Source organism: Gottfriedia acidiceleris (assembly GCF_036421055.1).
Taxonomy (GTDB): domain Bacteria; phylum Bacillota; class Bacilli; order Bacillales; family Bacillaceae_G; genus Gottfriedia; species Gottfriedia acidiceleris_C.
In genome coordinates, this window is record NZ_JAZGQS010000020.1 from 1 (window position 1) to 44247 (window position 44247).

The window sequence follows — 44247 nt, forward strand, 5'->3', positions numbered from 1 at the left end:
ATGGAGAGTCTTAACGCTGATCAAATGGTGAGGGAAGAGGATTACCTTGCAGGAAAAGTGTGCTTACCGGATAAGGCCCGGGAGTGGAAAACCACGTACTCTAAGCAATGTAAGTGTGTGAAACGGAAAAAGATCGCCCGGCTTATGGAAGCCAGCGGTATTACCGAGGAATTTGAAATGCTCTTATTCGGTAATTTCATTACAGATGGCAAGCCTGACATGATTAAAGACGCATATGAGTGCGCTATGGAATACTTTAAGGATTTTCAAAAAGTTAAAGGAGAACGTTCGAACAGCATCGCCCTCCTTGGGCAGCCTGGCAGCGGAAAAACGCACCTATTAACGGCAATCATGAACAACCTTATTAAGAAAAAATCTGTTTACTGCATGTATTTCCCTTACGTCGAAGGGATGGGGAATTTAAGAGACAACTTTGATCAACTAGAGTCCAAGCTTGATGCAATGAGAAAAGCGGACGTTCTATTCATCGACGATTTATTTAAACCAGTAAAGGGAGAACCGCGGGCCACAGATTGGCAGGTTGAGCAGATCCAATCGGTCGTTAATTATCGCTACCTGAACCACAAACCCCTGCTGATTTCATCAGAATTAGATACAGCAGCATTATTAGATATAGACGAAGCGCTCGGATCTCGGATACATCAGATGTGCCGTAATTATACGGTAACCATCAAGGGAGACCGAATGCAATTAAATCATAGGTTAGGAGAATGGGAATGAGCTTAAAAACGAACGTTCAAGGATCCGGAGGGATTTATATGTTCGGCCCCGCTGAACAGACAGGCGGACAGGATCTCACACCGGCGATTAGGGTCCTGGAGGAGAAAATAAGGCAAATGGAGCTGGGGAGAAGTGCTTAAAGCAGTTGCTGCGCTGCCAGTCATATTACTGACTGCACCTTACAAGGAAAAGCAGATCGAGCATTGGGAACAGATTGACGGGAGGTAAAAGGCTGTTGAGTTCTATTCAGTTTATTGTTTACGGAGAGCCGATCGCACAAGGACGGCCGCGAGGATCCATTCAAAACGGAAAGGTTAGAATGTACGATCCTGTAAAGTCAAAAAATTTTAAGCAGTATGTGGCACTGGTTGCATATCAGCATCGGCCGAAGCAGGTTATTACTGGTCCTGTCGCAATGGAAGTCAGAGTATTCAGACCAATGCCGAAAGCTGTATCCGGATCCAAGAGAAAAAAGGAGAACGCTGAAAAAGGACTTTTACGCCCTGTAACAAAGCCGGACGTCGATAACTATGTAAAAGGTGTCAAAGACGCTTTGAATCATCTGATATACAAGGATGATAGTCAGGTAGTCGATTTGAAGGTCAGTAAGTTTTACAGTGAAGCGCCGCGGGTGGAAGTCATTATAACTGAGATTGTGTCATGACAGGTAGCTTTTCTATGGATCCTAAAGCAAATAATCAGGAGGTTAACAACATGCAAGAAAACAACAACAATCCTTACGTACCAGGACCGGTAAAGGAATGGAAGATGACGCCGGAAGAACTGGCAGCATATGTCGAAAAACATCCGATCATTTACCGAGAGGAACTAAAGCCGTCTCCAGCGTTCACAATGAGCGGCTGGGAGAATCCGTACTAAGGACTAAGGACATAAAAAAACACCGAAGCTTATGCCTCAGTGCTTATGAATCGAATTGGTACTTCTATCATAGCACAGGAGGAGTCTAGGTGTACAACCCCAAAGAAATTAAAAATCATGAAGGAAGTATTCAGCAAAGTATGGAGCCTGGGAAAATCCGTATCATCGTTTTAGATGGTACTGAAGGAACAGCGCATGTATTGGATGTCCCAGAGCACGGAAAGACCATCATCCAAACCTCAAAAGGCAGCTTTGCGCGAGTCGATCACGAAATAGGGTTCAAGGTGAAATAAAACGAATGTAATTATTCAGAAAAGGGGTTTTTGAATTGATGCCATTACAAGTCAAATTACAACGTGTCGTCAAAGCAACGAAAGATGAAGCGATGACCGTCGAACAGGCAGCAGATTATTTGAAAGTTCCCAAACAATATATACCGGTCCTTGTAGCGCGTTCAGATGATTTAAAGATGATTGGTGATGAAACAATCATCGCAAAACGGGATAAAATGAATAGTTGGTTGATATGCACGGTAGTTGTGGTTGTGTTCTTTATAATCTCTGTCCTGCCTGGGATAGAGGGATGAAAGGATGAAAAGCAAAATATATCAGTGATTTGTAAAAATAACATCCGTCAAAGTGACCCAAAAGTAAAGGGGATGGATGGTTTCTTTTCTGAATGAACAAACGAAAATATTATGAAATTTTTTCATAATATAGTATGATTTATTTTAAAAAGGTTGTTGAAAATGGATTGGATAACGAATCCCTGGATTGTTAGTTTAATAACTGCAATAGTAAGTACTTTTATTGTAAATTCCCTAACAAAGTTTTTTGGAAGAAAAGATTATATTAAAAGAGTTAACAGAGCTAATAATCAAATAATTAATACTTTGAAAGATTTTATATCAGAGGGAGAAAATCCTTCTTTACCTCTTTTGGAGTCACTATCCGCTGCCAATGCTAAATCAAATAAAGTTAAACAACATAGTTTGTATAGCATTGATGATATTTTAGATCTTCTTATTAAAGATATTTCCGAAACTAATTTTCTTTCTATAGATCAGAAAATCGAAATATCTAACAACTTATTAGATCTTAAGAGGGATATTAAAACAAAACAAGATGAAGAATTGGAGTTTAAGCCAATTATAACTGACAAAGGCATAATTACATTTGATAAAGGAATAAAGCAAATTAAAGAAATGGATAAAATAAAAAGAAACATGACTACTACTTCATTGATTTATATAGCTTGTCTAATTAGTTATATGACAATAATGAAATATCCAAAGTTATCTGGTTTTTTTCAGAATAACCTGTCAATGATTAAAGATATTTCGATTGCCATAGTAGTTATAGTCCTAATAAGCTTTATGATTAAATTTGGTTATAGTAAGACTTTAAAAAAGTAAAAAAAAAATTTATAGTCCAAGACGGAAAGCCTGCGGACACTGATCATTGCACAAATTACTGTGCTCTGATTGGTGTCCGTTTTTTATTTGAACAAAGGACGGCATGAAATAGTAATGAAAAAGCCTAATAAAAACGCTTAGGAGTGTTCTGTAAGGTTTTTAGCGAAGATGAAGGCCTAAACAAGCAAATACTCAGACGAGGCAAGAGCGGACCATTTAAACACAGAAAGAAGAAGGGGAGTTTAGGATGAAATACGGATTCGCTTATAAACACGGAAAGCTTGTAAATATCTTTTGCGGCAGAGAAGAACTCTATAATGAGTTGAAATCCTTCTTGGTCAAAACTTTCAACTTAAAAGTTTCAGAGGTATCTAGACGCCAATATATTGCTGAACAAAAAAGTAATAATTGGAACGATACATATTCATTTTGACTTAAAGGAATGATGAAAAGTGCAAGATTTAATCATTGAATATAAAAGAGCGTTAAAAGAAGCAAGAAAGATGTACCGGTCATTCTCGGAAACACCGGGAGTTGAAATGACAGCTGCACAAAAGAACGATAAGAAGATAATTGGCAGTATGATCAGTGATATTGAATTCACTCTTGAATGGCTTCAGAACGGAAGACAGCCCGGCGCCCGCCGAGGTGCTGACAGAAGAGACGCATATCAAAGGACGATTCTTGCTGATCCGCGCTTAATTGATGCGCTATCGGAAGAATACGCAATCGTTCAAGAAGCTGAGGGAGAGGTAAGTGATTGGGATAAGGAAAGAATCGCTGACGCCCTTTCCGTTCTCACAGAAAGAGAAAAAGACATATTCATGATGCATGCTGTTCAACACATGTCATTCGAAGAGATCGCACAGTTATTGGGGATCAAAAAAGGAACTGTGCAGAAAAACATTGAGCGATCTCGTTTAAAAATGAAAAATAGAGCAGATCACAGCCTATTCTGTTTAGCTTTGTAAGATGGCGTATGTTATATAAGTTGAAAGGTAATGCTAATTTATGACAAAAAAAGTTATTGATATTCGAGTAAGGGGCGTTTAAAATGAACAAGAGCACTTTTGAGGTATTTACAAAAGGAGGAAATGTTATGGCGGTTAATGATACTGTTGAGATTCTTTCATCTAGTAGTGAACACTTGAACGGACAAACTGGAGTAATAACGGGGATTCTTGCAGGGGATTATGGTACTGAAGTTAAAGTATTATTAAGTAGCGGAATCGAGACATGGATTGATGCAGAAGAAGTTTTGTCATTTTAAATAAAATTTGCAGAATTTCCTAAAAATATATTATAATGGACTCATCTTAAGAGAGGTGGGTCTTTTTTCATGAAGATGGAGTTTAGAGTTTATCAACTTACATATGCAAATGATTTAACAGAGAATGGGGGGGCTTTACATGAGTATTTAGCTAGTATGGCCAAGCTGCCAGGCGAACACGGATTTGAATATTGCATTACAAGTGAAATTGACTACGATGATCATGTTATAACATTTTGTTTTAGTGAAGAATTTGCATCGGATGTAAGTTCTGTCGATGATGAGAAAAACATATACACACCTGATGTGGCTCCGTATATAAATACAATAATGGCACTTGATTTACGAGAGAAAAGATTTTTAGTCCAAAACAGAGATTATCCTGCAAATAACCTAAAAAAAGATCTCACTATGACCAGGATTAGATTGATGTTAAATGAGGCTTTTGAAAATACTTATAATTCAGTCTTCAATACTTTAGATACAGATAGAGAAGTGAATGAAAATGAGTTTATTCATTTGTTCGAGAATAATAGAGTAAGTGCTTTGTGGGTTACTATACCCAATAACTATAGAGTCTTACCTGAGCACGAACAAATTTTTGAAGATGAAGCAATCAATAGGAATTGGATTGAGGGATGGAATAATGATCATAGTAAAATGCATGAAATCCTATTAAAGGCACCAGGGAGAGGAGGAGAAGGAGATTTAAGACACTCGCCTATAGCTAAAAGTTTACTGAATATGGTTGGTGCTTACGTCAAACAGATAAACTATTGGGATGAAAATGATAAATCACATGAAGTGTCACGCAACTCTTTAATGAGGTTTGTTGTTAACGGAATAAACATTAGAAGCTTACCGGTTACATCAATAGATAGACTCTCACTTGAAATTCGCAATAGGAGGGAAGAACTTAGAGAATTTAGAGCTTCAGATGAAATTTAATGACCAAATATAAAGCATCCAAATGGGTGCTCTTTTTTGATTAAGAAAAAAATTCAATCTTTTATATTGACGATCGTAAATATAGATGCTATAATTAAAGTATCGAAAGGAGGTGTTAACGAGCATGGAAATCGTTGAATTCATCCTTAGGGATACAGCTTGGTTAGTCGGAATTCTCGTTGGGATTACGACACTGATCAAGAACATCAAAGACCTAAAGGGTGATAAAAACAAAAAACGACGTTCTCCCGCCAAGAAGAAACGTCGCAAATAACCCATGAGGGGAATTACTTCCCCTCCTTGTATTATAACATTTTAATGGGTCTTAAACAAAACCATTAAAATTCCATGCTCGGAGATAATGAAAAAAATATTAGACTCAACAACACTGTTATTTTTCGTCTTGTTCTGCTTACAATTCGCTCGTATGGACTATAACAACCTGACTGTACTGGACATAATATCAATAGTGCTGGCAGTTATCTGGCTCACGCTGACGATTATAAACGTAATTATGAAATGGAGGAATTCAAAGGATGGATAAGTTTGTATTTAGTGATGTCGAAGAATTGAGAGAGTTCTTTGATAAAGAAGTCATAACCACCTCCGATGCGATTGAAATCATCGGATGCAGTCGTCAAAATCTTAAACAGCTAGTTGATCATGGAACGCTGAAGCCAATCAAAACAACGAATAGGGATCGTCTTTTCTTAAGAAAAGATATAGCGGCTTATAAAAGAAAACGTTAATTACATCAAAAATAAAATGGTGTTTTTCGTCTTACGGTAGCCACCTATTAATAAAGGACTTTCATTCGACAAATTCTGCGAATAGTTCCTTTCATGTGCTCTTTACCTGATAATAAGGTGGGAGGTGATGAGATGGGAAACGAAAATGGACGAGTTAACAATCCATTAGGGAATATAAAGTTGCCGAAATTAAATGTTAGTTTACCGAATTACCCTACGCCTGATTTGAGTCATATTCATAAGTATAGTGAACTAATCAGTGAGGAAAAGAAAAGGGAAGTTGAAGAAAAGATCCATAAGGAAGAAGCGGAGAAGCAATATAGAGATCAAACTCTTCAATTGCTCTCGGGGATTGAAAGAAATACTGCTGTCTTGCAAGAGATTTCAACCTTAATGAGAAAAAGTAGTGACAAACAAGAAGAAATCTTCGCACTTATTGTGGAAATGTTAGAGATAACAAAAAGTAGTAATCAAGAAGAGGCAGTAAGTAAGTATAGAAGTATCATGGATAAAATCAATCAATTTACAAGTGACAGTGCAACTTTACAATCACTTTATACACTAAGTGGAACAATTTTTAATGTGGTATCTAATATGAATTTCTAGAGCATCCTTCGGGGTGCTTTTTATATTCCCTGTAAACTGATTCCGGTAAATCTCAAGGAGACAATTGGCGGCTAACGGCTTGAGTACGGTGTCGGTTTAGAGGGAATGTAAGGAGGTTGCATGATGGGATTCATAGCACAGTATGGAGAGAGCATAGAAAAAGAGATACAGACATGTAAGGCCATAGATATGGCGGGACAGAATGAAGGGGTATTGAGGGAATCAATGTATATGAACTTCAATTCTTTTTGTCATTCACACCGAAACAAAGGAATAAGGATATAAGTTCATGCCGCCCAAGCCCCTAAAGGAATGTGCCGCCCGTGGTTGCCGTGCCCTTACTCGGGATAGGTACTGTGATGCACACAAGACACAACAACAAGAAGAAACAAAACATTACAACAAACATTCAAGAAACAAAACAATAACAAATTTTTATAAATCAACTGAATGGAAACGAACAAGACAACTTGCTTTGATACGAGACAATTATCTCTGTCAGCATTGTTTGAAAGCACACTGCTTCACTCCGGCTGACATGGTGCATCATATAGTGGAAGTAAAGCAAGATTGGTCGAAACGATTGGATATAATGAACCTTGAAAGCTTGTGTAATGCCTGTCATAACAAGGCTCATGGCAGTAAAGGCAAGTGACCACCCCCCCCTAACAAATCTCTGGAAGGGAAACGAACGGAGAACGGCGATCCCCCTTCTGCAAACAAACACCGCTTTTCAAAGTTCCGAAAACAGCAGAAAGCCCCCTCGGCGAATTTGCCGAGAGGGCTTGATACGACTGGTTTTATGATTGATTCCATCGTATCACGATTGATGAAAAAAACAAGCAAAAAAACGTACTTTTTTAAAAGAAATGAGGTGAAAACATGCCGAGACCTGCTAAATCTGCAACACTTCAACTAATTCAAGGTAATCCCAACAAAAAGAATACGGAGGAGCTGGCTGCGCGTGCTGAGCATGAAAAAAAGATAAAAATGCGCTCTGACAATATTAAAGCGCCACCTTGGTTAAATAAAATTGCGAAAAAAGAATTTAAAAGGGTTGCTGCTTTGTTATCTGAGGTGGAGATTATCACTGAAGCAGATATCAGCATGTTGGCCGCCTATTGTAATGCATACTCTCAGTATATTTCGATTTCAGAAATCATTGAAAAAGATGGGATCATGGTTCATACCGAGGGACAGGATGAGGATGGAAATCCTATTCAGTTGATTGGTGAAGAGCATCCGTTATTGAAGCGGCAAAAGAATTACTATGATCAAATGAAATCAGCTGCGAACGATTTCGGCCTTACGCCATCTGCACGAGCAAAACTTGCGATTACCCGCACACAGGAGGAACGAGAAAAGACGGCTGCAGAAAAGGAGTTTGGTAATGTATGAAGACAATAAAACAATTTCTTATTGATTACTCACGCGACGTTATATCGGGTGAGATTGTAGCATGTGAAAAACACGTATGGGCTTGTCAGCGCTTTTTAAATGATATCAGCCGGGAAGGTACCAGAGAGTTTCCGTACGTCTTTGATGATGAGAGAGCGCGTCGATTTCTTTACTGGATGACACAATTCAAGCATACGAAAGGGCCGTTGCAAGGTGAAAATATTGTGCCGGAGCCTATTCAAATATTTATTTTCGGCAATGTGTACGGGTGGGTGCATAAGGATAACGGTTATCGACGATTTAAAAAAGTGTATTGGCAGGTTGGCCGTAAAAACACAAAAACACAAAGCCTGGCATGTGTTGGATCCTATGAGGCAATGGCTAACGACGAATACATGTCCGAGGTTTACATAGGTGCAACAAAAACGGAACAGGCGAAAATCTGTTGGAACGAAATTAAAGCACAGATTATGCAAAGTGACCTTTTGAATAAGCCGGAGAAGAAATACCGAATTGCTTACGGTAAGATTGAACATCCCAAAACACAGTCAAAAATAGAGGCGCTTTCGAAAGATGCAGGTAAAACGGGGGACGGGTTCAACCCGCAATGCGGCATCATCGACGAATATCACGCCCATAAAACTTCAGAGATTTACGATGTACTCGCTTCTGGTATGGCTGCTCGTGCTCAACCGTTAATGATGATTATTACGACAGCAGGGTTTGAGCTAAATAATCCCGCCTATCGTGTGGAATACGATTACGTTTCACGTATACTGGATCCCAATAAAGTTGAGCAAAATGAAAAGTATTTTGTGATGATTAATGAATTAGATAAAGACGATGACATTAAAGATGAGCGCAATTGGATAAAAGCAAACCCTATTGTGGCAGCTAACGAACATGGGCTGAATTATTTACGTGGAGAATTGGAAGTAGCGCTTGCTGTGCCGGAGAAAATGAGAAATTTCATGACAAAGAATATGAACATTTGGGTTAATATGCGCGAGAATGGTTATATGGATATGCAAGCTTGGGCTGATTGCGGTTCGGATGAATTTCCTGAGCTTAAGAACCGAGAATGTTATGTCGGCATTGACTTGTCAAAAACGATTGATTTAACCGCCGCATCTTTCATCTTCCCGTTAGATGACGGCAGCTTTGCTGTCGATAGTCATGGATTTATGCCGGAGGATACATTCCATGAGCGGATGAACACGGATAAGGTCCCTTATGATGTATGGGAGAAAAAGAACTGGTTAACAACAACAGATGGTGCTGTCGTCGATTACGATTATATCAGAGCGTATATTAAGAAAATGGAGAAGGAACATGGCTGGCGCATCAAGGAAATTGGATACGATCCATATAACGCTACTCAGTTCGCTCAGCAAATGGAGGCAGACGGATATGTAATGGTTGAAATCCGCCAAGGGGTGGCAACTCTCTCAGAGCCGACCAAAGACTTCAGAGCAAAGGTCAAGTCCAAAAAAATCATACACCCGAAAAATGATCTTCTAACTTGGGCAATGGGGAACGCTGTAACAAAAGTGGATGCTCAAGAGAACATCATGCTGGATAAATCAAAATCAACCCAACGGATTGACCCAGCCGCCGCGCTTGTGAATGCGTATGTACGGGCTTCTCAAATCAATAATGAGGTTGATTTAAACGCATATATCAAGTCAGCTTCATTTTCTTTCTAAAGGTGGTGTAGAAGTGAAGAAAATACTGACAGCCATGATGCTTTTTTTAAATGATTTTCTTTTTATCATAGGTGCTGCTTTTATATTGGCAGCTGCATATCGTTTGCACACAGACATCGGTCTTGTTTTGACAGGTGTCTTTTTTATATTTTATGCACTGCTGCTCAGTAAGAAAAGGAGGTGATTAATTGTTTTTGGAAGGGCTGTTTTCTAAGAGATCAAATGATGAAGAGCCTTGGGGCCTCGCAAATCCTCCTGATTGGATTATAGATATGTTCGGCGGCTCAAAAACAGCTAGCGGTGAACGTGTCAGTGAATCAACGGCACTCATCCATCCGGATGTTTTTTCGTGTATAAATGTTTTGTCTGATGACATTGCGAAGCTTGCCGTCCATACATTCAAAAAAAAGCAAGGAAATATTATAAGCAGTATGGATCATCCTGTTGCCCAATTGCTTTATCTAAAGCCGAATCAATACATGACGGCTTTTACTTGGAAAAAGCTCATGATGACTCATGCCTGTACGTGGGGGAATGCCTATTCTTATATAAAAACAGATCGGAATGGCTTTATAACAGCTCTATTGCCATTAAACCCCGCCAATACGCAAGCCTATGTAAACCCAAAGACAGGTATGCTGTGGTATGAAACGGTCATTAATTCAAAAAGTGTTGAATTGTATGCAGATGAGATCCTGCATTTCAAGGGTATGACAGAAGACGGGATCAACGGTAAGAGTCCTATCGGAGTTATAAGGGAGCATATTGGCGCGCAATCGGCTGCCACAAAATTTAATGCGAAATTATATAAAAATGATGCGACACCACGGGGAATCTTAAAAGTTCCGACTTTAATAGACGAAGATGCAAAACAGCGGGCGAGAGATGAATGGGAAAAGGTAAATGCGGGGCGGAACATTGCGATTATAGATGCCGGTCTTTCTTATGAATCAATATCTATGCCGTTGCAAGAAGCTCAGTTTGTGGAGTCTATGAAATTTAATAAGGCACAAATCGCATCTATTTTTAAAGTTCCATTGCATAAAATCAATGAGCTGGACCGGGCAACATTCAATAATATTGAACACCAATCGATTGAATACGTAAAAAATACGCTGCAGCCGTGGCTGGTTTCTTTTGAACAGGAAATTATAACGAAACTCTTTACTGATGAAGAGATTAAAGACGGATTCTATATCAAATTCAATGTAAACAGCGAGCTGCGCGGTGATGCGAAATCTAGGGCGGAGTATTATGAAATTATGGAACGGATCAGTGCATTAAATATAAATGAAATTCGTGCTTTTGAAGAGAAAAATGCAATTGAACACGGTGATAGGCACCTTGTATCGCTTAACTATACATTCCTTGATTCATTGGAGGAGTATCAAATGAACAAATCAGGTTCCGTTAAGGGAGGTGAGGACATACATGAGCAAGGAAGTTCGCCACCTAACAACGAAGATTGAGTTGCGTTCTGCTGGTGAAGGAGAAGAGAAAAGAGATTTTATTGAGGGTTACGCCTTAAAATTTGAAAAATGGTCTGAGCGTTTAGGTGGATGGTTTAAAGAAATCATCAGCCGGGATGCATTAGCTTCCACGGACCTTTCAAACGTAGTAGCGCTTTTTAATCACCGCCAGGATTATCCGTTAGCGAGAAACACCGTTTCTGGCGATGCTGGGCGGCTTGAATTAGAGACAGATGCTATTGGTCTAAAATTCCGTTTTACCCCCACAGATACGACGTATGCTAAAGATTTAATGGAGAATATTAGAAGCGGAGTCATTAATCAGTGTTCCTTCGCCTTTTCACTGAATTATAACAAGAATGAGCCGGATGAATGGCGTCATAATGATGAAGAAGATGTATATGAACGTCGAATCAATAACATCGAGCGTATTTTTGACATATCACTTGTAACAACACCTGCTTATAACGATACGGAGGCTGTGATCGGTGAACGCAGTTTAGAAAAAGTCGAACAGATTAAAGAAATGCGCGATGCGCCAATAGAAAAACTAAAAATCGAATTGGAACTTTTAGACCTAACGTTATAGGTCTATTTTTTATGTTCAAATCTAAGGAGGATACCCGAATGCCAGTAGCAATGACAAAAAAGGAACGTGAATTAAGACAAAAATTCACACAAAAGAAACAAGAGGCTTCAAATCTTTTGGAGGATGGAAAGCCTGAAGAAGCTCGCAGCATGCTGGAAGAAGCAAAAGAGCTGCAGAGTCAAATTGAATTAATGACAGAGGGCCGCAGTTTAGAACTTCCGGAGATTGGCGAGGAACGAAACTTTTCTGCAGAAATCAAAAGTGAACCGAAGAAAGAGACGGAAGATCGTAATATCTTAACAGCGACGAAAGAATACCGGGAAGCGTGGTTGAAGGTGCTAACCGGCCGCAGCCATGATCTTGAAACAGAAGAACGAAACATGATGGAACGCGTTTTGAAAGAAAACCGTTCATTATCTGCAGGCAGCGATAAAGACGGCGGCTATACAGTGCCGGATGATATTTCAAAAGAAATTTTGAAATCTATCCAGGAACTAAACTCTGTTCGTAATCTGATCCGTGTTGTTCCGAAAACTGCGCCATCCGGAAATTATACGGTTCGGAAAGGCGTTGCCGGAAAACTTTATAACACAGCGGAGAAAGAACAGATTAAAGAACTAAAGAATATGGAATTTGATCAAATTTGGTATAACGTCAAGAAATTCGCCGGAATCATGCCTGTTTCCAGTGAGTTGTTAAATGATTCATTTGTAAATTTTGTTCAAGAGATCGTGGACTGGCTGTCTGAATCAGCCGTTGTAACAGAGAATGATGAAATCTTTTATGGAGACGGCGGAGAGAAAAACGTTGAAGGTATCATTAGCAGCGGCAAATTCAAGTCTATTAAAGCACCGTCACTCATTACGATTAAGTTTTTAAGAAAAGTGAAAAACCAAATTAAGCGCGGTTATCGACGTAACGCTGTTTGGGTGATGAATACTGAAGCGTTTGAAACCCTAGCAAATATCGAAGACAAAAACGGCCGCGGCATTTTAGCGGAGGATCCAAGAAATGAGGATAATTTCTTGCTATTTGGGCGTCCGGTTGAAATCTATGATGAAGTCCTGACGGATGATAAAACACAGAAAACACACATTCTTTTCGGCGACTTTAAACGCGGCTATTTCATGTTTGATCGTCAAAAATTTGAAATCAAATCTACAGATGTTGGCGGAGATGCCTTTCTTACAGATCAGACATATTTCCGCGGTATTGAGCGGTTCGACGGAAAAGTAGTGGATCCAGAAGCTGCAATCATTGTAACTGATCTTGTTGTTGGTGAGGATGCAAAAGTGGAAACACCTGAACAATCTGCTGATCTTGGAAACTAATACTGAAAGGATTGATTAAAAGATGGCAAAACTAAACAACATTCTAAACGAAAGTAACGGTGTGCTAACGTCAGCAAGAGACAACGGGGAAGGAGCGCCTATTACGGATATTTCTGTTGCTGACAATAGCGAAGAAAACCCACTCTTTGTAAAGGGGCTTAAAGGGGATCCGGGTGAACAAGGACCGCAGGGGGAACCTGGTCCTGCTGGTCCGAAAGGTGAAACAGGCGAGCAAGGTCCTAAAGGCGAAAAAGGTGATCCAGCAGTTATTGATGAGGGCAGCATTGTACATGAAATGCTTGCTGACAAATCAGTTCGCAGCAATAACATTGGAACAGGCAGCGTCATGATGGATCATTTGAACAGTGAAGTGAAGGCTGCACTTGATGGTATGCAAAAACAAATTGATGAACTGAAATCCGCCACTCCTGCAGAATGAAAGGCAGATGATGCCAGATGACAGAAGCTGAAAAAATAGAATTAGAAAAAGCGAAAAAATTCCTCCGGATTGATGGTGACCTGGAGGACGATTTAATTCTCACGTTCATTGCCTCCGCAAAAGAATACATCACTTCGGCAACGGGCCTTGCTTTTCCCAATCAATCAGCCCGGGCCGCTATGTGCGTAAATGCTTTTGTGGCACATTGGTATGAGAACAGGGAAATAGCTGGTACAACATCTAATTTAGACGGTGTGCTGACCTCGTTAATCAATCAGCTGAAATATACATTGCCGGGGAGGGCGTCAGATGCTGAATGATATGCGTTACCGCATTCAATTTCAAAAAAAGAAGCCCGGCGGCCGTCTGCCTGTGGAGGGAAATGATAGCTGGGAAACAGTTATTGAATGCTGGGCAAAGGCGGAGGGCTTAAAGGGCCGGGAATATTATGCTGCAGCGGCCATACAAAAAGAAAAAACAGTTCAATTTACAATCCGGCACCGGGAAGATATCAATGAACATATGCGAATCGTCTTTCAGGGCGATTCATATGAAATTGAGGCTATCTTGCCGAATTATTCGCGGCGGCATTTCATTACGATTAAAGCGAATGTGGTGAGCCGATGAATTTTGAATTGGAATTGAAAGGGTTTAGAGAGCTTGAATCTACTTTCGCTGATCTGGCCCGTAAGGATGAAAAGATTCATAAAGCAGCAGTAAAAGCCGGAGGGGCTGTTTTGGCAGCGGAAATTAATGAGGAAGCTCCGCGCTCTTCCATTGGCGGAAGTCATCCGCACATTGACGATGATATTATAGTCGGCAGCCGTATCAGGCGGGACGAAGACGGAGAGATATACGCAGTTGTAGGCCCTACAAAAGATACAAAATTCCGTGTTCACTTGCCGGAATTCGGCACGCTCCATCAGGCTGCCAATCCATTTATACACCGGAGTATGGTAAAGGCGAATGGCAAGATGCTTGATGCAATGGAAAAAGTCATAAAGGCAGGCTTTAAACTGTGAATCTAGTAGAGAGATCATCACAACTAAAAAATAAAGTATTTGAAGCGCTGGAAAAAGATCCAGCGCTTTTAATGCTGACTGGCCCTGAAAACATCTATGAACTGGCTGTGCCAGAAGGTTTGGAAAGCCAACCACCTTACATTGTGGTTCAAGAATTAGAGTACAGAACGACTGAATGGGCAGACGGGCATCCAATTAAAGATAGCACTTTGTATCAAATTGATGTGTATCACAACCAGTCGTGTGATCCAATTATGGCAGCTATCTTGGATGTTATGGGGAAACTGGATTTTCAAACGACAGTTCTTATCAATGAATTTTTACAATCAGAGCGCCTCATTCGAAAAGGTTATCGGTTTGAGGCAAACATTTTATTATAATCGGAGGTTTTATGATGCCTGAATACAGCTCAATGGTGGGATTAGAAGGCGTTCAATACGCACCATTAAAAAAAGAAAACGGCTTGTGGGTTGCCAGCAAGATTGTCGACTATCCACATGCAATAAATGCAAAGATGGCAACTGATTCATCTACAGAAAAGCAATATGCTGATAACAAGGTAGTTGACCTTGCTGTTTCAACTGGTTCAACGAAATTAGACTTAGAGATGAGAGATGTTCCGCCAGAACACCTTGTCAATTTGTTTGGGATAGAGGAAACCACAGACGGACTGTATTTATTTAAGAAGAATGTTACTCCGCCTTGGATTGCTATGACTTTCTTTGGTGTGAAAGCTAATGGAAAAAGACGATATGTCGGCTTAGTCCAAGGTCGGTTTACGCTGCCTGATGACGACTGGAATACAAAAAAAGAAAAAGTGGACTTTCAAACTTCTAAGTTGTCAGCTGAATTTCTTGAAAGAGACCAGGATGATGTATATAAAGTAATCGCGGATGAAGATGCTCCTAATTTCGATTTAGATAAGTTTTATGAAAAAGTGTATGGCAGTGCCTATACATCATCCACTGCCGATCAAAAAACAAGTACAGATCTAGGTGCTTAACTTAGGGATTAGGGAAGCTTAAGAGCTTCCCTTTGTATTCGTATGAAAAGGAGGAGTCAACATGGCTCAAAAACATATTTCTATTAAACTATGGTTCGAAGATGAAAAGAAATTCAAAACTTTTATTGCACCCCGGACCAATACAAAAACACTTCTTGAAGCATTACGATTAAATGCAGAAGCGGAAAAAACAGCGGATAATTTGGAGAAAAGCATCAAAATCCTCGAAAAACAGCTGCAATTTATTGTTGGGATATTCCGCAATCAATTTACTTATGATCAATTATTTGAGGGGCTGGAATCTTTTGAAGTTGCGAAAGAAGTGAGCCGCATTCTCTCGGAAGTTGCCGGCTATAAAGAAATTGAGGCTGCTGATCAGGATTTTTTGCCGGAACAGACGGAGAAGAATACACCTACGAGCGCGGAATCGAGCAAATAAATGAAATTTACGCTACTCTCCTGCAACAAGGGTGGAGTATGAACGCAATTGACGAGATGGACATATATCACTATTTAGAGATATTGACCGAAACCAATAAACCAGAAGAAGTGAAATTTGAAGATGTCTTCTTTTAGACGGGCTTATAGCCTGTCTTTTTTGTTGAATCTTTGCCAGGAAAGCGGGGTGGATACATATGGCTCAACCAATAGGAAATATGGTCGTTAAGGTCGGTCTTGATGATACAGGATTTAACCGGGGTATTGAAGGCTTAAAAAGGCAGATGCGCCTGGCAAATTCAGAAATGAAGGCAGCCGGGAGCATTTATAAAAATGTCGGCAACCAATCAAAGCTCTTGCAGTCACAGATGGAGGGCTTAAGCAATAAGTATAAGATCCAAGGCAGATTAGTTCAGGAACACCGTCAACGGTATGAAGAACTGGTCAGACAGAAAGGAAAAGACAACCGGGAGACACAGATTCAGGCGCGGCGTTTGAATGATGCTATTGCGGTTCATGAGAATCTCGGCAAAGAGCTGAATAAAGTCGGCAAAGAGTTTCAGACCATGTCAGACAGCAGCAGTCGAGCCGCAGGCGTTTTTTCTGTTTTTAAAAAGGATTCAAAGGATGTATCAGAAGAACTGAATGCTGTTTATAAATCCGCAACAGCCACGGGAAAGGCGTTAGCGGGAATTGGTGCCGCCGGAGCGCTTGGGATCGGTGCAACCGTTAAGGCCGCAGCAAGCTTCGAGAAAGATATGAGCCGTGTCGCCGCATTGGCGAATGCAACGGACGATCAATTGGCATCATTAACAGAAACAGCTAGACATCTCGGCGCTGTTACGCAATATACGGATGGGCAAGTAGCCGAAGGCATGCAGTATTTAGCGATGGCCGGCTATAAGACGAACCAAATTATCGGTGCTATGCCCGGCTTGCTTGCGACGGCTGCCGCCGGCCAAACCGACCTCGGCGTTACGGCTGATATCGTTTCTGACATCTTAACTGAATTTCATATTAAGGCAGAGGACACAAACCGTGTTGCTGATGCAATGACGTATACGTTCACGAACTCTAATGCCACTTTGCAAGAGATTGGCCAAACGATGAAATACGCGGCTCCGGCTGCTAAAACAGCAGGTGTCAGCATGGAAGAGTTGGCTGCAGCAACCGGTATTATGGCAAACAGCGGAATTAAAGCAGACATGGCCGGAACAGCCCTTCGAGCAACGCTGACACGTTTGGCGGCTCCGCCTAAGCCGGCGGCTTCCGCAATTGAGGAATTAGGTCTGAAAGTGACGGACTCTACTGGCAAGATGCGCCCGCTGGCCGACATCATGGGACAGATCACAGAAAAGACAAAAAATTATACTGAAACAGAACAAATCCGAATCGCCAAGCAGCTTGCCGGACAGAATGCTCTATCAGGTTTTATCACACTCATGCATGCAGGGAAAGATAAACTGCAAGAATTTACAGCGGAAATAGAAAACAGCGGCGGCATTGCTGAAAAAGTGGCTGACACGCAGATGGACAACCTAGCCGGATCTGTAGAATATCTGAAATCTGCAGCAAATAACGCGGTCATCACCATAGGAAATCAGTTTATACCAATTATCAGGGCTACTACTGACGGACTGACATCATTAGTGACATGGTTTGATTCTTTACCACACTCTGTGGCGAGCACCATCGCTATTACAGGTGGAGCAGTTACGGTATTTTCTCTTTTGGGCGGGGCTTTTCTGTTGGTACTTGGAGCTTTACCGAGGATCGCCGCAGGCTGGAATATGCTCCGCACGGCTGGAGGATATTTAACCGGTAACGTCAATCGGGCATCTGCAAGTCTCGGCGTTTATACGACTGAAGCTGTTGCGGCAGGTGCTGCATCCCGAACAGCGGCAGCTGGTATTGCGACAACCTCCACTGCGGCAACGGTAGCAGCCACCCGAATGGAAAGGCTCAACCAAACAAACGCCGTGGCAGCGACGCGAGTGGGCCGGCTGGAGCAATCGACAAATAGAAGCTCGAAAGCGATGCGCGGACTTGGCGGCGCTTCCCGTGTGGCCGGTACTGGTCTAACTCTTTTCGGCGGTCCAATCGGAACAATTGCCGGACTCGTTCTTACTTTTGCTCCTGAGCTGTTAAAGTTCGGCGCCGGAATTATCAAAACCGGATTAAATGCCGTAAAAGGGGCCGGCGGATTTATGAAGCTTGCAAAAAGCGGTTTCGGCCTGTTTAACATACTTAAAAAAGGCACTGCTGTTGTCGGTCTTTTACGTGGCGGACTTGGATTGTTAGGCGGACCAGTCGGCGCGTTAATTACGGGTGTGACTCTTTTAGCTGATGCCGGATTTAAGTATTACGACAATTTAAAGAAACGAGTGCTCCCGGCAACAATTGATTTTGGAGACGGTGTATCAAAATCCACAGCAAAAGCCGTCAACGCCTATGAAGACATGAACATTGAGGTTACAGCCAAGCTGAACACCCTGAAAGCGACCAATGCTACCATCACGACTGATATTGCAGATGACATGTCAAAGCGCTTTAAAGACATGGGAGATTCTTTGAAAAACGGATACAAAACCAGCGCGACCAATGCAACTAAAGTGCTGAAAGAATTTTATGCTTCTAATAACGGAATGTCTGATAAAGAAGAAAATAAAATCATTGGCAAAATTGATGCTTATAACGAGAAAAAACAAAAGAAGATCCAAAAGTATGTTGATCGAGTAGATGAAATTTATAAGACTGCCGCCCGCGAAAATCGAAAAACCACGGAAAAAGAGAATAAAGAAATAGCAAAAATCCAAATTGCAATGCTCTCTGAAATGGAGACTGCGCTCTCACGAAGCAAGGCTGAGCAGATAAAGATATCTAAAAAGTTAAAAGAAGAGACGTCTAATCTTTCTGCTAAACAAGCGGCTGCTGTTATAAAAGACAGTAACAAGGCAAAAGAGAAAACAATTAAAGCAGCTAAGAAACAACGTGATGCCGTTATTGATGCCGCGGATGAGCAACGTTATGTAAAAGGGTCAATTTCTCAAGAAGAACACGATAAAACCGTTGAAAACGCAAGGAGTCAGGCTAAAAAGACAATTAAAGAAGCAAAAGAAACTCATAAAGGTGTCGTAGAAGAGGCAAAAAAACAAGCTGCTGGGCATATTAGCGAAGTTAATACAGAAACTGGAGAGGTACTCGGTGTATGGGACCTATTTAAAGTAGACTTGGCTGAGAGAGTTAATGCTGTTACTGGCTGGATCAATAATATTTTAGAATTTATGCACATGGATACTATCCCAGAGTGGAAGCCTGCTGGATACGATAACCGTCAGCCTTCCTCTATGCAAATCGCACCGGGGGTAGCCTATGCCAAGGGAACAGACTTCCACCCAGGCGGCCGGGCATTAGTCGGCGAAGAAGGATGGGAGCTTGCTCACACGCCCGGCATCGGCACTTACATTGTCGGAATGGGCGGCCCGCAAGTGTGGGATCTTCCGCGCGGCACGTCTGTTCTTCCGCACGCTCAGTCGAAAGAAGCAGCTGCCACAGGACTTCCCGGTTATGCAAATGGGGTCGGAAACTTCTTCAAGAATGCGTTTGAGGGGTCGAAAAAGCTGGTGAAAGGCGCTGTCTCTGTCGGCAAGAATGTCATTGGCAAAACGAAGGACGTCGCTTCTGACGTTATGGATATGATTATCAAAGGGCCGCAAAAGATAATCAGCAGCATTTTCAAAGGAATGATCCCGTTTAAAACAGGAACCGGAATAGACGGGTTAGGGACTGGTATTCTCAAAACGCTAAAAAGCGGTGCCCTTCAATTCTTAAAAGGGGTCTTGCCGGATGTGGGATTTTTTACGGCAGATGCCTATAAAGGAACAACTGGATCTGCCCAGCTCCAAAAATGGGTATCGGAAGCGGTCGGCATTGCTGGTGTCCCGTTTTCATGGGTTCCCGGCTTAATCACGATTGCCATGAAAGAGTCAGGAGGAAATCCGAATGCCATTAACCTTACAGATTCCAATGCAAGAGCAGGAAACCCGTCAAGGGGGTTAATGCAGACCATTCCGAGTACGTTTTCCTCTAACGCATTTCCGGGTCATAACAACATACTTAATCCGGTGGACAACATTCTGGCGGCCATTAATTACATCAAAGGGCGATATGGAGATATATCAAATCATCCCGGCTTGAAATCAATGGCGCGCGGCGGCCCGTATGTGGGATATGCAAAGGGCGGTACTTCTCCGGGGCGCGGCGGCTCCAAGCTCGCCGTCCTCAACGAACGAGGGTACGATGAAACTACCATTACGAAAGATCCAGCATACCGCGAAAGGAATATCGGATTGTGGGCGCGGGTTGGGCGTGAGCTTGGCGTACTGCCTTCACTGCAAGAAGGGATGATCTCAAAGGCTTTGCTATTACTCCAAAAAGCATCCGCAGCACAGCCTGAAAATGATAGAAGCGTCAATATCGATATGACTCGGGTCGTGGAGAATCAAGAAAGGCAAATCAGCATGATGGGGCAGCAGATTGACGCTCTCCAGCAGAACATTCAACTACTGCAACAGCTGGTCTTAAAAGATAACAACACTTATATTGACGGGGCCCGAGTAGACCAAACGAGCGCTGACCGATATAGAAGAAAACAATATAGAAATGGGGGTAAGCCTGCTTGGTAAAACTATTTTTGGATTTTGATAACGGATTGGGGGAGCAGAGCCTTGACAGCTTGCTCCCTCAATTTGAAGTATTGAGTTTTTTGGCGGAAGCTCCGGCTATCAATCGGGAAACAATTACGATCCCGCGGCGTCATGGTGTTATCTCAGCACAGCATCCACGTGATGTGACCTACTCATCAAGAAAAGTCACTGTAGAAGTATATTTGAATTCAAAAATTCACAACAATTTCTATATACTTAGACATCAGCTCTATGCTTTACTGGTGAAGCCATTTGCCTATTATATTTCTACTGACTTATGGCCGAATCGCCGTTTCCTCGTTATGTGTGATGGGAATTTCAGCATTTCCAAAGAAAAGGAGAAAACACATGCTGTTTTTTCTGTCGAGTTTACCAATATTACCGGAATGGCAGAGTCTAAGCATTCAACCAAAACAGCGCAGAATCAGTCAGGAGAGAACTGGAACATTGGTATGAACCTGCAATCAGATGACAACCTGGTCTATTATTTTAAGAATCAGAAATGTTTCTCTGTCTTTAATTCCGGAGATGTCCAAATCAATCCACTAGATCACGCGTATAACGTCCTGTTGAACGCCAAGGGGAAGAATGTAACGCTAATCAATCATACTAATGGCGAGAAATTAACGATTGAAAAAGAGTTGAAGAAGTCACAGCAGGTATCATTTTTAAAGCAATACGCGCTGCTCAATAATAAACCAATAAAAACATCTGGACGTCTGCCGAATCTCGAAATTGGATGGAATGAGTTTGAAGTTCAGAATGCCGATGATTTTGTCATAGAATTTGACACACGGTTCTACTACTTGTAAGGCAGGCGGTTTATATGGCGAATACAGATTTTATTAAAGAGATTGCCGGCGACGCCCAGCAAATATATAAAAAGCACCGTATTCTCGCATCACTGATCATTGCTCAAGGATGCTTAGAAAGCGCGTGGGGCACAAGTGAATTGGCGACAAAAGGGCATAATCTTTTCGGTATGAAGGGCGAATACAACGGCCAATATGTCATTATGCAGACATGGGAAGTTATCAACGGAGAAAATGTACAAGTTCCGGCTAAATTCAGGAAGTACCCTTCATGGAAAGAATCTATACAAGACCTGGCGAACCTGTACTTGAATGGCCTTAGCTGGGACAAAAACCATTATAAAGCTGTCGTCGGGGAAACAGATTATCAGAAAGCAACTGCGGCTCTCGTCAAAGCCGGGTATGCTACCGACCCAAATTACGCAACAAAATTGAACAGCCTCATTTTCACCTATAAATTAACGAAATATGATACATCAGAAGGAGTACCAGACGAACCGAGTAATCCAGGCACACCAGATCCTGAGCCGGATATACCAAGTAAAGAATATGATGGTAAAGACATTACGCTGAATCAAAACTTGCCAAAAGACGTTTACTTCCCTCAGTTGCATGTTTCCAGCCAAGACGGAAATCAAGTGGTCGAAGTCATTGGAGCCGATCCGGATCTATTAGATGACACCACCGGAAAAAAAGATATTGAGTTTACGATCACTCGGACTGCTGATAATGGCATTGAATATGATTTGCTCATAAATGACAATATCCTTTATTTGGACGAAAAAAAATTCAACCATCAAAAATACTTTATTACGATGGTTGAGGTTGATCAGGAAAAAACACTCAGCAAGAAAGTTTCTGCAAGCCATGTTTTCGTTGCCGTTTTGAACAATCATTATGTAGAAGAGACGATCAGCGGCACACTGACTGTACGAAAAATGCTTGATTTCACATTGAAGGGGACGAAATTCTCTTACATTTTCAAAGACAAGGAAAGTGAATTTAAAAGTGTGGAGCAGGAGAATTTTGGTGATAAGTTCGCGAATGAGCTGATAAGCGAAATTGTGGAAGACTACAGCTTAGAGCTTGATGTGGATAATTACAAGATATACGTTTATAAAAAGATGGGAAAGCGTATCAATCACACTCTCGACTCTCGTTATAATATGCCCGGCATTAAAATTAAAACATCGACAGACGGCTGCTCTACCCGAGCACGGGGGTACGGAGCAATAAAGGAAAACAGCAGCACCGACAGCAAAAAAACGGAGTACGTCTTTGAGCCGGTCCTTTATAAGCACCCTGACGAAAATAAGTTTCTGCTTGATGGTATGCCGCGGTGGGCTGAGCCACTGCGCGACGAGCGTTATAAAAAAGAGTCCAGCATGATGGAGGCGCTTAAAAAATACGTGAATCCTTACCCGAAAATGGAGATCGAGGTGGATTATGAATACATCTATGAGCCAAAGCTTCTTAACATACAAGATGATTTTTGGAAAGGAGACACACTTCATGTGTTGGCTGATACAGTTTATGGCGTAACCTATGAAGACGATGTCCGGCTGCTTTCCATTCAATATAAGCCCTTAAATCCATATGCAAAACCAACATTGAACTTTGCTAATTTCCGTAAAGATATTCAGGATATCCGGATGGAGCAAGAAAAGCGATTAAAAGATCAAAAGCGTTATGTACAAAAACTGAGAATGATGATTTAGAAGCGCTCTTTTTAAGAGTGTTTTTTATTTTGTCTTGAAAGGAGAGTGACACATTGGGATTCAAGTTAATCAAGGATTATGACACCACTAGAAACGCAAGGTATATTGCTGAACAAAGAGCAGATGCTGAGACCGTTGAAAATGGATTGAATAGTCTTGAAAACGAGATAAACAGCCATAAAAAGAGCAATAAAGCCCACTCGTCGGAGCAAATTGACCATGGCGGCTTTTCTTTACGCTCATATATCGATGGTCTATATAACCGGATACGCAACCTGATTTTAAATGCTGATGGAACAAATGTAAAAGAAGTTGTGGATGCGCGGGTTGATGCTGAAGGAAATATAACTCCATTGCTCAAGGAGCGGCTGGATAAAGAGTATAACAAGCTTCTCCAAAAGATTAAACGAACCGTCAATGTAGATGACTTCGGTGCTGATCCAACCGGAGAAACCGATAGTTCAGAAGCGTTTAAAAGAGCAATTGGCACTGGTAAGGTTCGCCTCATGCTATCAGCCGGCACATATGTTGTTAAAGGAGTCAAACTTCCATCTTGGACTTATATGATTGGTCAAGGTATGGGTGTCACTACACTTAAGCTCCATGAAGATACACCGGCCAGCGAGTGGGTTGTTACAAATGCTGATCATACGTTAGGGAACCGGAATATCGTTGTTGAAGGTATGTCTCTTGATTGGAATCCGGAACGTCAAGGCGGTGTAGGAGCGACTGGCGGGATACATTCAAGCTGCTTGACATTTGCGCAAGTCAAGTTCGGTATCATCCGTGAAGTTGAGGGTATTAATCCGGGGTTGCATTGCTTCGATATAACTGCACCGACATATGATATAACTGCTAAAAATTATACCGCAACTGGCAGTAAGTATATTTGGATTGACCGCTGTGTTGGCTCTGGTTATGGTGACGATGGCATTACAACACACTACAGCGAATACGTTTTCATTACACATAATGTTATGACAAACCCTACCGGGAAGGCACATCGTAAAGGTGGTGCCAATTCAAACGGTATTGAAGTAGATGATGGTTCTAAGCATGTCTGGGTGATTGATAACTATACTGAAGGTAACGTCCGCGGGGTAGAAGTTAAGGCCCATGCAGAATGGCCGGCACCTTGTAACGTCCATATTCGAGGTCATGAATCCTTTCGGGACGTCCGATCATTTGATTTGCGACACATTGGGCATCATTTAGCGACGGATCCGTGGAGTGAGACTGCACGTGATGTGACGTTAGTAGACTGCACGTCAAGAGAACCAAGGTTCAATTCGCTTTATGAAGGACTAGCTCCAAAGGCGCTAGTTGTTTCGGCATATCAGAGAGTGAAAATCATTGGTTTTACAGCGATTGGGGATCCGACATACGACTATAAAGGAGATTCAGTTATTGCGTTTCAATATAAAAGTCGAAAGATAAACGTTACCAATCTTCAAGTAACTGGATTTAAAACTGCTGAATATGACATTCGGATTGTTGGCGGCGATCAACGAACAGATGATGTCTTCATTTCCGATTTTGCAAGCCATGAATCAGCACCTAACGGGATCGGAATAGGAGGCGGCGTATACAATGTAAATTTAGTTAATGGTTTACTGCACGGCTCGAATGGTATAGCGGGCATTACGTCGCCGAATACTCAAACGAACATCCTTGCAGTAAGGGCTTATGGCTATAGAAACGCGGCAGTATTAGGTGACCAAAAGCACTCTGTCGTTCCTAATAACGTTAAAGGCGGTTTCCGCGCAGCAACATCTTCCGGGCATCCACTTACGAATTACAGTGCTATCATTGCAAATACCGGATCAACAATTGCAAAGGGTGAACGAAATCTGATTGCTGGTAACGCAGGTGGAGCATCTACAGAAGGATCACGAAATGGTGTAATGTTTTCGTACGATTCGCATACGACCGGAGACGGAGCTTCTTCCGGTGTTATGTTTTCAAAGGCTACAAAGAATAGTAAATCTTATTCCCTTGCGATGGGGCATGGTGATGGCAGCGCATCAGAAGCGAATAAAAAGATTGAACTTAATGCTAAAAATGGGAATGTTCGAGCTACAGGCGCTATTGAAAGTGTGTCTAATTTAAAGGACTTAGCGGAGTATTTTGAATCTGCCGACGGCTCAAAGATTGAGGCATCTTATCTTGTTGCGTTAGAAGGCGATAAGATTCGTAAAGCTCATGTAGGGGACAAGATTCTTGGCGTTGTTTCAAAAACAGCCGGCGTTGTGCTCGGTGGAGCATCGTTTTATTGGAATGATCGTTATCTTCGCGATGAATTTGGCGGACTGGTTTATCGTGAGGTGAATGATGGAAATGAAATTCTTCAGATCCCTATTGAAAATCCGAATTATAAGCCTGAAGCGGAATACAAACCAAGAGAGGAAAGGGACGAGTGGCATGTAATCGGTTTGATCGGTCAAGTCTTCGTTAGGATCGACGAAACAGTAACAGTCGGCGATAGTGTTTCTGCCATCAATGGTGTTGCAACAAAGGCGGAAAGCGCCGGATACGGAACTGTTATGAAAATCAAAATTCCGTTCGATGTGAAAAAAGGTTACGGGGTAGCGCAGATGCTAGTTACGCCGCAGCATTAAGGGAGGAATCAAAGATGTATAAAACGGGGAGCGTGTCATTCGATATTAATGCCGGACGGTCAAACGGCCGAACCACTAACATACAATTTATGACGCAAGATACGGGCAGCGCCAAGCTGTCCTTTTCTTTTGTGAAGGATGGCGTACCGTTGCCTTTGTCAGCATTGGATGCAAAAATCGTTCTGCTATATGCTGACGGATCATTTTATAAAAAGAGTCTTACGCTTATAGATAAAGTCAATGGTACAGCTGAATACATTTTGTCTGATGAGGAACTGAAGCATTACGGAACTGTTAAGGCTGAAATCAAACTATATTATACAAACGGACAATCCCTGGTAACTTCATTTTTCACCTTTTCTATCGCTAAAACGTTAGAAGATCAGAACATCGTTCCGACAGCTGACTACTACATTGACGACTTTGAAACGCTGAGAGACGGGGTCAACCAAACCGTTGAAGAAATCAGTCAAACCGTTGAGGAATTACGGGAGAAATTTGCCGATCTCGAAGCCGTTGAAACGAAAAAGGGCTCGCAAGAAAAGGCTGACGCTGTTCAGGCGAATCTTGATAAGCATTCAAAGGATAAAAGTAACCCACATGGAGTAACAAAAGCGCAGATAGGGCTATCTGCTGTAACAAATGACGTACAAGCAAAGAAAGAGGATTTTGACAAACACACCTCTGACACTTCAAATCCGCACAAGGTTACTGCGGCACAAGTTGGACTTGATAAAGTCGATAATATCAAACAGGCTGATTACTATGCTTTTCGACAACACGATAACAACGGAGAAAGACATACATCAAAAGTTGAAAAGGATAAATGGAATGCAGGACAGCTTTTTAAATTAACGGAAGATAATGGGCTGGCGAAGTATCTAAGCGGTGCTGATTTCAATACGGTAACAGATACAGGCTTATACTATATGAGCAGTGTCACGACAGCATTAAATGCGCCCGTGAATAATAACGGGTATCTGTTCGTCCACAACTACGGAACGTATGCATATCAGGAATATACGTCCTATAGCAGCAGCGACTCAACGTCGTCAGGCCGCCGAAAGTTTATGCGTAATAAAGTCTCAGGCTTGGATTCTTGGACGTCATGGCGTGAGTTTGAGTCAGTGGAAGGGGCGCAATCAAAAGTCGATGTTCATGCCGATAAAACGGACATTCACGTAACAAAAACTGAAAAAGACAAGTGGAATGGCGGCCAGATGACGAAGTTGACAAAGGATGACGGAAAACGAACACAATTAGTAAATGAGACAGACGTTCTAGCGTTAAGTTCAGGTTATTATTATGCGAATGGCACATCAGTTAAAAACAATCCTGTTGTAAATGATAGCTCATGGTTTAACTATGATGTTATCGAAGGCGATTCTGGGAGAAAGTCCATCATAGCTTGGCGTAGCTATGATAACACTTTATGGCATGCTACGGTTCATACTAACGGTGTTTTTAAAGGATGGAAACGGCTCATTACAAATAATGATTTTGAAAATCCTGTGTGGCAAAATATTACGCTGAAAAACGGTGCTACCGTGGGGACACGCACGCCAATATATGCAAAATCGGGTTCTTTGTTGTTATTAAGAGGTCACGTAAGGGTAGATGCTGAAATTATTTTTGGGTCAATACCAGTTGAGTACACGCCGATAGGAGGGGCTGTCGTTTCGGTTGCTCTAAGTGGAACAGGGGGAACGGCAAATTTGATTGTATACGATGATGGTGACTTAAAGATTAAATATCCAACGCCACTTGATTCAAATAGATTAGATGGTTTTTATATAGATGTATCTGTGCCGCTGCAAACTGGAGGAACTGCAACATGATTCAAGCATACAAGTATGGAGAAGATTTTATTTTTATCGGACCTTCTATTATTAGCGAAGTAGATGAGCAAGGAAATTATATTATTCCTGAAAATTGCACGCTAATTCAACCACCTTCATTTTTTAAGGCGAAATTCGATCCTAGCAAACAGATATGGATAGAATCGGCTACACGAGAAGAAAAGAATTCTATATTAGAGCACGCAAAAAATGTTCAAGGACCAACGGCTGTTGATATTTTAAAACAGCAGAATGCTGTCATTATGGAGCAGTTGGCAGAAGCTCAAAGCGCAGCCGAGGAACAGTCAAGAATATTGGCTGACTTGCTTCTTATGTTGGCAGAGGGAGGAAAAGCATAATGGATTGGTTTACAAATATCAAGACCATTTATGGCTGGGGCCGGAATTATTATACAAACGCGAATGTCGCCCGTTTTGTTGAATTGAACAGAATTACTGAAGACCAGTATAAACAAATCACTGGTTTAACCTATCCCGCTACAGAACAGCCAATCAGTGTGGATGTGGGCGGGACCGGGAGCTGATAAACACCCCAGAGGTGTTTTTATTTTGCCTCGAAGGAGGTGATTAACAATGGAGGGAATACAAGTGATGTTGAATGTTGAAAGCTTACAGATCGCAAGAACATATCTTTTCGGGGAGGTGAAATACCTTGACTTGCTTCTGATCCTCAGCATCTTGGATGTTATTACCGGCATTATCAAAGCGTGGAAAATGAAGCAGCTCCGGAGCCGCAGCGCGTGGTTTGGATATGTGCGGAAGATGCTCAGTTTTATGGTGGTCATCGTCGCCAACATTATTGACACGATAACAAATTTGAACGGTGTTCTGACCTTTGGAACCGTTCTTTTTTATATCGCAAATGAGGGCCTGTCCATCACGGAGAATTTGGCGCAGATCGGCGTTAAAATTCCGGCCGTCATCACTGACCGGCTTCACGTAATTGAAAGCGACAACGATCAGACAAAAGAAAAAGATGATCAGGCGGCTGGTTAATCCGGCTGCTTTTTTGAATTCAAAAACAGAATAGGAGAGATTTTTATGTCAGCATACAGAAACCAATATATTGATATTAACAAATGGACGCGGCCGGGAATCAAAAACAACGGCGTGAAGAAACTGGTGGTGCATTACACGGCAAACCCCGGCGCGCCTGCTGCCAATCATTATAGATACTTTGGTCAAACGCTCCCCGCACAGAACAGAAATCTATCTGAGAAAAAACAGACGTTTGCATCTGCACATATTTTTGTCGATCGCACAGAGGCTATTTGCATCATTCCGTTGAATGAAGTGGCTTATCACGCGAATGACGTCCAGCAATTCGTTAACGGGCAGCCTTACCGGGGTGTCGCGGCGCTGAAACCGAATGCAAATTTCTTATCTATCGGCGTGGAGCTTTGCATTGAAAAGAACGGCACTTTCCATCCGGATACCATCGCTCGTGCAGAACAAGTTTGTGCCGAGCTGTGCAAAATGTATAAACTCGATCCAATCAATGACATTGTTCGACATTACGATATCACACATAAAATCTGCCCGGCGCCGTGGGTAAGCAACTCTCAAGGGTTTGTCGATTTTAAGACCCGTGTTAAAAAACGAATGGCCGGTGTGGTTGTAACGGTGCCTGCGGTATCAAATCCGGATGTTACCCATACAGATACAGGAAGATTCATTAAAAACACGGTAGTTTCAAGTGACGGTCTTGTTCTACGTACACAACGGAGCGCCTCTTCTTCCATGGTGCTTAACCTGCCGAATGGCACGGTTGTAAAATATCAGCTTGGATCAACTGTCAACGGATGGGGATATGTTGAATACACCAATTCAAAAGGCCAGACATTCCACGGATATGTGAATGTCTCCTATATCAAAAGCGATAACGAGCTGAAAAGCGGCGGCAAGAAGAAAGCAACATCGTCAAAGCCTAAATCCACTCAAAAGTCAAAATTCAGCTTGCCTGCGGGTACTTTTAAAGTCACAAACCCGTTAACCCGAGGGGAATCTGTAAAACAGATCCAGACTGCGTTAGCGACTCTTCATTATTATCCAGATAAAAACGCAAAAAATTTTGGTATTGATGGTGCGTATGGACCGAAGACGGCAAATGCAGTGAAACGTTTCCAGTCAATGTATGGGCTTCGTCAAGACGGCATTTACGGACCAGATACAAAGGCGAAACTTGAAGCATTATTGAAGTAGCAGAAAGAATTTTTGGGAGGTTATATGTAGTGATTATTATGAACATCCAACTGTTTAGAGGCCAATATAAATATAAAACGAGGGGATAACGAGATTAGCAGAGGATCTAAATTAGATTAAGACATAAAAAAGAGGCATAAGTTAGAATTTTTATGCCTCTTTTTATATTGATTAGTGTATTAGCTTTTTCTTTTTCATACCCACTTACCGTCGATTGTAACTGTATTGTACATTGATTTCCCGATTTCTAAATCAGTGTCACACCAGCCATTCGTTACTTTATGGTATTTGGTGCTTCCAGCATGAATATATCCTTTAATACTTAAGCGGTATGGATAAGATGATCCAGAAGATGAATAACCATCAGTGATAATCTTACCGCCTGGTTTTACTGTAGTAATAACGTTTGTGCCAGAAAAAATACGAGATTGGCGATGAAGGACTTTAAATGCAATTCCTCCATGGGCAGATGTTCCGTATTTCGCTATATAAGCTTTTGTCAAAAATGAACCAGTGGCAGCACTTGGTTTGACGTAACCTTGTCGCCAACCTGAAGGTGAATAAAAACCGATTGAAACTGCACCATTTGCTTCTGTAAACGTCCCATAAAAAACAAATAATTCATTAGAATTTACTGTTCCGATTTTAGATCCCCATGTAGTTAATCCGTAATTTGAGTAGACCGGAACGCTTGACCCTTTTTTGTTAATGCAAATAGTCATAAAAAAGCTCCTCTCCTTATTGAGTTTCTTGAGTGCTACTATTCTATCCCGCAATTTAAAAATGTAAATGTAAAATTAAAATTCCGTGTATTGATTATGTATCTTATAGCTTAGAGAATTTGGAATAAACTAAGGAAAACGATGAAAAGAAAGAGAAAAATAAAAGATCATTAAATAATTAATGATCTTTGGATTGCAAATAGTTAGCTCAATCGTTTGTAAGGAGATATTTTTCAGAAATTATATTTTGAAGGTGTTTTCGAAGTTTAATAATTCTTTGGTTAGCGGCTTGACGAGAAATTTGATGTTTTGCTGCATATTCTGAAACAGAAAAAGTCTCTCTGTCAAGTATTACTTGAAGTGCGTCTCTATCTTGTGGAGGTGTATTCTCTAGAAGAATTCTAACAAGTTCATTGGATTCAAGATTGCTCAGTGAATAATCAATTGTTGGCAATATGTCAATCATTTTAAGGTCTTTGTTATTTACTAGGGTATCTATAGATAAAATCCCTTTATTTTTATTTTTTAAAGTGTATCTAGAATACGTTACATTACGTACTCCCTTTTTCAATTTGTAATGTAGATATGTTGAGAAACACGTTCCATAATTGAAATCATAACCTTCATATGCTCTCCAAAGTTCAATTTCTAACTCTTGAGAAAAATCTTCCTCATCAATAAAGTTAAAAACAAATTTATTATTAGTTTGTTTTATTGTTTTTTTTATCATCGGCAGAAAATGTTTTCTCGTTTCTTCAAACGTTAATTTTAAGGCTCGTCCATCAGATAGTAAAATTGTTTTCAAACCATCAATCCTCCACAATACAGTAACTAATCTCAACAAATAAAGAACGTATGTTCTCATTTTATTCTAACATAACTCTAAAAATAGCGAAAGTTGAGAACTTTCGGAGGTCTTGTTTGCTTACACAAGAAATAACTCAGTACCTTGCTGATGGCCCTTCATTACTAAAGACAGAACATGCAGTAAGAATTTTAGATGAGGAATGGCTTAATTTCTGACAGTGTTTATAGGTCATAAACCAGACTTAAGTTTTGATCGATTAAAGACCCCTTCTTAATGCAAGGAGGGTTTTTCTGTAATTATTCTCTTTTTATATGACTATTTCATTAAAATTTCATTTATAGTAATATAATCTAGTGAAAAAATATGAAAAGGGGATAAAATATGTCTCTCGTAAGTCCGGTTTTTTTGTTTAATTCCTTAAATACAAAAAGAGGCGGTATGACCAAAGCAACAATACATAGAGCGAATACACTCGTTTCAGAGTATAAAGAAACTCAATTTCTAACCATTCTTTTTCAAAAGAATCATAGAAGTATCATTCAAAATCTTTATAATACCAATGAACTGGATGAAAGAGTGAAGGTTTATAATTTATTCAATGATCTAGATCCTTTTAAGAACAGTAAAGAAGATCATCGTATAAAAGGGAATCCGAATAAAGAAGAAGAAGGCTTCATCGTTTTTAAAGCAAACAATGCTTTTCGTTACTTCAAAGATGGTCTGTATGTAAAGTACAAAAAGTTCGATAACAATGGACGGCTTGCATATATTGATTACATGAATGAAGCTAGACACAGGCTTCGCAGAGAAGAATATAACGAGGATGGTTATTTAGTACGTGAACGCCAAATGGATTTGTTCAGCAACAAACCAAAGTTAGATCGTTATTTCGGAAAGGATGGGAAATGTTATCTCACAACATGGTTAAAGCCTAAAGATGAAGAGATATTCCGCTGCAATCTTTTCTATCCCGAGCCTTTAGAATTTAAGAACCTAGAAGACCTGGCGGCATATTGGATAGCTAATCGAACAAAAGAGATTGAATCACCAATCATCATGTCTGACAACCCTAAAAATTTCAGTTTATTATTGGATAAAAGATTATCTGATGTGAGAAAAGTTGTTGTGTTGCACACTAATCATTACGATTTAAATGAGAAGGGTGAATTTGAATTAAGTCAACAATATAATGCTTTATTCAAGAACCCTGATAAATTTGATCAGATTGTGTTTTTGACTGAGGAACAAAAAAATGACTTTTCAAACGAGTTTGGAGAGCGATTGAATTATCGCGTTATTCCACATGGAATAAGTAAACCTGACACTGAGAAGGATAATTCTAAGGTTAATCCGCACCTAGCGGTAACTTTGTCCCGCTATCATAAAGAAAAGGGTCTAGAGGAAGCTATAAAGGCATTCAAAAAAGTAGTTGATGTTATTCCAGATGCGAAATACGAAATTTATGGCGCGGGTGAGCATGAAACATACTTTCAAGAACTAATTGAAAAATTAAACTTAACGAAAAATATTGAATTAAAAGGATTTACAGACAACAAAATTGAGGTTTATCAAAAAGCAGCTTGTTCAATCCTCACTTCAAAATCTGAAGGATTTGGACTAACCATTCTTGAAAGCTTAGCCGCAGGTACACCGGTAACATCATATGATATTAAATACGGCCCTAAAGATATGATACAGAACGAGAAAAATGGTTATCTAGTTAAAACCCAAAATGAATTGGCAGACAGGGTAATAAAAATCATGTCTGAAGAAAAGACAAGAAAACGTTTGTCTAAGAGCACGAAGTCTATATTTAAAGGGTTTGGCCAGAAAGTTTACCAGAAAGCATGGTTTGCCTTGTTGAATGAATAAAAAAACAGCTCCTTCTATCAGATGAAGGGGCTGTTTGTTGTATGAGACTCTTTAAGGTTGATCATTGAAAACACATATCTTTAGTTTATTTTATTGCAAAGGTGGTTGGTATGCTTGATCGGCAATAATGAAGTGACTTCCAGATCTTACGTATGAATTTTTTGCGAGGACGGCATTGTCATTTAAGTAGGGAATTTTCCAAAATATGATCAGTTGGTCAACACTTTTTATTTTGTCGCCTATTCGAGCAGCTAGATCTTCGCTATACGTCTGCGTTATTTTTTTTGCTCTTTCGGGAGTATTTTTCAGATTGAATGACAAATGAACTAATGCTATGTATTGCTTTTCTTTATTTTTACTCATATCTTGATTCAATTCAATTTTATCGATAGAGACGTTTTTTAAATTGTTTTCAACTAAATCATTGATTTGATCTTCTTCTGTTTCATTTTCTATAACAGTAGTCGTATCCTCATCTTCATTCTGTTCATCTTCTCGCTTACTAATTAAGCCTGTTTCAGATATAAAATTTAATTCATCATCGTCAAATTCCAGAGTAACTGTTGATCCACTTTCTAACCCATCTTTCCCTGAATAAACGTATTCTTTAGAACCTGCATATAAATTGCTTTCTGATCTAGCTTTCCCGCCAACTATTTTCTTAACTTCCTCATAAGTCATGCCTTCTTTAATTTTATGAAATGTTTGTGGAGTTATAGCTGCTTCATGTTCATCTCCAAATTTAAAAATGAATCTGTTTGCAAGAGACATTAGAAGCAGGATTGACAAACATCCAATCGTAAGTTGAATTCCAAATTTTCTAGTAGACTTTAAAACAAGCAGACACAACCCTATGAATATTCCAACTATCATTAGGGCTGCAAATAGTGAATAAAATAAAGACATAACTTCCTCCTAGATTTAAACGATGATTCCATTTTAAAGGAATTGAGGATGTTTATCTATATTTTTATTTTGCGGAGATATGAATAAAAAATTTTCAATAAAGGAGATTATTTCACGTAAACCTATTGACCGTTGTAAATAGGTTTGGTATAATAAAAGTATCGAAAGGAGGTGCTAAAGTGGACGAGATCAGAAACATAGTTCTTATCATCGCTGGAATCGTAACCATTGTCAAAAATATTTATGATATTTGGCAGAAGGAAAGCGAGAAGCGAGAGAAGAACAGAAAAAAGCGCTCCCGCCGGACAAGCAAGAAGCGCTAAAACATAGTAAGACAAGGGGAGTAATCCCCTTGCTCCTACATTATATCACGTCCACGATGATATGAAAAAATATTTAAAGCACTACAATACATTAGATATGACGACGTTGTTTATTATATTAGTGGGTATTGTTGCAATTGATTTTGAAACAGCTGGAACATTGGGGAAGATTGCAGTTGTCATCTTATATATGGCTGCGTTCGTCACCATACTAAAAGGTTTTATTCTAATTTGGAGAGAGAACAGACATGACAGAAAATGAAAAGATACAGTTCATTCAAAAAGAAGTACTGACTGCAGCGGAAACTGGAGAATTCCTCGGTGTCACGAGGCAGCGTTTAAGCGCTCTCGTGAGCTCTGGGAAATTGAATCCGGTTAAGAAAGTAGGAACAGTGAGTTTATTTCTTCTGAGCCATGTTGAGGCACAAAAAAAAGAACTGGAAGCTGGTCGGAAGAAGTACCGCCCGTATGACGAATAAGAAACAAATATTTCTAAATTTCAGCAAATAAGGTATACTTGTTTTAGGAGGGGGAAATTTTGGAATACCTTATTTACTGTGACGAGTCTACTAAAAGAGGAAAGCTTTGCAGTAATTTTTACGGCGGGGCTTTAGTTAAATCAATACACTTAGAAGATGTTACTAATAGATTGAATAAATATAAAAGCGAAGCAAATATAACTGGTGAAGTAAAATGGACCAAAGTTACTGCTCCATACTTAGAAAAATATATTGGTTTAATGGATATCTTTTTTGATTTATTACAAGAAAACAAGTTGAAAATGAGAGTTATGTTTCAACAGAATTTAGTAAGTGACGATATAACTAGACACTTTACTAAAGAAGAACATGAAGAGTCTTATTTTAAGCTTTACTATCAATTTATAAAACACGCTTTTGGTTTGAAATATTCTAATTTAACTAATGAAAAAATCAATTTACGTTTATATTTTGATCAATTCCCGGATAAGAAAACAAAAGTTGATAAATTTAAAAACTTTATATATGACTTAAGATTATCTGACGATTTTATAAATGCAAATCTCTCGATACGGTATGATGATATTGTTGAAGTTTCTTCGCACGATCATGTTATATTGCAATGTGCTGATATTGTGACAGGAGCAATGTTTTTTAGGTTAAATAAACTTCATTTAGAAAAAAATGAAGAAACGGGTAAACGTGGGAAAAGAACAATTGCTAAAGAGAAGCTTTATAAGCATATTCATAAACGAATATGTGAAATCAGATCAAATTTCAACGTGGGTGTTAGTACAAGTAATGACGGTGATATAATAAATAAATGGAATTATCCATACTCCCACTGGAAGTTTACTCCTTCACAAGTTGTGAAAAAAACCTTGCATTCTTAGTCTGACTTATGTATAATTGGGTTACAAATTACAAATATTGTGTATTAGCCCTGTCGATCCGAAGGCTTGCGTCCCTACGTGAGCTACTGACGTAGGTGAGATGGGGCTTTTCTTTCTACATTGTACTCTGAGCTCAGCGTCACCCCTGAGCGTAGATAAGGAGCCGAGTTCAACTCTCGGGATTACTATTAGGTTGATTGTCTGGACAGTTATTATAGGGTTAGGATTGATCAATTTGAGTATTACACAGGGGGCGATAGATATGAATAATCTGGGTATTATAACAGTATTCGCAAGCAGTATTCAAGCTTACCTAATAAGTAATATAGCGGGCACTCCTTTGAGCTGAGAGTATGATTAGTGAATTCTCCCATCTGGGAGTTTTTTTATTTCTATAAAGTTCTTACATGCCTAAGATTACTTCACTTTGATGCAATTACACCTTTATTTAGACTTTAACAGTGTACGAATGCCGCCATCATTCCCTGTTTTTCTTCAAAGCATATCACGTTATAAATTAATCGTATAATTTCCGTTCGAAATTGCCATTTGGTTTATATATCATTTGAAAATTATAAGGATGTACATTCGAGTGAGGAAAGAATATTATTAAAAAAATAACACAAAAATAACAAAAATCACATTCAAGGATGAAAATGCGTGAATTTGTTTCTGCTTAAGAAGTGCTCAAAAGCTTGAATTTAAAGGGAAATAACACGTTATGAAAGTGTGCGGTAAGTGAACAACTTATTTATAATATGATTCCTAAAACGAAAAAAACCCTTGATGTAACAAGGGTTCAAGAGGGTTAGTCATCCGTTTTTCTTAAAAAAATAACATTTTAATAACATTTCTTTATGAAATCCCGAGATCGAGGATGCTTCCGAAAGTTTGCTGAACTTTTTGTGAGGCATCCTCTTTCATTTTATTTGTAACGTGGGTATAGATTTTCATTGTTGTTTTCACATCATCGTGGCCGACTCTTTTCATCACAGTCGCAATATCGACACCTGCTTCAGCTAACATGCTGATATGTGAGTGTCTGAATATGTGAGGAGTCGCATGTTTTTTTATGGATGTTTTTTTTAGAATTCTTTCCATCCGATAAATGATGCTTTTTGGCAGGTAAGGGTACCCGTTTGCTCTTGCGAAAATAAAGTTTTCATTATGGTACTCAGATAATTTTGTTTGTGATTGCAAATGCATCTTTTTCACTTTCGTTTTATATGCTTTCAGCATGGCTATAATTTGATCGTCTATAGCGATTGTTCGAATTGATCCAGGTGTTTTGGGTGGAGTTAATTCATACTCTCTCATGTTATTACTTTCTGAATAAATGGTTTTAGTTATCCGGAGTTCTTTTGTTTCGAAATTGATGTCAGACCATTTGAGGGCACATAACTCCCCGGATCGCATACCTGAAAAAGCAAGTAAATAAAATCGTTCCAGATCCATGTGTAGACCGTGATTTTTAACTGCTAAAAGAAATTCCTCGATCTCCGATTTTTCGAGGTATTTTTCAGCTATGTTGTTATTTTCAATTTCTTCAACGGTTATTCTTTTTTTAGGCACTATAGCATCTGCAATAGGATTGCTTTTAAGAAACTTTACTTTAACAGCATACTTAAATATCATGCCTGCTGTCGTATGTACTCCATTCATAGTGCTTCGTGAATACCCTTGTTCTGCTAGTTTGTTAAGTATTTTTTGATACTGTCTCAAGGTTATTTTATTGATGATGGATTTGGCAATGTAGGCATTTAATATTTTTATCTCTTCTCGTCTGATTCGGACAGTGTTCTTTTTCTTCCCTGTTAACATATACTCTTCCAACCATTCGGCTGCGACTTGATCAAAAGTTATCTTTTTCACTCTTGATTCATCGATGCCATCTTCATTTAAAGCTGCAATTGCATCACGGACTCTTTGCTCGGCTTCTTTTTTTGTTTTGCCTCGCCGCGGAATTTGCTTTCGTTTGCCGGTGACTGGGTCACGAGGGCCTTCTCCAACTGCTAACCATTTTTTACCCTTGATTAATTCTTTGGTATACATTCTTTCACCTCTTAGATTAAGTATAGGAGTTGTTTTAAATACAAATGAAATTAATGAGTAGGGGGAGGAGAGTTAATGTATTCTGGAAAAGAACTTATGTTCTGGTGTTTTGTTTAAAGAAAAGCCCTAAAAGGGCTAATCAAAATTTAAAAACAGGACTTTTCTCAACGACTCGATTTTTACTGATGAGATTCCGATCAAGTCCGGATCAGTTTCAGATGAGAATAAGATTGAAAACCCTTGAACCATAAGGGATTAGGAACATGGTGAAATTATCCTTTCGGATCGGGTTCATTTGTATTCCGGTTCAAGTTCCGATCTTATTAGTAAACAGAAATAACTTAATAAACAATAAAGAATAATTACTTTTCCTCTTTTTTGTTTTTGAAATTCTCTGCAATCATTTTTTCAATTCCATCAAGTCGCCTTAGAGCATCTGCAAGATATTTATCTTTTTCATCCTCCGTCATCAGTTCCTGTCCTTCGACATTATCAAAACGAACATCATTCTGCTTACGGAGTTCTTTAGCTTTATCTTGGTAGTACTCTTGACCTCTTAACAAGTAATCTGTAGAGACTTCAAAGAAATCAGCTATTTTAACTAATGTTTCATAGTCTGGCTGTCTATGGCCTCTTTCATAATTAGCATATGTGCCCCTGTGAACGCCAACCTTTTCAGCCATTTGTTCTTGTGTTAACTTCTTGCCTTTACGGAGTTGAATTAACCGGTCTTTAAACATAATTTCACCTCATTCATTAAACATTATAACGTGTCGAAATGAAACAAATAAAGTTTTGTGTCAAAACGACGAAAAAGTTATTGACATTGTTTCTAATGGACGATATCATAAAAACAAATGATTCGTTTCGACGCAAATAAGGGGGTGAATCTATTGAGGAAATGGTTGATAGACATCCGTGGAGACAAAAGCCAACAGGAAACAGCTGAGGAAATTGGTATCTCTAGAGGTGCTTACGCGAACATTGAATTAGGAAAGAGAAATCCTTCAGTAAAACTAGCAAAGAGAATTGCTAACAACTTTGATGTCGATTGGACGCTTTTTTTTGAAGAAAATGTCGTCGTTTCGAAACAAAAATCAAACACAGCATAGGAGGTACCAAGTATGTTTACCATGCAATACGACGATAACTTCATTGATCAAATTGCAGCAAAAATTGCTGAAAGGGCAACAGATATGTTAGTCGAGCGGCTGGGGGCGTTGAATGAGCTACCTCACATCTTAACCAGAGAAGAAGCGATGAAAGTACTCAGATGCGGCCAAACAAAAATGTCTGAACTCATGTCGCGACCTGATTTCCCGGTAAATGATGAGTTCGGCAAGAAAATTCCAACCCAGCTGCTATTTAAATGGATTGAAAGAAATACCCGTTGGGTGGAGGAAAATACCCAGTATATCCGTAAGGGGGCAACCGCATGAATCAAGTACAAACATTCAAAAATGGAATCTTCCAAGTTGAAGCCAAAATGGAGGATGATCAAATTCTTTTCAATGTTGAACAGGTAGCAAAATCACTTGGCTTCACACAAACCAAAAATAACAAAGAGTATATCAGGTGGGAAACGATCAACAGATATTTAAACAAGTATCTTTCCCAAGAAGTTGGGAAAGGCGATTTCATCCCTGAATCACTGGTGTACAAGCTAGCTTTCAAAGCATCTAATCAAATTGCTGAGCAATTTCAAGACTGGTTAGCAATTGAAGTCATCCCTACAATCAGAAAAACTGGGGGATACGTCGCAAATGATGAACAGTTCATTCAGACATATTTGTCGCATGTAGACGAACATACTAAATTACTTTTCAGAACAACCCTTCACACACTAAAAGAGCAAAATAAGCAAATTGAATCTATGAAGCCAAAAGCTCTTTTCGCCGAAGCTGTGGAAGCGTCTGAATCGTCTGTGCTTGTTGGCGAGCTAGCGAAAATCATTCAACAGAATGGCGTTAAGATTGGGCCTAACAAGTTATTTCAATGGCTCCGTGATAATGGTTATCTGATTCGTAAGACAGGCGAGTCTTTCAATCTACCGACACAGCGAAGTATGGATATGGGTCTCTTTGAAATTAAGAAGAGAACAATGAATAACCCTGACGGTTCAATTAGAACCACACGAACACCAAAGGTAACGGGAAAAGGTCAGATTTATTTTGTGAACAAGTTTATTTCATCAGAAACTGCTTGAAACAATTTCTATAAAACTGTGGAGATCAAATTGGACAACTCCTTAATTACTTAAATTTTACCAGTAAAAAACTGAATATATCAGGAGGCAAACATATGGAGAACAACCCATACAATTTGCGAAATTTACCGCAGATTATGCGTAGTGTGCGAAAATCGGCGGGCCTTGCACAGTATCAAATCGGTAATTTAATTGGGGGAAAGGATCAACGATATGTTTCTGATGTGGAAAATGGCTTTAGCAAACTCACTCCTGAACTATGCATTAAATGGTTTGAAGTATGTGAAGCCTATGAACATATTGATCTCGTGCATTATCTTTTCCGTCTGCACCCAACAGCGCCTGCGCCCATTGATCCTGCATTAAATGAAAGTGCAAGTGCCGCGGTAATCAATATGGTCCATCAGTTGGAAGAGGCCTTGGAAGCAACAAAACATCTAGCCCGTTGGCTGGCAAGTGACAGGCCGGGTAGGAGGGCAGGTGAACTGCCAATGGGTGATATTAAACAGATTTTCGATCTTATCCCGGCAAACAAGACACTCATCTATTCACTAGCTCGCGGACACGGTTTAAAGATACAAGAACTAGCGGATAGGTGGACAAGAAAAGCGCTAGTTGATCAAGTAGCAATGGCAAAACACGAGGAGAGGCAGGCAATTACGATATGAACAACAATCAATTTCTTACATCAGATTTAGAAGCTGCTAAACGGAAAGTGGATTCAGCAGAAGAATTGGCGATTATGCTATGTGAGGCCCTGCGTGATGGTGATTACGAGGAGGCCATTAGCTTAGCCGGAAGCATAAAAGTTTTGACGGAGGATATTAACCGGTTAGCAAACAAAGGCCGTTTGTACGATGTAGCTATGAAAATGCAGCAGCGAGGTATTAATTTAACTGTAATAAGCAGGTGCTCGCAATGAACATTGAAAATCCAATGGTTTTGAACAACTGGCACGATAAAACGTCAGAACCTGAAATAAAAAAGGATTTTTTTGGGGACATCATAATGCCAACAGATGATTATGTAATCGACAGCGGCGAGGTAATTTTGAGGGATAATCTTGAACGGTACTTAAAGGAGCAGCTTGGTTTTGAATTTCAAACAGCGCAATAAAAAAGCCCACTCGGCAAAGTGGACTTCGTAAGGCGTTTTGATTATTGATTGGAACCTAATTATATCAAAACGCCTCATAGAAAACAATGGAGGTTTTATAAATGGCAAAATCAATTACAGTGTCATTCAGCGATCGGGCGGACGACCAGGCACGTTTAAGTCAGGTTGGCGGTTCAATTACATTTGACAAGTATGGCCGTCCTGTATTCAGTTTTCCATCAATGGACGCATACCGAGAATGGCAGAGGCGCGGCACAGAAGCTTATTTGAGAGAGGTGGCAGCAAAATGAATGGATTGTCTCAGGTAGATTACTCAGATTATATGCCCGCACCTCAACAGGCAACCAACGTGACTACCGAAGCTATGGTCAGTCGCCAAGCTCAAGAGGTACAGGCTGCTATGGTCATTGCTAAGAAATTCCCGCGGGATGTATACGCGGCGTTCGATCGGATTAAGAAAGCATGTGAACGGAGGCTGTTGGCCGAGAACGCGGTGTACGAATATCCCCGAGGCGGCTCAAAAGTATCTGGTCCTTCTATACGTCTTGCTGAAGCGTTGGCGCAGAACTGGGGGAACATTGATTACGGGATTATGGAATTGGAACAGAAGGCAGGAGAATCGTCTGTCATGGCTTATGCCTGGGACCTCGAAACGAATACCCGTCAAACCAAGATTTTCACGGTTAAGCATGAACGGAAAGCGCGCGGTGCTATTACAAAGCTTGATGATCCAAGGGATATTTATGAAATGGTTGCTAATCAAGGCGCGCGGCGGTTGCGTGCCTGCATACTTGGAGTAATTCCAGGCGATATCGTAGATGCTGCGGTTGATATGTGTCAGCAAACGTTAATCAGCGGTCATAAAGAACCTTTGGAGGATCGTCTCAGAAACGCTTTATCTCTTTTCAAAAAAGAGTTTGGCGTTACAAAAGAAATGATCCAGGAATACATCGGCAATTCGATCGATGCTTTCACTGAACAAGATTTCTTGAAAATTGGACGCATTTACACGTCCCTTCGTGATGGGATGGCAAAGAAAGAGGATTACTTCAATATCAAGGCCACAGGCGCGACTAAGTCAAAGGCTGAAGAAGAATTTAAAAAGCAAAAAGAGCAAGTTGGGAAGGCAGATGAAAAAAAGAAAAAGGCTGGTGATCCTGCTGATGAGGACGATTCCGGCGCTAAACAAGGAGAATTACTATTCTAACGAGATTGATAGATATTACATGTCAAATTCTCAATATAAGAGCTTTCTGCAATGCGAGGCGGCAACAATGGCCAAGATTAACGGTGAATGGGTGCCGCCGGGTTCAGAAGCTCTCCTCTTCGGTCAATATGTTCATGCCTGGCTTGAAGGGAAACAGGTATTTGATGAATTCAAGAGAAACACGCCATCACTTTTTACACAAAAAGGCCAACTGTACAAGCAATATCAGTTAGCTGATCTGATGATTGAGGCGATTCAACATGACGAACTCTGTATGTTCGTTCTGCAAGGAGCAAAGGAAGTTATCGTAACGGCTGAACTTTTCGGTGTTCCATGGAAAGGCAAGCTGGACGTATACAACCCGGCCGGCAGCCGTTTTGCAGATCTGAAAACAACCCGTTCACTTCGAGAAAAGGTGTGGAATCCGGAAATAGGCTATTGCTCGTTTGTCGAAGCATACGGATACATCGGACAGATGGCGCTCTACGCAGAAATGGAAAAGCGTATGACTGGGCGTAACGAGTGGCTTGAGCCTCTTATCGTGGGGGTATCTAAAGAGGATCCGCCGGATAAAGCAGTCATCAATATCGATAAGGGCCGAATGGAAGTAGAGCTTGAAGAGATTGAGCAGCGTATGGGTCGTATCCTGCAAGTGAAACACGGCGGCGAAAAGCCGGAGCGGTGTGAGAGATGCAAATATTGCCGTGCAACAAATCAGTTAAACAGTATCATTCATTTCTCGGAGCTGATCAGCTGATGGAAAAGGATTTAATTAAGGTTCCGATTCCGCATTGTTATTACTGGCTGGTTAAGACAGTAAGGCGTGATATGAGGAAGGGCTTATATACACGGTATGTAACGGACTATCTGAAGACGAATGAACCATCTTTAGAATTAACAGATATTGATTTTAAGGCTCTAACAGCAGTGTGTAAAAGGAAGTAGGTGAGCGATATGGATACGCAAGGACTAGGATATGTCATTTTACCCCGCCTGCCATTTAAAGATTCACGGGATGAGACAATATACGATCATTTATTCAAACGGGCAGAGTATAGAGCGGATCAGGATTTAGAACTCGGTCAGACAATCATTAAGCTTGTGGAATTAGCAAAGCGTTTTAATTGGTCATCCGATCAGATCAAATACTCGTTAGACAGAATGGTCAAGCAGGAGTATTTAAAACTGGACAGGCTGCCGCAAAAACGCGGCTTTATTGTTACAGTTCTGAATTACGCGGATTACATACAGCTTGGCAATTACAACAAGAAGAAGGACCTTGTCCAAGTGTCGGAAGAAAGAAAGGAAGTTGATGAAAAAGTGAAAAATGTCTTTGAATTATTCGAGAACAAAGTCGCCCGTACTATCGGACCAATTGAAGCTCAGCGAATTGGCTATATGGTTGAAGATTACGGCGAGGAGAAGGTCATGGAGGCTATGAAACAGGCTTTCAGGAACAAGGGCAGCAAGGTTGGTTTAAATTACATTGAAGCAGTTCTATCAAATCCGTTTACGCAGAAGAGAAAGGAGAAAAAACAGCATGATAGCTCACAAAACACAAAGTACGGACATGGCAATGGCGGGCATTCTCAAAAAACTACGGGACAGGTCAGCCCAATTTTCAGCGGAACAGGCCGCCTCAGAAGAAAAGGCTGAATATGATTGCCTTGACTGCAAGGACAAAGGAATCATTGTATATCGGGTTCACCAAGATACTGAACGGCAGCTGAGAAAAGAACAAAAAACA

57 protein-coding genes and 1 pseudogene are annotated in these 44247 nt (G+C 40.3%); 53 read left to right on the forward strand and 5 right to left on the reverse strand.

The window, feature by feature from the left end; genetic code table 11:
- From RAH41_RS20755 to RAH41_RS20935, 37 genes are all read left to right on the forward strand, one after another.
- Entirely contained in the window at positions 1 to 741 is a 741-nt protein-coding gene (locus tag RAH41_RS20755) for a DnaA ATPase domain-containing protein (protein WP_025852613.1), read from the forward strand.
- Positions 738 to 881 (forward strand): hypothetical protein, encoded by a 144-nt coding sequence (locus RAH41_RS20760; RefSeq protein ID WP_095324148.1) that lies wholly within the window; start codon positions 738 to 740, stop codon positions 879 to 881. The genes RAH41_RS20755 and RAH41_RS20760 overlap by 4 nt, the downstream gene beginning before the upstream one ends.
- 95 nt (positions 882 to 976) lie before the next feature.
- Entirely contained in the window at positions 977 to 1405 is a 429-nt protein-coding gene (locus RAH41_RS20765) for a RusA family crossover junction endodeoxyribonuclease (protein ID WP_025852611.1), read from the forward strand.
- A gap of 50 nt (positions 1406 to 1455) precedes the next feature.
- Complete coding sequence (locus RAH41_RS20770) at positions 1456 to 1620, forward strand: hypothetical protein (protein ID WP_162918043.1); 165 nt, start codon at positions 1456 to 1458, stop codon at positions 1618 to 1620.
- Between the two features lie 89 nt (positions 1621 to 1709).
- Positions 1710 to 1913, forward strand: a complete 204-nt coding sequence (locus RAH41_RS20775; protein WP_025852610.1) for an XtrA/YqaO family protein — start codon at positions 1710 to 1712, stop codon at positions 1911 to 1913.
- 35 nt (positions 1914 to 1948) lie between these two features.
- Complete coding sequence (locus RAH41_RS20780) at positions 1949 to 2206, forward strand: hypothetical protein (RefSeq protein ID WP_025852608.1); 258 nt, start codon at positions 1949 to 1951, stop codon at positions 2204 to 2206.
- A 162-nt stretch (positions 2207 to 2368) separates the two neighbouring features.
- Entirely contained in the window at positions 2369 to 3034 is a 666-nt protein-coding gene (locus tag RAH41_RS20785) for a hypothetical protein (protein WP_025852606.1), read from the forward strand.
- Positions 3035 to 3281: 247 nt separating this feature from the next.
- A complete protein-coding gene (locus RAH41_RS20790; protein WP_025852602.1) occupies positions 3282 to 3467 on the forward strand; it encodes a hypothetical protein in 186 nt (61 codons plus the stop codon).
- A gap of 19 nt (positions 3468 to 3486) precedes the next feature.
- Entirely contained in the window at positions 3487 to 4005 is a 519-nt protein-coding gene (locus RAH41_RS20795; RefSeq protein WP_025852600.1) for a sigma-70 family RNA polymerase sigma factor, read from the forward strand.
- Positions 4006 to 4088: 83 nt separating this feature from the next.
- Positions 4089 to 4304 (forward strand): hypothetical protein, encoded by a 216-nt coding sequence (locus RAH41_RS20800; RefSeq protein ID WP_331225234.1) that lies wholly within the window; start codon positions 4089 to 4091, stop codon positions 4302 to 4304.
- 69 nt (positions 4305 to 4373) lie between these two features.
- Positions 4374 to 5252: a hypothetical protein gene (locus tag RAH41_RS20805; protein ID WP_032861539.1), complete on the forward strand. Its 879-nt coding sequence runs from the start codon at positions 4374 to 4376 to the stop codon at positions 5250 to 5252.
- 124 nt (positions 5253 to 5376) lie between these two features.
- Complete coding sequence (locus RAH41_RS20810; RefSeq protein ID WP_162839616.1) at positions 5377 to 5526, forward strand: hypothetical protein; 150 nt, start codon at positions 5377 to 5379, stop codon at positions 5524 to 5526.
- A 262-nt stretch (positions 5527 to 5788) separates the two neighbouring features.
- Positions 5789 to 6001, forward strand: coding sequence for a helix-turn-helix domain-containing protein (locus tag RAH41_RS20815; protein ID WP_025852595.1), 213 nt, complete (start codon positions 5789 to 5791; stop codon positions 5999 to 6001).
- A 132-nt stretch (positions 6002 to 6133) separates the two neighbouring features.
- Positions 6134 to 6607: a hypothetical protein gene (locus tag RAH41_RS20820; RefSeq protein WP_025852592.1), complete on the forward strand. Its 474-nt coding sequence runs from the start codon at positions 6134 to 6136 to the stop codon at positions 6605 to 6607.
- Positions 6608 to 6896: 289 nt separating this feature from the next.
- Positions 6897 to 7262, forward strand: coding sequence for an HNH endonuclease (locus RAH41_RS20825; RefSeq protein WP_025852590.1), 366 nt, complete (start codon positions 6897 to 6899; stop codon positions 7260 to 7262).
- Between the two features lie 227 nt (positions 7263 to 7489).
- Positions 7490 to 8005 (forward strand): phage terminase small subunit P27 family, encoded by a 516-nt coding sequence (locus RAH41_RS20830; RefSeq protein ID WP_025852589.1) that lies wholly within the window; start codon positions 7490 to 7492, stop codon positions 8003 to 8005.
- The gene (locus RAH41_RS20835; protein ID WP_025852588.1) at positions 8002 to 9711 is read left to right on the forward strand and encodes a terminase large subunit; all 1710 of its coding nucleotides are present in this window, start codon (positions 8002 to 8004) and stop codon (positions 9709 to 9711) included. Before RAH41_RS20830 ends, RAH41_RS20835 begins: the two co-directional genes overlap by 4 nt.
- 13 nt (positions 9712 to 9724) lie before the next feature.
- The gene (locus tag RAH41_RS20840) at positions 9725 to 9895 is read left to right on the forward strand and encodes a hypothetical protein (RefSeq protein WP_014418199.1); all 171 of its coding nucleotides are present in this window, start codon (positions 9725 to 9727) and stop codon (positions 9893 to 9895) included.
- Positions 9896 to 9899: 4 nt separating this feature from the next.
- A complete protein-coding gene (locus RAH41_RS20845; protein WP_095324149.1) occupies positions 9900 to 11180 on the forward strand; it encodes a phage portal protein in 1281 nt (426 codons plus the stop codon).
- A complete protein-coding gene (locus tag RAH41_RS20850; RefSeq protein ID WP_032859296.1) occupies positions 11143 to 11769 on the forward strand; it encodes an HK97 family phage prohead protease in 627 nt (208 codons plus the stop codon). Before RAH41_RS20845 ends, RAH41_RS20850 begins: the two co-directional genes overlap by 38 nt.
- A gap of 38 nt (positions 11770 to 11807) precedes the next feature.
- A complete protein-coding gene (locus RAH41_RS20855; protein ID WP_014418196.1) occupies positions 11808 to 13100 on the forward strand; it encodes a phage major capsid protein in 1293 nt (430 codons plus the stop codon).
- A 22-nt stretch (positions 13101 to 13122) separates the two neighbouring features.
- Positions 13123 to 13539, forward strand: a complete 417-nt coding sequence (locus tag RAH41_RS20860) for a collagen-like triple helix repeat-containing protein (RefSeq protein ID WP_236836984.1) — start codon at positions 13123 to 13125, stop codon at positions 13537 to 13539.
- A 17-nt stretch (positions 13540 to 13556) separates the two neighbouring features.
- On the forward strand, positions 13557 to 13859 hold the full coding sequence (locus tag RAH41_RS20865) for a head-tail connector protein (protein WP_025852582.1): 303 nt from the start codon (positions 13557 to 13559) through the stop codon (positions 13857 to 13859).
- A complete protein-coding gene (locus RAH41_RS20870; protein WP_025852580.1) occupies positions 13849 to 14166 on the forward strand; it encodes a phage head closure protein in 318 nt (105 codons plus the stop codon). Before RAH41_RS20865 ends, RAH41_RS20870 begins: the two co-directional genes overlap by 11 nt.
- Entirely contained in the window at positions 14163 to 14561 is a 399-nt protein-coding gene (locus RAH41_RS20875) for an HK97-gp10 family putative phage morphogenesis protein (protein WP_025852578.1), read from the forward strand. Before RAH41_RS20870 ends, RAH41_RS20875 begins: the two co-directional genes overlap by 4 nt.
- On the forward strand, positions 14558 to 14941 hold the full coding sequence (gp17, locus tag RAH41_RS20880) for a tail completion protein gp17 (RefSeq protein ID WP_014418191.1): 384 nt from the start codon (positions 14558 to 14560) through the stop codon (positions 14939 to 14941). Before RAH41_RS20875 ends, gp17 begins: the two co-directional genes overlap by 4 nt.
- A 14-nt stretch (positions 14942 to 14955) precedes the next feature.
- Entirely contained in the window at positions 14956 to 15564 is a 609-nt protein-coding gene (locus RAH41_RS20885; protein WP_014418190.1) for a major tail protein, read from the forward strand.
- Between the two features lie 61 nt (positions 15565 to 15625).
- Positions 15626 to 16003: a phage tail assembly chaperone G gene (gpG, locus tag RAH41_RS20890; protein WP_014418189.1), complete on the forward strand. Its 378-nt coding sequence runs from the start codon at positions 15626 to 15628 to the stop codon at positions 16001 to 16003.
- Positions 16004 to 16199: 196 nt separating this feature from the next.
- A complete protein-coding gene (locus tag RAH41_RS20895) occupies positions 16200 to 20687 on the forward strand; it encodes a phage tail tape measure protein (RefSeq protein ID WP_331225239.1) in 4488 nt (1495 codons plus the stop codon).
- Positions 20681 to 21520, forward strand: coding sequence for a phage tail domain-containing protein (locus tag RAH41_RS20900; RefSeq protein ID WP_025852570.1), 840 nt, complete (start codon positions 20681 to 20683; stop codon positions 21518 to 21520). Before RAH41_RS20895 ends, RAH41_RS20900 begins: the two co-directional genes overlap by 7 nt.
- Positions 21521 to 21534: 14 nt before the next feature.
- Complete coding sequence (locus RAH41_RS20905) at positions 21535 to 23238, forward strand: phage tail spike protein (RefSeq protein WP_025852569.1); 1704 nt, start codon at positions 21535 to 21537, stop codon at positions 23236 to 23238.
- A gap of 53 nt (positions 23239 to 23291) precedes the next feature.
- Positions 23292 to 25856, forward strand: coding sequence for a peptidase G2 autoproteolytic cleavage domain-containing protein (locus tag RAH41_RS20910; RefSeq protein ID WP_025852567.1), 2565 nt, complete (start codon positions 23292 to 23294; stop codon positions 25854 to 25856).
- 14 nt (positions 25857 to 25870) lie between these two features.
- Complete coding sequence (locus tag RAH41_RS20915; RefSeq protein WP_025852566.1) at positions 25871 to 27694, forward strand: BppU family phage baseplate upper protein; 1824 nt, start codon at positions 25871 to 25873, stop codon at positions 27692 to 27694.
- Positions 27691 to 28053 (forward strand): hypothetical protein, encoded by a 363-nt coding sequence (locus RAH41_RS20920; RefSeq protein WP_025852565.1) that lies wholly within the window; start codon positions 27691 to 27693, stop codon positions 28051 to 28053. The genes RAH41_RS20915 and RAH41_RS20920 overlap by 4 nt, the downstream gene beginning before the upstream one ends.
- Positions 28053 to 28238 carry an XkdX family protein gene (locus tag RAH41_RS20925; protein WP_025852563.1) on the forward strand — a complete coding sequence of 62 codons (186 nt, stop codon included), beginning with the start codon at positions 28053 to 28055 and terminating at the stop codon, positions 28236 to 28238. The genes RAH41_RS20920 and RAH41_RS20925 overlap by 1 nt, the downstream gene beginning before the upstream one ends.
- A gap of 49 nt (positions 28239 to 28287) precedes the next feature.
- Positions 28288 to 28710: a phage holin family protein gene (locus tag RAH41_RS20930; RefSeq protein WP_025852561.1), complete on the forward strand. Its 423-nt coding sequence runs from the start codon at positions 28288 to 28290 to the stop codon at positions 28708 to 28710.
- A gap of 45 nt (positions 28711 to 28755) precedes the next feature.
- Complete coding sequence (locus tag RAH41_RS20935; RefSeq protein WP_025852559.1) at positions 28756 to 29916, forward strand: N-acetylmuramoyl-L-alanine amidase; 1161 nt, start codon at positions 28756 to 28758, stop codon at positions 29914 to 29916.
- A 194-nt stretch (positions 29917 to 30110) separates the two neighbouring features.
- On the opposite strand, the gene RAH41_RS20940 is transcribed toward RAH41_RS20935, so the two are convergent.
- Positions 30111 to 30638, reverse strand: coding sequence for a hypothetical protein (locus RAH41_RS20940; RefSeq protein ID WP_025852558.1), 528 nt, complete (start codon positions 30636 to 30638; stop codon positions 30111 to 30113).
- Between the two features lie 208 nt (positions 30639 to 30846).
- Positions 30847 to 31443: a sigma-70 family RNA polymerase sigma factor gene (locus tag RAH41_RS20945; RefSeq protein ID WP_032859136.1), complete on the reverse strand. Its 597-nt coding sequence runs from the start codon at positions 31441 to 31443 to the stop codon at positions 30847 to 30849.
- A 384-nt stretch (positions 31444 to 31827) separates the two neighbouring features.
- Between RAH41_RS20945 and RAH41_RS20950 the strand changes: the two genes are divergently transcribed.
- The gene (locus tag RAH41_RS20950; RefSeq protein ID WP_025852552.1) at positions 31828 to 33318 is read left to right on the forward strand and encodes a glycosyltransferase; all 1491 of its coding nucleotides are present in this window, start codon (positions 31828 to 31830) and stop codon (positions 33316 to 33318) included.
- Between the two features lie 90 nt (positions 33319 to 33408).
- Here the strand turns inward: RAH41_RS20950 and RAH41_RS20955 are convergent, their stop codons facing one another.
- Positions 33409 to 34224 (reverse strand): hypothetical protein, encoded by an 816-nt coding sequence (locus tag RAH41_RS20955; protein ID WP_025852550.1) that lies wholly within the window; start codon positions 34222 to 34224, stop codon positions 33409 to 33411.
- Between the two features lie 179 nt (positions 34225 to 34403).
- Here RAH41_RS20955 and RAH41_RS20960 point away from each other — a divergent pair, with 179 nt between their 5' ends.
- The 4 genes from RAH41_RS20960 to RAH41_RS20975 all read left to right on the forward strand — a co-directional run bounded on the left by RAH41_RS20960 (position 34404) and on the right by RAH41_RS20975 (position 35919).
- Positions 34404 to 34547, forward strand: coding sequence for a hypothetical protein (locus tag RAH41_RS20960; protein ID WP_162918044.1), 144 nt, complete (start codon positions 34404 to 34406; stop codon positions 34545 to 34547).
- Positions 34548 to 34608: 61 nt separating this feature from the next.
- Entirely contained in the window at positions 34609 to 34809 is a 201-nt protein-coding gene (locus RAH41_RS20965) for a hypothetical protein (RefSeq protein WP_071543341.1), read from the forward strand.
- Complete coding sequence (locus RAH41_RS20970) at positions 34796 to 35026, forward strand: DNA-binding protein (RefSeq protein WP_025852548.1); 231 nt, start codon at positions 34796 to 34798, stop codon at positions 35024 to 35026. Before RAH41_RS20965 ends, RAH41_RS20970 begins: the two co-directional genes overlap by 14 nt.
- 59 nt (positions 35027 to 35085) lie before the next feature.
- Positions 35086 to 35919 (forward strand): DUF3800 domain-containing protein, encoded by an 834-nt coding sequence (locus tag RAH41_RS20975; RefSeq protein WP_032859146.1) that lies wholly within the window; start codon positions 35086 to 35088, stop codon positions 35917 to 35919.
- Between the two features lie 855 nt (positions 35920 to 36774).
- On the opposite strand, the gene RAH41_RS20980 is transcribed toward RAH41_RS20975, so the two are convergent.
- Positions 36775 to 37971, reverse strand: a complete 1197-nt coding sequence (locus RAH41_RS20980; protein ID WP_025852637.1) for a tyrosine-type recombinase/integrase — start codon at positions 37969 to 37971, stop codon at positions 36775 to 36777.
- 362 nt (positions 37972 to 38333) lie between these two features.
- Positions 38334 to 38711, reverse strand: coding sequence for a helix-turn-helix domain-containing protein (locus RAH41_RS20985; protein ID WP_014418220.1), 378 nt, complete (start codon positions 38709 to 38711; stop codon positions 38334 to 38336).
- Between the two features lie 153 nt (positions 38712 to 38864).
- On the opposite strand from RAH41_RS20985, the gene RAH41_RS20990 reads away from it, so the two are divergent.
- The 11 genes and pseudogenes from RAH41_RS20990 to RAH41_RS21040 all read left to right on the forward strand — a co-directional run.
- Entirely contained in the window at positions 38865 to 39083 is a 219-nt protein-coding gene (locus tag RAH41_RS20990) for a helix-turn-helix transcriptional regulator (RefSeq protein WP_025852635.1), read from the forward strand.
- Positions 39084 to 39095: 12 nt separating this feature from the next.
- Positions 39096 to 39410 (forward strand): hypothetical protein, encoded by a 315-nt coding sequence (locus RAH41_RS20995; protein WP_025852633.1) that lies wholly within the window; start codon positions 39096 to 39098, stop codon positions 39408 to 39410.
- Positions 39407 to 40177, forward strand: a complete 771-nt coding sequence (locus RAH41_RS21000; RefSeq protein WP_025852631.1) for a phage antirepressor KilAC domain-containing protein — start codon at positions 39407 to 39409, stop codon at positions 40175 to 40177. The genes RAH41_RS20995 and RAH41_RS21000 overlap by 4 nt, the downstream gene beginning before the upstream one ends.
- Before the next feature lie 95 nt (positions 40178 to 40272).
- On the forward strand, positions 40273 to 40845 hold the full coding sequence (locus tag RAH41_RS21005; protein ID WP_032859257.1) for a helix-turn-helix domain-containing protein: 573 nt from the start codon (positions 40273 to 40275) through the stop codon (positions 40843 to 40845).
- The gene (locus tag RAH41_RS21010) at positions 40842 to 41099 is read left to right on the forward strand and encodes a YqaH family protein (RefSeq protein WP_032859261.1); all 258 of its coding nucleotides are present in this window, start codon (positions 40842 to 40844) and stop codon (positions 41097 to 41099) included. The genes RAH41_RS21005 and RAH41_RS21010 overlap by 4 nt, the downstream gene beginning before the upstream one ends.
- Positions 41096 to 41293, forward strand: coding sequence for a YqaI family protein (locus tag RAH41_RS21015; protein WP_014721404.1), 198 nt, complete (start codon positions 41096 to 41098; stop codon positions 41291 to 41293). Before RAH41_RS21010 ends, RAH41_RS21015 begins: the two co-directional genes overlap by 4 nt.
- Positions 41294 to 41394: 101 nt before the next feature.
- On the forward strand, positions 41395 to 41583 hold the full coding sequence (locus RAH41_RS21020) for a hypothetical protein (protein ID WP_032859263.1): 189 nt from the start codon (positions 41395 to 41397) through the stop codon (positions 41581 to 41583).
- Positions 41580 to 42500 (forward strand): hypothetical protein, encoded by a 921-nt coding sequence (locus RAH41_RS21025; RefSeq protein WP_025852621.1) that lies wholly within the window; start codon positions 41580 to 41582, stop codon positions 42498 to 42500. Before RAH41_RS21020 ends, RAH41_RS21025 begins: the two co-directional genes overlap by 4 nt.
- The gene (locus tag RAH41_RS21030; protein ID WP_371979617.1) at positions 42424 to 43257 is read left to right on the forward strand and encodes a PD-(D/E)XK nuclease-like domain-containing protein; all 834 of its coding nucleotides are present in this window, start codon (positions 42424 to 42426) and stop codon (positions 43255 to 43257) included. Before RAH41_RS21025 ends, RAH41_RS21030 begins: the two co-directional genes overlap by 77 nt.
- A 197-nt stretch (positions 43258 to 43454) precedes the next feature.
- Positions 43455 to 44156: a DnaD domain protein gene (locus RAH41_RS21035; protein WP_032859408.1), complete on the forward strand. Its 702-nt coding sequence runs from the start codon at positions 43455 to 43457 to the stop codon at positions 44154 to 44156.
- A pseudogene (locus RAH41_RS21040) lies at positions 44077 to 44247 on the forward strand (ATP-binding protein); the annotation flags it as partial. The gene RAH41_RS21035 and the pseudogene RAH41_RS21040, both read left to right, overlap by 80 nt.

Excerpts from the sequence above, each read along its gene's own strand:
- RAH41_RS20755 (WP_025852613.1), top strand. The coding sequence starts at position 1 with ATGGAGAGTCTTAACGCTGATCAAATGGTGAGGGAAGAGGATTACCTT.
- RAH41_RS20760 (WP_095324148.1), top strand. The coding sequence starts at position 738 with ATGAGCTTAAAAACGAACGTTCAAGGATCCGGAGGGATTTATATGTTC.
- RAH41_RS20770 (WP_162918043.1), top strand. The coding sequence starts at position 1,456 with ATGCAAGAAAACAACAACAATCCTTACGTACCAGGACCGGTAAAGGAA.
- RAH41_RS20785 (WP_025852606.1), top strand. The coding sequence starts at position 2,369 with ATGGATTGGATAACGAATCCCTGGATTGTTAGTTTAATAACTGCAATA.
- RAH41_RS20790 (WP_025852602.1), top strand. The coding sequence starts at position 3,282 with ATGAAATACGGATTCGCTTATAAACACGGAAAGCTTGTAAATATCTTT.
- RAH41_RS20800 (WP_331225234.1), top strand. The coding sequence starts at position 4,089 with ATGAACAAGAGCACTTTTGAGGTATTTACAAAAGGAGGAAATGTTATG.
- RAH41_RS20805 (WP_032861539.1), top strand. The coding sequence starts at position 4,374 with ATGAAGATGGAGTTTAGAGTTTATCAACTTACATATGCAAATGATTTA.
- RAH41_RS20810 (WP_162839616.1), top strand. The coding sequence starts at position 5,377 with ATGGAAATCGTTGAATTCATCCTTAGGGATACAGCTTGGTTAGTCGGA.
- RAH41_RS20815 (WP_025852595.1), top strand. The coding sequence starts at position 5,789 with ATGGATAAGTTTGTATTTAGTGATGTCGAAGAATTGAGAGAGTTCTTT.
- RAH41_RS20820 (WP_025852592.1), top strand. The coding sequence starts at position 6,134 with ATGGGAAACGAAAATGGACGAGTTAACAATCCATTAGGGAATATAAAG.
- RAH41_RS20825 (WP_025852590.1), top strand. The coding sequence starts at position 6,897 with ATGCCGCCCAAGCCCCTAAAGGAATGTGCCGCCCGTGGTTGCCGTGCC.
- RAH41_RS20830 (WP_025852589.1), top strand. The coding sequence starts at position 7,490 with ATGCCGAGACCTGCTAAATCTGCAACACTTCAACTAATTCAAGGTAAT.
- RAH41_RS20835 (WP_025852588.1), top strand. The coding sequence starts at position 8,002 with ATGAAGACAATAAAACAATTTCTTATTGATTACTCACGCGACGTTATA.
- RAH41_RS20850 (WP_032859296.1), top strand. The coding sequence starts at position 11,143 with ATGAGCAAGGAAGTTCGCCACCTAACAACGAAGATTGAGTTGCGTTCT.
- RAH41_RS20855 (WP_014418196.1), top strand. The coding sequence starts at position 11,808 with ATGCCAGTAGCAATGACAAAAAAGGAACGTGAATTAAGACAAAAATTC.
- RAH41_RS20860 (WP_236836984.1), top strand. The coding sequence starts at position 13,123 with ATGGCAAAACTAAACAACATTCTAAACGAAAGTAACGGTGTGCTAACG.
- RAH41_RS20865 (WP_025852582.1), top strand. The coding sequence starts at position 13,557 with ATGACAGAAGCTGAAAAAATAGAATTAGAAAAAGCGAAAAAATTCCTC.
- RAH41_RS20870 (WP_025852580.1), top strand. The coding sequence starts at position 13,849 with ATGCTGAATGATATGCGTTACCGCATTCAATTTCAAAAAAAGAAGCCC.
- RAH41_RS20875 (WP_025852578.1), top strand. The coding sequence starts at position 14,163 with ATGAATTTTGAATTGGAATTGAAAGGGTTTAGAGAGCTTGAATCTACT.
- RAH41_RS20885 (WP_014418190.1), top strand. The coding sequence starts at position 14,956 with ATGCCTGAATACAGCTCAATGGTGGGATTAGAAGGCGTTCAATACGCA.
- gpG (WP_014418189.1), top strand. The coding sequence starts at position 15,626 with ATGGCTCAAAAACATATTTCTATTAAACTATGGTTCGAAGATGAAAAG.
- RAH41_RS20895 (WP_331225239.1), top strand. The coding sequence starts at position 16,200 with ATGGCTCAACCAATAGGAAATATGGTCGTTAAGGTCGGTCTTGATGAT.
- RAH41_RS20905 (WP_025852569.1), top strand. The coding sequence starts at position 21,535 with ATGGCGAATACAGATTTTATTAAAGAGATTGCCGGCGACGCCCAGCAA.
- RAH41_RS20915 (WP_025852566.1), top strand. The coding sequence starts at position 25,871 with ATGTATAAAACGGGGAGCGTGTCATTCGATATTAATGCCGGACGGTCA.
- RAH41_RS20920 (WP_025852565.1), top strand. The coding sequence starts at position 27,691 with ATGATTCAAGCATACAAGTATGGAGAAGATTTTATTTTTATCGGACCT.
- RAH41_RS20925 (WP_025852563.1), top strand. The coding sequence starts at position 28,053 with ATGGATTGGTTTACAAATATCAAGACCATTTATGGCTGGGGCCGGAAT.
- RAH41_RS20930 (WP_025852561.1), top strand. The coding sequence starts at position 28,288 with ATGGAGGGAATACAAGTGATGTTGAATGTTGAAAGCTTACAGATCGCA.
- RAH41_RS20935 (WP_025852559.1), top strand. The coding sequence starts at position 28,756 with ATGTCAGCATACAGAAACCAATATATTGATATTAACAAATGGACGCGG.
- RAH41_RS20940 (WP_025852558.1), bottom strand. The coding sequence starts at position 30,638 with ATGACTATTTGCATTAACAAAAAAGGGTCAAGCGTTCCGGTCTACTCA.
- RAH41_RS20950 (WP_025852552.1), top strand. The coding sequence starts at position 31,828 with ATGTCTCTCGTAAGTCCGGTTTTTTTGTTTAATTCCTTAAATACAAAA.
- RAH41_RS20955 (WP_025852550.1), bottom strand. The coding sequence starts at position 34,224 with ATGTCTTTATTTTATTCACTATTTGCAGCCCTAATGATAGTTGGAATA.
- RAH41_RS20965 (WP_071543341.1), top strand. The coding sequence starts at position 34,609 with ATGAAAAAATATTTAAAGCACTACAATACATTAGATATGACGACGTTG.
- RAH41_RS20970 (WP_025852548.1), top strand. The coding sequence starts at position 34,796 with ATGACAGAAAATGAAAAGATACAGTTCATTCAAAAAGAAGTACTGACT.
- RAH41_RS20980 (WP_025852637.1), bottom strand. The coding sequence starts at position 37,971 with ATGTATACCAAAGAATTAATCAAGGGTAAAAAATGGTTAGCAGTTGGA.
- RAH41_RS20985 (WP_014418220.1), bottom strand. The coding sequence starts at position 38,711 with ATGTTTAAAGACCGGTTAATTCAACTCCGTAAAGGCAAGAAGTTAACA.
- RAH41_RS20995 (WP_025852633.1), top strand. The coding sequence starts at position 39,096 with ATGTTTACCATGCAATACGACGATAACTTCATTGATCAAATTGCAGCA.
- RAH41_RS21000 (WP_025852631.1), top strand. The coding sequence starts at position 39,407 with ATGAATCAAGTACAAACATTCAAAAATGGAATCTTCCAAGTTGAAGCC.
- RAH41_RS21005 (WP_032859257.1), top strand. The coding sequence starts at position 40,273 with ATGGAGAACAACCCATACAATTTGCGAAATTTACCGCAGATTATGCGT.
- RAH41_RS21010 (WP_032859261.1), top strand. The coding sequence starts at position 40,842 with ATGAACAACAATCAATTTCTTACATCAGATTTAGAAGCTGCTAAACGG.
- RAH41_RS21015 (WP_014721404.1), top strand. The coding sequence starts at position 41,096 with ATGAACATTGAAAATCCAATGGTTTTGAACAACTGGCACGATAAAACG.
- RAH41_RS21020 (WP_032859263.1), top strand. The coding sequence starts at position 41,395 with ATGGCAAAATCAATTACAGTGTCATTCAGCGATCGGGCGGACGACCAG.
- RAH41_RS21025 (WP_025852621.1), top strand. The coding sequence starts at position 41,580 with ATGAATGGATTGTCTCAGGTAGATTACTCAGATTATATGCCCGCACCT.
- RAH41_RS21030 (WP_371979617.1), top strand. The coding sequence starts at position 42,424 with ATGAAAAAAAGAAAAAGGCTGGTGATCCTGCTGATGAGGACGATTCCG.
- RAH41_RS21035 (WP_032859408.1), top strand. The coding sequence starts at position 43,455 with ATGGATACGCAAGGACTAGGATATGTCATTTTACCCCGCCTGCCATTT.